We start from the raw sequence: 44,910 nt of genomic DNA on the forward strand, positions 1-44,910 counted from the left end.
GCCGTGAGGAGGAAGCGGGAGCGGGCGAGGCGGTGGAGGTCGTCCGCCAGGGGTGTGAGGTGCCAGAGCTCGCCGAGGTGCACGCCGAGCTTGAACAGGCAGTGGTGGTGCAGCGGCAGCGCGGGTGCCGGAGGGTCGGCCGGGCGCGCCGGCAGGTTCTCGACGGCGTAGTTGTCGGCGATCAGCGCGCTCAGCCCGGTGTCGGTGATCCACCGCAGGAGCCGCTCGTCGCGCCCGTCCAGTGCAGCGCACGCGCCGTGCAGGACGTCCGGGTCGGGATCACCGCCCATCTCGACGAGCCGCTGCGCGAAACCCGTGTGCAGGCACACCAGGTCGCCCTCCTCGACCTCGACCCCGTCGGCGGCCATGATCTCGGCGAGGGTGTCGTAGCCGACGATCGTGCGTTCCTCGCCGAGGTGCCTGCGCAGGTCGATGAGCACGCCCCGGCCCTGCGCCCCGGTGCGCGCGAGGTTGTCGATGCCCAGCGCTCCGCCGCTGGAGGTGGTGCGCTCGTGCAGGCCGCCGAACCCCGAGTCGTCCAGGTGGGACGGCCCGACGACGTCCTCACCGGCGCGGAACCCGTTGTAGAACACCGGTTCCGCGACTTCGTCGCCGTCGGCGTCGAACAGCGCCCCGGCGTGGGCGAAGGAGTCCCACTGCGTCGAGTACTGCAGGTGCAGCACGGCGAGGTCGTCGCAGAGCACGTCGGTGGCGCCCTCGACCTTGTGGCGCAGCTCGTAGTTGAAGTTGATCTCTCCGAAGCGCCGGGTGGGGCGCAGGACCGGCGGGAACCGGTTGGGGTTCAACCCGTTCCCGCCGGGCAGGGTCAGCGGCAGGCTCAACGCGTGGGTGATGCCCTCGCGCACCTCGGCCACCGCGGCCCGGACCCGCTGCGGGGTCAGCAGGTTCATCCGGCCCAGCGCGTCGCCGGGGCCGAAGTCACCCCAGTTGGACCCTTCCGGCCGCCGGATCCAGCGTGCTCTGGTCACCTTCGCCTCCCGGGTTGTCGCGTTCGTCATGACTGGGCCGGCGCAGCAGCAACAGCATGCAGCCCAGCGTGAGCAGCACCTGGAACAGCGCGTAGGCGATGACGACGTTGATCGAGCCCGACGCGCTGAGCAGGAACTGTCCCACCACCGGGGTCGTTCCGCCGAGCAGCGTGCCGCAGAGCTGGTAGCACAGCGAGAGTCCGGTGTAGCGCACCTCGGCCGGGAAGCGGCCGGCGAGGATCCCGGCCATCGCCGCGTAGTACAGGCAGTGCGGCACGGTGGCGACCGCGACGCCGACCATGGCCAGCCAGTAGTTCTCGGTGCCGATGAGCACGAACATCAGCGGCAGCAGCACGACTTCCGGGAGCAGCATGAACGTCACCGCGCGCGACAGGCTGCGCATCTTGGTGGCGATCACGGCCCCGAAGGGCTGCACGAGGATTTGCGCGATGTTGGCGACGAGGATGATCGTCAGGAAGTCGGTCTTGGCGAACCCGAGGTCGCTGGTGGCCCAGGCGAGCGCGAACGTCGACTTGAAGTAGGTGGCCGACAGGCCGATGGTGCAGGCTCCGATGCCCAGCGCGAGCAGTCCCGGGTGCGAGCGGACGACCTCCCACACCGGCAGCTTCGAGGTCTTCTTGGCCTGGATGAGCCGTTCCATCGCCGGGGATTCGGTGACGCGGAGCCGGATGAACAGGCCCACCACGACCAGTGCGGCCGAGGCCAGGAACGGGATGCGCCAGCCCCAGGTGAGCATGTCGGGTTCGGGCAGCTTGCTGATCAGCAGGAAGCAGACGGTGCTGAGCGTGTTGCCGACCGGCGAGCCCTGCTGCGCGAAGGCGCCGTAGAGGATGGACTTGCCCCTGGGCGCGTGCTCGGAGGCGATGAGCACCGAGCCGCCCCACTCGCCGCCGAGCCCGATGCCCTGCACCATCCGGATGCACACCAGCAGGATCGGCGCCCACACTCCGATCTCGGCGTAGCCGGGCAGCAGTCCGATGGCGGTGGTCGCGATGCCCATCATCAGCAAGGTGATGACCAGGGTCTTCTTGCGGCCCAACCGGTCTCCGACGTGGCCGAAGATGATGCCGCCGAGCGGGCGGGCGAGGAAGCCGACCCAGAACGTCGCGAAGGCGACCAGCGTGCCCAGGGCACCGTCGAGCTCGGGGAAGAAGACCTTGTCGAAGACCAGCGCGGAGGCCGTGCCGTAGATGTAGAAGTCGAACCATTCGATGGTGGAGCCGATGAAGGCCCCCACCCCGGCACGGTTCGCCGTGCGCGCGCTGCTCATCAGTTCTCCCTTGAACCGGACTTGATCGCAGCAACGGTGGCAGGCCGAACGCGGAGGCGTCCAATACGAATTCAACGTCCCGCTCAGACGTCGTTCAGATCAATCGGGAGTCGGCAGGGCGGTTTCGGCGATGTCGAGGACGGTGTGCAGCGCGGCGTTGGTGTTGTCCTCGCGCCAGGCCAGCGCGGCCCGCAAGCGGGTCGGTTGGCCCGCGAGCTCGCGGTAGACCAGACCGGTCTGCTGGATGTGCTGGCAGGAGGTCAGCGTCAGCGTGACGCCGACACCGGCCGCCACCAGGGCGAGGATCGTGTAGGAGTCGGGCGCCTCCTGCACCACGCGCGGGGTGAATCCGCCTGCCACGCACGCCTTGACCAGCGCGTCGCGCAGCGTGGACCCGGCGTTGGAGGGGAAGCTGACGAAGGGTTCGTCGGCGAGTTCGGCGATCGGGACGCGGTCCAGCTCGGCCAGCCGGTGGTCGGTGGGCAGCGCGCAGATGAGCTCTTCGACCTCGATGACGCGAGTGTTCACGCCGGGCTGGTTGACCGGCATCCGGACGAATCCGAGGTCCAGCGTCCCGTCGGCGACCTTGGCCAGGGCGACGTCGGCGTAGGTCTGCCCGCGCATCACCAGTTCCAGGCCCGGGTGGGCGGCGCGCACCGCCCGGGTGAGCACCGGCAGCGCCTCGTGGCTGGAGGCACCGGCGAACCCGACGGTGACCCGCCCGCGCTCGCCTCGCCCGGCGGCGCGGGCCGCGCCGACGGCGATGTCGACGTCGTCGAGGACGGTGCGCGCGGGTTCGAGGAAGGACTCCCCCGCGTTGGTCAGCCGCACCGACCGCGTGTTGCGCTCGAACAGCCGCACGCCGAGCTCCTTCTCCAGCTGCCTGATCTGCTGGCTCAGCGGCGGCTGGGCCATCTGCAGGCGCTTGGCGGCGCGGCCGAAGTGCAGCTCCTCGGCGACCGCCACGAAGGCGGTCAGGTAGCGCAGCTCCACACCCATCCCCGATCTATTCGACTCAGCTCTGGATCTGACACTAATTCGGTATTGGACCTGTCTCAATCCGGGGTGGCAGGCTGATGCGCAGGCGAACCGCGCACTCCCTGGGGGCATCGATGTCGCAGGTCGGAAAGTCGGACAAGACCACGTCGATGCGGGACGCCATCGCCGAGTTCGTCACCGACGGCGCCACGGTGTCGCTGGAGGGCTTCACGCACCTGATCCCGACAGCAGCCGGGCACGAGATCATCCGGCAGGGCCGCCGGGACCTGACCATCGCGCGGATGACCGCCGACGTCGTCACCGACCAGCTCATCGCGGGTGACTGCGTGAGCAGGCTGATCTCCTCGTTCGTCGGCAACTCCACGGCCGGTTCGCTCGGCGAGCTGCGGCGGCGGGTCGAGGCGGGCGCGCTGGCCTTCGAGGAGTACAGCCACTACGGCATGATCTGCCGCTACCTGGCCGGCGCCCAGCGGCTGCCGTTCTTCCCGCTGCGCTCCTACGCGGGCAGCGACGTCCCCGGCATCAACCCGGGCATCCGCAAGGTCACCTCGCCGTATCCCGCTCCCGGCGGCGGCGAGGAGCAGATCTACGTGGTGCCGCCGCTGAACCCGGACGTGACGATCGTGCAGGCGCAGCGCGCGGACCGCTCCGGCAACACCCAGATCTGGGGTCTGACGGGCATCCAGGCCGAGGCGGTCTACGCCGCGCGCAAGGCGATCGTGGTGGTCGAGGAGGTGGTGGCCGACGAGGTCGTCCGCTCCGACCCGAACCGCACGGTGATCCCCGCGCACGCGGTGGACGCGGTGGTGGAGTGCCCGCGCGGCGCGCACCCGGCGTTCGTGCAGGGCTACTACGACCGCGACGGCGAGTTCTACCGCGAGTGGTCGCGGATCAGCGGTGATCCCGACCGGTTGCGGGCGTGGCTGGACGAGTGGGTGCTCGGCACGGCCGACCACTCCGAGTACGTCGCCAAGCTCGGCGAGCAGCGCTGGTCGGGCTTGGCCGTGGGCGAGGCGTGGAGCGAGCCGGTCAACTACGGCCGCAGGCTTTGAGGAGGATCATGTCCATCACGTCGTCGGAGCTGCTGGCTTCGGTCGCGTCGCGCGAACTCGCCGGTGCGAATACGGTTTTCGCCGGGATCGGCCTGCCCACGCTGGCGGTGTCGCTGGCGCAGCGGACGGTGGCGCCGGACGTGGAGATCGTCTACGAGTCCGGTGTCTGCGGCGCCCATCCCGACCAGCTGCCGGAGACGATCGCCGACGCGGTGCTGATCACCGGTTCGGAGGCCGTGCTGCCGATGACCGCGCTGTTCGGCTACGTGCTGCAGGGCGGGCGGATCGACGTCGGCTTCCTGGGGGCCGCGCAGATCGACCGCTTCGGCAACCTCAACTCCTCGGTGATCGGCGACTGGCACTCCCCCGCGGTCCGGCTGCCCGGTTCGGGCGGGGCCATGGAGGTCATGGCCAACTCCGGCGAGGTCTTCGTGGTGATGCGACGCCACGACCCCCGCTCGTTCACCGCCGAACTCGACTTCTGCACCTCCCCGGGCCCGGATCGCGCGCTGGCCGACGGGATCCGCCCGCGCGGCAAGGGCGTCACCCGGGTCATCACCGACCTCGGGATCCTCGCGCGCGACGGGGCCGGTGAGGAGCTCCGCCTCGTGGCCACCCACCCGGGCGTCACGGCCGAGCAGGTCCGCGAGGCCACCGGCTGGGACCTCCAGGTCGCCGACGACCTCAGCACCATCACCCCGCCCACCGAGGCCGAGCTCGACACGCTCCGGCACGAGGTGGACCCGGCCCGCGTCTACCTCCGCTGAGCCTTCCGGCATGTTTGGATGACCGGGACACCTCGAAGGTCGACGAGGAGGTTTCGGTGTTGGAGGAGTTTCTGCGGGACTGGCGACCGGAGGCCGTGGTCGAGCACGACTCGATGGCGCACGAGCAGTCGCGAGCGCTGGCCAACGTCCTGGAGGTACCGACGCCGGTCGAGGAGCTGCCGCCGCTGTGGCACTGGGTGCACTTCCTGTCCTGGCCGCCGCACTCCGAGCTGGGACCCGACGGCCACCCGCTCAACGGCGATTTCCTGCCACCGGTGCCCGACCGGCGCCGGATGTTCGCGGGCGGGCGGCTGACGATCGACGAGCCCCTGCGGCTGGGCACCCCCGCCGAGCGGACCACCGAACTGGGCGGTGTCACGGTCAAGCAGGGCCGTTCGGGCGAGATGGCGTTCGTGACCGAGCGCCGCGAGTTCCGCCAGGACGGACGGCTGCGGATCACCGAGGAGGCGGACTACGTCTACCGCAGCGGTGAGGCCGACACCAAGAGCCCGGACCGGTTGCGGCCCACCGACTTCCCGCCCTCCGACGCGCCGTGGCAGCGGAGGTTCGTCGGTGAGCCGACGCGGTTGTTCCGGTTCAGCGCGCTGACGGCCAACACCCACCGCATCCACTACGACGAGCCCTACTGCCGCGAGGTCGAGGCCTATCCGGGGCTGGTGGTGCACGGACCGCTGCTGGTGCTGCTCATGACCGAGCTCGCCCGCGAGCACGGGAGCCTCGCCGCGGTGTCCTACCGGCTGCGCCGCCCGGTGTTCTCCGGTGATCCGGTGCTGGTGTGCGGCGACGAGGACGGGGCGATGTCGGTGCGCTCCGATCAGGTCTCCGCCGAGGCGTCGGTGACGTTCTCCGAGCGCCGGTAACATCGGGGCCGACCACGAGTTCGCAGGTCGGAGCACCTCCGGCCACGGGAGGAGCCGGATGCCGACCGAGCGCTGGGTGCCGACGACCGCGCATTGGGGCGCCTACCAGGCGACGGCCGATGCCGACGGCGGTGTCCGGGTCCGCCCGCACCCCGACGACCCGGCCCCGTCGCCGCTGCTGGGCAACGTGCCGGGCGTCGCGCGGCACGACACGCGGGTGATGCGCCCGGCGATCCGGCGCGGCTGGCTCACCGGTGGGCCGGGGCCGTCCTCGCAGCGCGCCCGGGACGAGTTCGTCGAGGTCGACTGGGACACCGCGCTGGACCTGGTCGCCGCGCAGCTGGACCGGGTGCGGGTCGAGTCGGGCAACGAGGCGATCTTCGGCGGTTCCTACGGCTGGGGCAGCGCCGGGCGGTTCCACCACGCGCAGTCGCAGCTGCACCGGTTCCTCAACACCATCGGCGGCTACACCTCCTCCCGGAACAACTACAGCTTCGGGACCTCGCAGGTCCTGCTGCCGCACGTGGTGGGCAGCTCGGCCGCGGTCCTCGGCTACGCCGACAGCTGGGCGACGGTGCGCGAGCACACCGACCTCATCGTGGCCTTCGGCGGGCTGCCGACGAAGAACCTGTCGGTCTCGCCGGGCGGCGTCACCCGGCACACCAGCGCCGCCGCGGCGGCCGATCCCGGGGTCGCCGTGGCCTCGATCAGCCCGCTGACCGCCGACGTTCCCGCGGGCGGGCGCTGGTACTCGATCGAGCCCGGCACGGACGTGGCGATGCAGCTCGCCCTGGCGCAGGTCTTGCTCGCCGAAGACCTGCACGACACCGACTTCCTCTCCCGCTGCTGCACCGGGTTCGACGTCTTCGCCGGCTACCTGCGGGGCGAGACCGACGGCGTGCCGAAGACTCCGGAGTGGGCGGCCCCGATCTGCGGGATCGCGGCCGGCGACATCCGCGAGCTGGCCCGCCGGATGGCCTCCGGGCGGACGCTGGTGACGGTCACCTGGTCGTTGCAGCGCGCCCGGGGCGGCGAGCAGCCGGTGTGGGCGGGCATCGCGCTCGCGGCGATGCTGGGTCAGATCGGCTTGCCCGGCGGCGGTTTCGGGCACGGCTACGGTTCGATGGCCGACGTCGGCGACGAGGGGCCGGTGCTGTGGCTGCCGACGCTGCCGCAGGGTCCCAACCCGGTCAGCACGTTCATCCCGGTCGCGCGCATCGCCGACATGCTGCTCAACCCGGGCGCGCAGTACGACTACAACGGGCAGCGACTGGCCTACCCCGACATCAGGCTGGTGCACTGGGCGGGCGGCAACCCGTTCCACCACCACCAGGACCTCAACCGGCTGCGTCGCGCGTTCGCCCGTCCCGAGACCGTGGTGGTGCACGAGACGCACTGGACCGCCACCGCCCGGCACGCCGACGTCGTGCTCCCGGCGACCACGACGCTGGAACGCGAAGACCTCGGCGCCGGGCGCCGCGACACCCACCTCACCGCGATGCACCGCGTCCTGGACCCGGTCGGCGAGGCGCGCGACGACTTCAGCATCCTCAGCGGGCTCGCGGAACGGCTCGGGGCGCGGCAGCGCTTCACCGAGGGGCGCAGCGCCCGGGGCTGGCTGGAGCACCTCTACGACAAGTGGCGGGACCAGCTGCGCGCCCAGGGCCACGAGCTCCCGGACTTCGACACCTTCTGGGCCGACGGTGAGCTGCGGCTCCCCGCGATGCCCGAGAACCCGCCGCTGGTGCGGTTCCGCGAGGATCCCGAGGGAGACCCGCTGCACACGCCGAGCGGACGCATCGAGCTGCACTCGGCGAAGGTCGAGTCGTTCGGCTACGAGGACTGCCCGGGCCACCCGGTCTGGCTTCCGCAGGAGCGTCGCGGCCCGCTGCACCTGATCGCCAACCAGCCACCGACCCGGTTGCACGGGCAGGGCGACGTCGGCGCGGTCAGCCGCGAGTCCAAGGTGGCCAGCCGCGAACCGATCACGCTGCACCCCGACGACGCCGCCGCGCGCGGCATCACCGAGGGCTCGGTGGTGCGGGTGTTCAACGACCGGGGCTCGTGCCTGGCGGGTGCCCGCATCAGCGACCGGGTGCGGCCCGGTGTCGCGGTGCTGCCCACCGGCGCGTGGTTCGATCCGCAGCCGGATCCGCAGCACCCGGGCCAGGAGCTGTGCGCGCACGGCAACCCCAACGTCCTCACCGAGGACGTCCCCGCCTCGCGCCTGTCGCAGGGGTGCGCCGGTCAGCGCACCCACGTCGACGTCGAGCCCTTCACCGGTCCGCTGCCCGAGGTCACCGCCCACACCCCACCGCCGCTGCACCGGGCCTGAACGAGGGTCAGCCCAGCAGCGCCGTGACCGTGACGAGGACCGGGACCGACAGGATCGTGGAGAGCAGGATCGACTCCCGGGCCAGCCGGACGCCGACGTTGTAGCGCGAGGCGTAGACGAACAGGTTCTGCGCGGCGGGCAGCGCGGAGATGACCACCGCCGCGAACAGCGGGGCGCCTTCCATGCCGAACAGCCCCGCGCCGATCGCCCAGGCGATGACCGGGTGCGCGAACGACTTCAACCCGACCGACACCAGCACCGGCCACCGCTCGGCTCCGCCCGCCGGGAGCTGCGAGCCGCGCAGCGACACGCCGAAGGCGAGCAGCACCGCGGGCACCGAGAGGTGCCCGAGCAGCGTCAGCGGTTCGGAGACCGGCCCGGGGATGCGCCAGCCCAGCAGGGACAGCGAGACGCCCAGCAGCGAGCAGATCACGATCGGGTTCTTGAACGGCGCCAGCAGCCGCGACCAGGCCGAGGTCTTCTCCTCGGCCTGCGCGAAGTCGATGACGGTCAGCCCGATCGGCGTCATCACCAGCAGCTGGAACAGCATCACCGGAGCGACCAGCGTCGCGTCGCCGAGGACGTAGACCGCCACGGGGATGCCCAGGTTACCTGCGTTGACGTAGCTGGAGCACAGCGCGCCGATGGTGGTGCGCCGGATGTTCCAGCGCCGCCACAGCGCCACCAGCACGAACAGCGCCGCCGCCGCGAACGTGCTCAGCGCCGTGACCAGCAGCGGAGCGGAGAACAGGACGCGCACGTCGGACTCGGAGAGCATCTGCAGCAGCAGCGCCGGGGTTCCGACGTAGAAGGAGATCTTGGCGAGCACGTCGCGGCCGTTGTCGCCGAGCACCTCGGTCCGCCCCAGCACGTAACCGACCAGAACGATGGCGCCGATGACGCCGAAGCCCTGGATTACACCCGACACGACGCCTCCACCCCCGGCACGCGGTCCACTGTGGAGGCGCGCGAAGCCATTGCGGTTCCTCAACGCGGTTTTCGGCGCTCACCGCGGCGTCATCGCCCGGGCGCCGACCCGTTAGCGATCCTAATCGATCACCACCGGTGGTGCGCTGTCCGAATGGCCACTCTCACACCACGACGCGGTGCGGGCCGTCAGCTCTCGTTGCCGGTGATCGCCGGTTCCACAGGGCGCAGGTCGGTCCGGCCGTCGGAGGTGGGCACCCGGCCGGGGAGCTTGACGGCGTCGGTGAGCGGGCCGGGGCTCCAGTCGCCCCAGTGCGTCTCGCTCCGCACCTGCATCGCCGCCTCGGCACCGACGGTGTCCGGGTTGTACGGGTCGACCACGTAGATCGCTCCCCAGTCCCGGTTCGGCGCTCCCCGCAGGTAGGCGGGCAGCTGCCGAACGCTGGCGCCGACGTTGAGCCAGCCGAACGGGCCGCCGCCGCCCGGGGCCGACCAGGTCTGCCCCATGTCGCGCATGATGCCGCCGCCCGCGATCCGGAAGCGCGGCATCTCGAACACGCCGTTGCGGATCTTCGCCGGTTGCAGGCACGGGTGCACCAGCGCGGCGGGCCACTCCACGAAGGTCGGCTGGCTGCCGATCAGGTTGGTCATCGTGGTCAGCACCGGTACGCGAGGGGCGCTGAACGCCAACCACCCGCCCTCGTCGTCGCGCTGGTCGGCCGCCACGATCCGCGCCTTCTGAGCTCCGGGGGCGTCGAAACGCACGTCCTGCCAGGCACCGCTGTTGAGCGAGAAGTCCCGGTGACCGCTGACCTCGAAACCGCCGGGGAGCTCACGACCCCACTCCACCCGCAGCGAGTTCCCACCGGTCGACGAGCCGGCGAACTGCAGCACCACGGGCGTGGTGCCCTCGGTGGCCTGCGGTGGGAGGTCGAACCACGGGGTGCGGATCTCGCCGGTGCCGGTCGCGTCGGCGTCGAAGGTCCCCCAGACCGGCGCGTCGTCACCGCCGTAGCCGAACGGCGGGGTGAACTGCGGGCTGCCGGGATAGCCGAAGCGGTGGAAGCCCTGCTGCTCGGCGCGCAGGTAGTCGGTCGGCTGCGCGGGATCGCTGGACGTGCGCGGCTGGTCGCCCGACGGGGCGAGCACTCCGCGGCGCGGGTCGGCTTCGACGTTGATGTAGTCCGACAGCCCGCAGCTGCTCCCGGCGATCTGCTTGACGTTGTCCGGACCCAGGCTGTAGCTGCCGCGCTGCTTCTCGATGCCGACGGCGAAAAGCCCGACCTCGCCGACCAGGCACAGCGCGCAGGTGATCGTCAGCGGCGCGGCACCCAGGCTCAGCACGCGCTTGCGCGCGGTCGGGGTCACCACCGGCGGCTCGCCGTGGCGGACGTGCTCGATGAAGGCGACGACCAGGGCGAGGAACCCGATGACCAGGAACGCGGTGCTGGCGTGCCGCCCGTCGAGGCTGGGCGCCTTGTCGAACCACGGCACGCCCCAGCCGGAGACGTACCACCAGGAGTTGGTGCCGGTCACCGAGTACGCGCACACCACCATCAACCCGGCGAAGAACCCGGCCCGGTTGCGGCGGGAGCGCAGGACGGCGGCGCTGGTGGCCAGCGCGGTCAGCGCCGCCAGCACCGCTCCGATGGCGGCGAACACGCCGAAGTGGTGGGTGTGCTTGGTCGGGGTGGCGGCCAGCACCACGAAGCACAGCACCGCGATGCCCAGCATCCGCCTGCTCGGGCCTACGGCGGCTCCGCGGATCTTGCCGCGGCGCAGGAACACCACACCGCTGGCGGCGATGCACAGCATCAGCAGCAGGACCGGGAAGCGGCGGGTCAGCGAGCCGTCCGGCCACTTGTCGAACAGCTTCTCGTAGCGGCCGAGCTCCTCGTACCAGGAGTCGTTGGGGCCGAACTCGGTCTTGAGCTCGACCGAGTCCAGCACCGACTGCAGCGTCTGGTCGAAGAACACCCCGACCAGGATCACCAGACCCGTCGCGGCGATCGGCGCCAGCACGGGCAGCGCGCCGATCTCCCGGATGCGCCGCCACAGCAGCCGGAGCAGCGGTTTGGCCGCGGCGAGGAACGGCAGCACCGCGACCATGCCGTGCGGGTTCGCGCCCAGCCCCAGGGCCGCGGCCAGCAGTCCCAGCGCCGCCGGGGTCAGCCGCTCGGTGGCCACGGCGCGTTCCACGGCGCACACCGAGAGCAGGAAGAACAGCACCACGACCGGCTCGGGCCGAAGACCGTTGTTGTAGGGCAGCCAGAACGCGAGGAAGACCGCGGCGGCGGCCCATCCAGCGGATTCGCTGCGCCGGACCTGCTGGCCGAGCCTCGGCAGCACGCCGCGGCTGAGCAGCAGCCAACTGACGACGCCGAGGAACAGCGCGGGCAACCGCACCCACGGGGTGGCCGCGGAGATGTGCACCCACAGCGCGTAGATCTCGTAGAACCAGCCGAAGGGCGATTCGGGGTTGCCGAACCAGCGGAAGTAGTTGGTGACGTAACCGGCGTCGGGGGCGGCGCGCAGCATCGTCAGGATGTAGCCGTCGTCGGCGGTCATGGCGCCGATGAGCCACCAGACCGCGAGAGCGGCGAACACGACGACGTCGCGCACTCCCAGCCGCCACCAGCCCACCGGCAACCGCCGCACGGGTGCGCGGATCTCCAACTTGCGCAGCGCGAGCAGGGAACCGATGAAGCACAGCACGGCCAGCACCATCGCCGTGGTCTTCAGCGCCGTCGGAGTCGTGGCGAAGCGGGTGTCGACCCCGGCCTGGAAGTCCAGTCCGCGCACGTCGTCGCGCTGGTCGTCCAGCTGCGAGTAGATCCCGGTGAGCTGCGGCCGCTGGTCGCCGCCGGCGGAACCCAGCGGCACGCCCGCGATGTCGGCGCGGGTCTCCCCCGCGTCGGAGTTGACGGTGATGGCGCAGTCCCCTGCCGGCAGGGCCGCCGAGCCGATCTGGTGACCGCGCGAGAAGGAGCTGACCTGACCGTTGTCGATCTGCAGGTTCATGCCGGTCAGGCCGCCGTAGGCACCCGACGGCGCGTTGGTGGCCAGCAGCTCGCCCGCACCGTTGATCCGCTCGTCGAGGCTGCGGGCCGCGGCGCACGGCACGGTGGCGTTGAGCCAGAGGGGTTCGTGGGTGAGCAGCGGGGCCGACACCGAACGGGTGCCCTCGGCCGTGGGCCACTTCAGGGTGGTGACGTCGTGGTTCACCGGGAGAAGCGGTACCGCGACCGCCAGCAGCGCTGACAGCAAACCGAGTACCGCGGCCACGATGCGCGCGCCTCGCCGCGCCGGGTCGCGACGCGTGAACCGCGTCGAACGCTGACTCACGCGCTCGCCACCTAACCTCGCAGGACTGCTCCTCGCAGAGCTTAAACGGTGACGACGGTCCGCTTACCCCTGGCGGGTGAAGAACCGGGAGCCTGCGTGGTCAGGCGAGCGTCGAGGGCGCATCCTCGTCACCCGGCTTCCGCCGCGGACCGACGAGCGGACCGGCCACCGTGGAACGAGCGGGAGGATCAGGCCGCGAGGGCCGGTTCCACATCACCGGTCATCGGGTTGCGCCGGGCGTCGAACAGGTATCCGACCCAGAACCCGATGACTCCGGCACCAACGACGGCCAACGTTCCGACAGCACGCACCATGGGAGGTTTCCTCTTCTCGGCGGCGCCCGATCCACTGGACCCGACTACCTGCTTCTCATGGGGAAATGCTCAACCCGTCGGGTGGCAGCGCCGTTGCACAAACGATAACCGGCCGTTAAATGACCGACCACGCCACCCCTCGGATACCTCCGATCACGTTCAGTCATCCCGCCGACCCGCTAACGGAGTAGTCGGCGCCCTTCGGGGCGTGCGACGAAGGGCCTTGGTGAGCTGCCCGCATGCGGGAGATCCGGTCTCGGGACCAGACGGCCACCCGGCCGAAGCCGTCTCCCCTCATGCGGACATTTCGCAACCGGTTAACCGATGTCACCCTCTTGGGAAAGCATTGCGAAAAGCGCTCGGAATTCACGTTCCGCTCAGAACCGTTATGCGTGATGCAACGGGGTCACATGTTGATCTGCGCCAATCCGCGTTCGTCCCGAGTCACCTCGGGCCACGGTTTGCGAGCTTCGGCGAGGATCTTCGCGACCACGTCGGTGATCTCGCCCGCGGACTCGGCCATCGCGGTCACGTCGCCGGCGTGCGCGGCAGGATCCAGCCCCGCGCGGCGCAGGAGCGGGCCGACGTCGCGCAGGGCCCGCGCCATCCAGGCGATGGGGTCGGCTGACAGCTCGGCGTCGAAGACGCGCTCGCCGGGTTCGCCATCGGACATCTCCGGGTGCCAGTGCATCCGGTCGGCCGCGTGCGGCCGCGACTCCAGCAGGTCGAAGCGGCAGATGCCGCGGCTGAGCCACGCCGCTCTGGAGGAGTAGATCGAGCCGGCCTCGGCGGACTCCGACAGGCCGCGCAGCTCGAGGCGAACGCCCCGTTCGCGCACGTCGGGTTCATCGGCGAGCGCCGGGTCGGCGAAGTCGACGCCTTCCACGGTCACCGCGAGCTTCTCGAAGCAGTAGATCCGGTACACACTCGAAGACAAGCACAGCGCCGCCCGTGGCGACAAGGCCGACCACCTACCACGAGCAATGTCCACTGTGGATTTCCTAGATCCCGGTACGCCCCGCCGTGTCGGTGCGAACGCCGCTCGCACCGGCTTCTAGGCTGCCGGGGTGAGCACTCCCGAGGAATTCACCCGGTTGCCGATCCCCGCCGACACCACCGAGCTCAGCAGCGGTCCGCCGCTGCACGACGCGTGCGCGCCGCTGCGGGAGCTGGTCGGCGCGTGGCGCGGCGAGGGCGAGGTGGACTACCCGACCATCGACGGCCCGTTCCGCTTCGGCCAGCAGGTGACGATCTCCCACGACGGACGCCCCTTCCTGCGGCACCAGGCGCAGGCGTGGCTGCTCGACGCCGAAGGGCAGGTGCTGCGCCCGGCCGCCTGGGAGACCGGCTGGTGGCGCCCCGGCGCCGAGGGACGGATGGAACTGCTGCTGACGCACGCCACGGGCCTGCTCGAACTGTTCTACGGCAGCGCGCAACCGGGGCTCTGGACGCTGGAGACGGAGACCGTGCTGGCGACGGCCACCGCCAAGGACGTGCGGGCCGCGCAACGCTCCTACGCGCTGCGCGGGGACGTCCTGGACTACGCCGAGAGCCGGGCGATGGTCGGCGAGCCGATGACCCCGCACGTCTCCGCGACCCTGCACCGGGTGCGCTCCGGCGGTTGAGACCACTCGGGTTGAACGGCAAGAAGCCCCGCACTCGTTTCCGAGGTGCGGGGCTTCTTGTCTGCGGGCCGTGTGACCGGCTCTCTGAAGTGGAACGGCTACCTCAATCGGCAGTTCGTTCCGGTATTACGTGAGACGCCGTGTTCAGATGACGCGGACGTCGGCCGCCTGCGGGCCCTTCGGGCCCTGGCTGACCTCGTAGCTCACCTTCTGGTCCTCATCAAGGCTGCGGAAGCCGCGGGCGTCGATGGCCGAGTAGTGGACGAAAACGTCCGGGCCACCGTCGTCCGGGGCGATGAAGCCGAAGCCCTTTTCCGAGTTGAACCACTTCACGGTTCCCTGTGCCATGCTTGCTCTCTCCTTCTGGGAGCCGGTACTACATCAGACCGTCACACTGCGTGACGGCCTGGGCCGCGGATCGAACGGCGACTTGTCCAGCTACAACCAGAAAGCAGCACGCTCGCATCACCATCCTGCGAGTGTGCGCGAACACGACCCCAGAAAAATACGACCGCCAGGAACACTACACGGTCCCTCGTGGACACGTCTGCCTCTATCGCCCGGCCGTGTCGTGACCGGCGTCACATTTTTCTCGGTAGGCCGAGCGCGTGCGGGAACGCTGTTCCGGGAAGAAGAGGATCTTGTCCCCGCCCTCCTGTTCGAGGTGAAATCCATTCACAATCGAATGAGGAGAACCATGTCCAGCACGTTGCTCACCGGCCGGGACTTCAAGCTCGGCCTCTTCTCCCCCAACTGCTCCGGCGGTCTCGCCATCACCAACGTCGCCGACAGGTGGGGTGCGAGCTGGGCCGACAACCTCCGGCTCGCCCGCCTCGCCGACGACTCCGGGATCGACTTCATCCTGCCCATCGCCAGATTCATCGGCTATCCGGGCAGATCCGGCTTCCACGAGAGCGTTCTGGAGCCCATCCCCTGGGCCGCGGGACTGCTCGCCGCCACCCGGCGGATCACCGTGTTCGCCACCGTCCACACCGCCTTCAACCACCCGGTGGTCAGCGCTAAGCAGCTCGCCACGCTCGACCACATCGGTGAAGGCCGGGCCGGGCTCAACGTGGTCGCCGGCTGGAACGAGCCCGAATACCGGGCGATGGGCCTGGAACTGCCCGAATCCCACGACGACCGCTACGCGCTCGCGCAGGAGTGGTGGGACCACGTCCGAGCCCTGTGGACCCGGGAGGGCCGGTTCGACCTGTCCGGCAGGTTCTTCGACCTCGAAGGAGTCGGCGCCACGCCCAAGCCGGTCAACGGCACGCTGCCGCTGATCAACGCCGGGTCCAGCCCGCAGGGCCGCGCCTTCGCCGCGCGCAACGCCGATTTCGTCTTCACCGCGCTCAGCGACCCCGGCCACGGTTCCGAAGTGGTCACCGAGCTGCGGCGGGACGCGCGCACCCGGCACGGCCGCGACGTCGGGGTGATGGCGCCGGCCTTCGTGGTCTGCCGCAAGACCCGCGCCGAAGCCGAGGAGTTCCTGCACCACTACGCCGAGGAGAACGCCGACTGGGACGCCGTCGAGGAGCTGATGCGGCTGCAGGGCATGTACGCCCAGTCCTTCGCCAACGACATCATGGACACGCTGCGCACCCGCTTCGCCGCCGGGCACGGGACCTGCCCGCTGATCGGCGCTCCGCAGGAGGTCGCCGACGAGATCGAGCGCTACGCCCAGGCGGGCCTTTCGGGCATGACGCTGGCGTTCCTGGACTACGTCGGCGAACTCGAGGACTTCGTCGCCGAAGTGCTGCCGCGCCTGGAGGCCAAGGGGATCCGGCTCCCGCTCGCCGAGCGGAGCTGAGAGCGGAAGCCGCCGATTGGAATTCCGCTACTCGAACCGCGAAGGGTCTCCCGCGCCGACTCGCACCACCTCGGGCTCGTCGGTGGAGAAGTCGACGACCGTGGTGGGTTCGACACCGCAGTCACCGGAGTCGATGACCGCGTCCAGGACGTGGTCCAGCTCGTCCTTGATCTGCCAGCCCTGCGTCATCGGCTCCTCCTCCCCCGGCATGAGCAGGGTGCTCGACAGCATCGGCTCACCCAGCTCGGCCAGCAGGGCCTGGGCGGCGACGTGGTTGGGGATGCGCACGCCGACGGTCTTCTTCTTGGGGTGCAGCAACCGGCGCGGGACTTCCTTCGTGGCGGGGAGGATGAACGTGTAGCTGCCGGGCGTGGACGCCTTGATCGCGCGGAACACCGCGTTGTTGATGATCACGAACTGGCCGAGCTGCGCGAAGTTCTGGCACACCAGCGTGAAGTGGTGCCGGTCGTCGAGCTGGCGGATGGTGCGGATCCGGTCCATGCCGTCCTTGTTGCCCAGCTGGGCGCCGAGGGCGAAGCAGGAATCCGTCGGGTAGGCGATGAGTCCGTTGTCCCGGAGGATGTCCACCACCTGCCCGATCGAGCGCGGCTGCGGGTTGTCCGGATGAACGTCGAAGTACTTCGCCATGCGGACCAGCATAGGAGCCGTGCCACGGTTGCCAAGCGCAACCGAACTCGGCGGGTCGATCTGTAGACATCCCCCGTTCGCCCGCGCATCCTGTTGCCCCGGGAAGTGACCTCGGTTACAACCCGCCGGAGCACAACGGGCCGAAAGGGCGAAGAATGAGCCGGGCGACGCGGCCTGATCACGAGGAAATCCCCGACGACACCACCGATCCCGGCGAGATCGCCGCGACCCACGACGAGGAGAAACCGGCCCGCCGGCTCTCCCACCGACCGGAACTGCTGGTCTACCTGACGGCCCTGGCGGTGGCGCTGCTGGTGCTCCGGCAGGTGTTCTTCCCGCTGACCAAGGGGAACCAGTTCTACCTGGTCATCTTCCTCGGATGCACGCTGCCGCTGGTGTTCCTGTCCTACCGCCCCGGCGGCAGGCGCGGTTCCGGCGAGCGCGACGACCCCGGCTGGTACGACTGGGTCCTGTCCGCGCTCGCGCTGCTGGTGGGCTTCTACCCGGTGCTGCCGTTCGGCTCGGGCGGTTTCGACGCGTTCCTCGACCGGCAGGGCAGCCTGTCCGGTCTGGACGTCCTCGCGGGATCGCTGCTGCTGCTGTTGGTGCTGGAGGCGACCCGGCGCACCACCGGCTGGATCCTGCCGGTGATCTGCGCTGCCTTCGTCGGTTTCGCCTACTACGGCGGTTTCCTCCCGCAGCACTGGGGAATCGCGCACGCCGGGGTCGACTTCAGCCAGATCGTCAACGCGCTCTACAACGACGCCAGCGGGTTCTACGGCACTCCCCTCGACGTCGCGGCCTCCTACATCGTGCTGTTCACCCTCTACGGGGCGGTGCTGTCGGCCTCGGGCGCCGGGCAGTTCTTCGTGGACTTCTCCTTCGCGGCCTTCAAGCGCTCCCGCACCGCTCCCGGCCGCACCGCTGTGCTGTCGGGTTTCCTGCTCGGCACCGTGTCCGGGTCGGGCACGGCGACGGCGGTGAGCCTGGGATCGATCACCTGGCCGATCCTGCGCCGCGCCGGATACCCGCAGGAGAACGCCGGTGGTCTGCTCGCGGCCTCGGGCATCGGGGCGATCCTGTCGCCTCCGACGCTGGGCGCGGCGGCGTTCATCATCGCCGAGTACCTCCAGACCTCCTACCTGACAGTGCTGATCTGGGCGTGCGTGCCCACGCTGCTGTACTACCTGGGCATCGTGTTCTCGGTGGAGGCCGACGCGCGGCGGTTCGGCGCACGGGCCGTGGACACCGAGCACGGCAGCGCGTGGCGGATCCTGCTGCGCGGCGGGTACCACTTCCTGTCGCTGGCGATCATCGTGGTGTTCCTGGCGATGAACATCCCGCCGTTCGCCGCCGTCGTCTACGCCACCGGTGTGGCGGCGCTGTTCGCCCTGGTCTCGAACCTGGTGCGCGCCACCGGCGGTCCCGGCCGGGCGGTGCTGGACTGGGCGCGGAGCATGGTCGACGCGCTGTCGCTCGGGGTGCGAGGGGCGCTGCCGGTGGTGGCGGTGTGCGCAGCCGCCGGGATCATCACCTCGACGATCACCAAGACCGGCCTCGGCCAGGAGCTCGCCGACGCGCTGGTGCAGGCGGCGAACGCGCTCTCGTCCGACCCGACCGTGATCCTGGTGCTCACGGTGGCGTTCTCGGCGCTGGCCGTGGGGGTGCTGGGCCTGGCGGTGCCGGTGACGGCGTCGTTCATCATCGCCTGGGTGGTCATCGGCCCGGCGCTCGGCGCGCTCGGGGTGGCCGACGCCGAGCGGGCGATGTTCATCTTCTACTACGCCGTGCTGTCCGAGGTCACGCCGCCGACGGCGCTGGCGGCGGTGGCCGCCGCGGCCATCACCGGCGGCCGGGTGATCAGCACGATGATGCAGGCCTGGAAGTACACGCTGCCCGCGTTCCTGGTGCCGATCGCGTTCGTGCTCACCGACAACGGCGCGGCGCTGCTGCTGCAGGCCGATGCGGTGACCGTGCTGTGGGTGCTGGCGGTGTCGGTCGTGGCGGTGGGCGCGTTGAGCGTGGTCACCGGCGGCTGGTTGTTCGGCCCGGTGCCCACCCCGGTGCGGGTGCTGTTCGCGCCGGGCGCGCTGTGCCTGCTCTACCTCGAACCCCCGGTGATCGCCGTGGGGCTCGGCTTCTGCGTGCTGGGCCTGCTCGCCCAGCTGGTGTTGCGCCGCAAGGCGAAGTTCAAGGAGGAGCTCGATGCGGATTAAGGCATTGCTGGCGACCGCGGCCGCGGCGGCGCTGGTGCTCACCGGCTGCGGCGGCAAGCAGGTCCAGGAAGCACCCACCGGGCAGGCGGCGTCCTGCGAGGCCGGTGACGGCCGGCTGACCATCGCCACCGGCAACACCGGCGGCGTGTACTACGTGCTCGGCGGTGGCCTGGCGCAGGTGATCAGCCAGAACACCAAGCTGCGCGCCACGGCCGCCGAGACCGGCGCCTCGGTGCAGAACATCCAGCAGCTGGTGGCCGGAGACTACGACATCGCCTTCACCCTGGCCGACACCGCCGCCGACGCGGTCGCGGGCAAGGGTGCCTTCGACGGCCGGCAGCAGTCGATCCAGGCGCTGAGCAGGATCTACCCGAACTCCACGCACGTGGTGGTCAAGGCGGATTCGGGCATCAACAGCGTCGCGGACATGCGCGGCAAGCGGATCTCGACGGGGTCGCCGAAGTCGGGCACCGAGGTGATCGCCAACCGGCTGCTGGAGTCCGCGGGCCTGAACCCGGGCGCCGACGTCCAGGCGCAGCGGTTGGCGCTGGGCAAGTCGGTGGACGGCATGAAGTCGGGCACGATCGACGGGCTGTTCTGGTCGGGCGGGCTGCCGACGCCGGAGATCACCGATCTGACCACGACGCTGGGCGGTGCGGTGAAGTTCATCGACATCACGCCGCTGCTACCGGAGCTGAACAAGATCAGCCCGGTCTACGAGCAGGGCACCATCCCGGCGGCGACCTACGGCCTTCCGGCGGACGTGCCCACCGTCGAGGTGCCGAACCTGCTGGTGGTGCGGGACGACTTCGCGGCCAACAACGCCTGCGCGGTGACCAAGCTGCTGTTCGACCGCAAGGCGGACCTGGAGGCCGTGCACCCCTCCGCCAAGCAGATCAACCGCGATCAGGCGACCAAGAGCGACCCGGTGCCGCTGCACCCGGGCGCGAAGCAGGCCCTGGGCGGCTGAGCGCAGCGGGTGGGGGAAGCCGAGCCCAATCCTCCACCCGCGCAACTCACTTGCAGGTCGCGAGCATCTCCGTCAGCGCCTTCTTCTCGGCGTCGGTGACGGAGAGGTCGTAGCTCTTCTTCACCGTGATCCAGTCCGTGGCGTAGACGCACCACTGGCCCTGGGCGGTGGGCTTCCAGGTCGACGGGTCCTGGTCGCCCTTGCTGCGGTTGGAGCTGGAGTCCACCGCGACCAGCTGCGGCAGGCTCATGTCGTTGGCGAACTGCTGGCGCTTGGCGTCGTCCCACTTGCTGGCGCCGCTGCGCCAGGCGTTGGCCAGCGGAACCATGTGGTCGATGTCCACGCCCTTGGCCTGCGCGACCTTCTCGCCGGTGTAGAGGCTCGTCCACGAGCCTGAGGTGACCTCGCACGCCGAGTTGGCCTTGACGCTTTGGCCGTCGCGGGCCAGCACCGCTTCGCGGGTGTTGCAGTTCTTCCCGGCGTCCGGTTGCGGGATCCAGTGCTTGAACTTCTCCCGCGAGTACCCGGTCATCGAGCCGGCCGGAGCGACCGCGAGCTGCGCGAGCTGGTCGCTCGCGGGACCGGTCGCCGCGCTGACCTTCGAATCGAGCAGCCCGGATTCGAAGACGAGCCACATCGCGCCCAGCAGCACCGCCGCCACGACCGACATCCAGACAGGTTTCTTGCTAGCCGACACCCGACTCCCCCTTCTCGGCGAGGTGTTCGACCAATTCGATCATCCGGGGTGTCCAGCGATCACTCCACCACGTGGGCTCTGTGTCCCAGCTAACGATCACCCGTCAGGCCCAGCGCCGGCTGCCGCGGCACGTAGCGCGGCGTGTACCGCAGCAGCAGCCCGGCGCCGAGGAATCCGAGGAGTCCCATTCCGGCACCGGCGATCCCGACGCCGGCCAGCGCGGTGAGACCGGAGACGACCAGCGGTCCGACGGCCTGGCCGAAGTCGCCGGTGAAGCGCCAGGCGCCGAGGAACGGCGCCGGCCCGGGGTGCGGGGCGAGGTCGGCGCCGAGGGTCATCAGGATGCCGCTGCTGGTGCCGTTGGCCAGCGCGAGCAGGACCGCCACCGCCGCGAAGGTGGGCACGTCGGTGACCACGAACAGCAGCGCGTGCCCGATGGCCAGGCCGGTCATCGACGGCACCGCCGCCCACAGCCGTCCCCAGCGGTCCATGATCTGCCCGGAGGAGTAGGACAGCGCGAAGTCGACGCCGCCCGCGATGCCGATGACCAGGGCCGTGGTCGATGGCGGGAGCCCGGCTGCGACGGCCACGAGCGGCAGCATCACGTTGCGGGAGGCGCGCAGCCCGCCGAGCAACGCGGCGCAGGAGCCCATCCGCAGCAGCACGCCGCGGTGGCGGTTCATGGTGGGCAGCAGGCCGTGGTGGGCTTCGCGCCTGCCGGGATCGTCGGCGCCGGTGAGGTTGCCGGTGAACAGCAGGAGCACGAGCGTGGCAACGGCGAAGCCGACGTGGATGAGGAACACCGACCGCTTCTCGGGGCTGATCACCAGCACCAGCGAGGACACGAAGGGGCCGATGAAGTAGCCGGCGCGGAACAGCCCGCCGAGCACGCTCAGCGCCCGGGCCCGGTAGCGCAGCGGAACGCTGGTGGTGATGAACGCGTGCCTGGCCAGCGCGAACACCGCCGTGGACAGCCCGACGAGGAAGACGCCGGCGCCGAGCAGCCACGGGTTGGTGGAGAAGTAGCAGCCGAGGAGTCCGGCGATCGACACCAGCGAGGCGAGGATCATCGCGGTGCGTTCGCCGAGCCGGTGCACGAGCGCACCGCTGGGCAGGTCGCCGACGAGCTCACCGACCATGATCATGGCCGCGATCAGGCCGAGCGCGCCGAGTCCGGCGCCCTGGTCGGCGGCGACCAGCGGGATCATCGGCAGGATCGCGCCCTCGCCGGTGGCGAAGAGCAGGGTGGGGCCGAAGGCCGCGAGGGCAACGGTTCTCAGCTCGAAGGGCTGCTCTTTCTCGGTCACTCTCCGTTGACACCTCGCCGCGACATTGGCTCGACCACTTGCTCCGCGATCAGCCTTGCACGTCGGAGACCAGGCCTGGAACAACCGGAAGCCCCGAAACCCCTTCGCGCAGCGTGAAGTTCATTACGCCGGGGTGGACAAAAGGCACAGTCCTCGCCTTGACCGCCTCCAGCCGCGCCCGCACGATGAGTTGGCCCATCCCCTCAACGGCGAGGTGACGATGTCCGCACAGCCCGGCCAAGGCATGACGCTCAGCGACCAGCTCGCGCGCCACGCCCGCAAGATCCCCGACGAGATCGCGCTGCGGCACGGCGAGATCTCCCGCAGCTACGCCGAGTTCGACGACCGGGTCACGCGGCTGGCCAACGCGCTGCGCGACCGCGGGCTGGGCGCGGGCGACCGGTTCGCGGTCGCGACGCTCAACCACCTGGAGACCATCGAGGCGTTCGTGGCCGGTTCGCGCATCGGGGCGATCTGCGTGCCCGTCAACTTCCGGCTGGTGGCCGGCGAGATCGCCTACGCCCTCACCGACAGCGGAGCGAGCGCGGTGATCACCGACTCGTTCCTCGCCGAGACCGTGGCCGAGGCCCGCGAGCAGGCCCCTGGGACGCGGTTCGCGCTGGTCGTCGGCGGCGGCGACGCGGGTGCGGAGTCGGCGGACTTCGAGCGGGCGCTGGCTGCGGCCTCGTCCGAGCACGACGAGCTCGACGTGGACCTGCACTCCCCCGCGTTCATCATGTACACCTCCGGCACGACCGGACGCCCCAAGGGCGCGGTGCTGTCCCACTACAACCTGCTGATGCACACCTGCAGCCTGCTGATCCACAACGGGGTCTCCGAGGACGACAGGGTGTACCTGGTCGGGGTGCCGCTGTTCCACATCGCCGGGGTGTCGGGCCTGATGGGTCCGCTGCTGCGCGGCGGCCGGATCGTGCTGTCCTCCTCCGGGCGGTTCGATCCCCGCGAGACCGTGGAGATGCTCGCGCGGGAGCGGATCTCGGGCTGCTTCTTCGTGCCCGCCCAGTGGCAGGCGATCTGCTCGCTGCCCGACATCGCCGAGCACGACCTCTCGGCGTTGCGGCGGATCAGCTGGGGCGCGGCACCGGCGTCGACGACGCTGCTGCGGCAGATCATGGCGACGTTCCCGCAGGCGGAGCTGAGCACCGTGTTCGGGCAGACCGAGTGCAGCCCGGTGACCACGGCGCTGCGGGCCGAGGACGCGTTGCGCAAGATCGGTTCGGTGGGAACGCCGCTGCTCAACGTCGAGGTGCGCATCGTCGATGACGAGATGAACGACGTCGCCCCCGGCGAGGTCGGCGAGATCGTCTACAGGGGACCGACGGTGATGAGCGGCTACTGGAACAAGCCGGAGGAGACCGCGGAGGCCTTCCGCGGCGGCTGGTTCCACTCCGGTGACCTGGTGCGCCAGGACGCCGACGGCTACATCTACGTGGTGGACCGCAAGAAGGACATGATCATCTCGGGGGGCGAGAACATCTACTGCGCCGAGGTCGAGGAAGCGCTCTCGGGACATCCCAAGGTCGGCGAGGTGGCGCTGATCGGCGTCCCGGACCAGCGGTGGGGCGAGTCCCCGCTGGCGGTGATCGCTCCGCGCGATCCCGCCGATCCGCCGACCGACGAGGACATCGAGAGCTGGTGCCGCGCCCGTCTGGCGGGTTACAAGCGGCCCAGGCAGATCCGCGTCGTCGAGCAGCTGCCCCGCAACCCCAGCGGCAAGGTCCTCAAGACGACGCTGCGCAGCCAGTACCGCGAGCAGTCCACCCCGCAGGGAGGCGGCACCCCGTGAGCGAGAAGCCCAATCCGTTCGACCTGACCGGGCACGTTTCGCTGGTGACGGGTGGCAACTCCGGGATCGGCCTGGCGATGGCCGACGCGCTGGCGGCGGCCGGGGCGTCGGTGTGCGTCTGGGGCACCAACGCCGAGCGCAACGAGGCGGCGGCGCGGGAGCTCGAAGGGCACGGCGGGAAGGTGCTCGCCGTGCGCTGCGACGTCGGCGACGAGGAGGAGGTCGAGCAGGCGATGGCGCGGACGGTGGAGACCTTCGGGCGGCTGGACTCCTGCTTCGCCAACGCCGGGATCGGCGGCGTGGGAAGCCGTTTCGTCGACACCGAGCTCAGCGAGTTCCGGCGGGTCACGCGGGTGGACCTGGACGGGGCGTTCCTGACGCTGCGGGCGGCGGCGCGGCAGATGCTGGCGCAGGGCGAGGGCGGCAGCCTGGTGGGCACCTCCAGCCTGGCGGCCCGGCAGGGCCAGCCGCGCGGGCAGGCGTACGCGGCGAGCAAGGGCGCGTTGGTGTCGATGATCAATTCGATCGCGATCGAGCTGGCCCGCCACGGCATCCGCGCCAACGCGGTGCTGCCGGGCTGGGTGAGCACTCCGCTGGCCGATCCGATGCTCGACTCGGAGGCCTTCCACCGCAAGGTGCTGCCGAGGGTTCCGGCCGGTCGCTGGGGCGAGCCGGGCGACTTCGGTTCGCTGGCGGTGTACCTGGCCAGTCCCGCCAGCGCCTACCACACCGCCGACGCGCTCACCGTCGACGGCGGCTACGTGAACTTCTAGCCCGCGGAGCTGCTCACCCCTCCGGCGAACGACCTCCGGGATTGCACCCGATCGCGCACCTATGCAACCCGTTGCATTGCAACTCGGTGCATAGTAACTTCGACGTTCGCCGGAGTGTTTTGATTTTCAGAAGGGCAGTGAGCATCGTGCTGCGAACCAGGTTCACCGAGGAGTTCGGCGTCGAGCACCCCATCGTGCAAGGCGGCATGCAATGGGTCGGCCGCGCCGAGCTGGTGGCGGCGGTCGCCAACGCCGGCGCTCTGGGCATGATCACCGCCCTGACCCAGCCCACGCCGGAAGACCTGGTCAAGGAGATCGCGCGCTGCCGCGACCTGACCGACAAGCCCTTCGGCGTCAACCTGACGATCCTGCCCGCGATCACGCCACCGCCCTACGCGGAGTACCGGCAGGCCATCATCGAGTCCGGCGTCACGGTCGTGGAGACCGCCGGGTCCAACCCGGCCGACCAGGTCGCGGCGTTCAAGCCCGCCGGGGTGAAGGTTCTGCACAAGTGCACGAGCGTGCGGCACGCGCTCAAGGCCCAGCAGCTGGGCGTGGACGGCGTGAGCATCGACGGCTTCGAGTGCGCCGGGCACCCGGGCGAGGACGACATCCCCGGCCTGGTGCTCATCCCCCGCGCCGCCGACGAGCTCACCATCCCGATCATCGCCTCCGGGGGCTTCGCCGACGCCCGCGGCCTGGTCGCGGCGCTGGCTCTCGGCGCGGACGGGGTGAACATGGGCACCCGCTTCATGTGCACCCAGGAGTCGCCGATCCACGACGACGTCAAGAAGCGCATCACCGAGGCGGGCGAGCGCGACACCGAGCTGATCTTCCGCCCGCTGCGCAACACCGCGCGGGTGGCCAGCAACTCGGTCAGCCGAGAGGTCGTCGCCAAGCTCGACGACGGCGGTGCGTTCGAGGACGTCCGCGAGCTGGTCGCCGGCGCTCGAGGCCGCCAGGTCTACGAGCAGGGTGACACCGAACTGGGCATCTGGAGCGTCGGTATGGTCCAGGGACTGATCAACGACGTTCCGACCGTCGGGGACCTGGTCGACCGCATTGTGACCGAGGCGGGCGAGCTCATCCACAACCGGCTCGGGAAGCTCGTCGCCGGCTGAGACGGAGGCTGCCGTTGTCTCTGGAGTACGCGATCCTGGTGTCGCTGCGGGAGCGCGCGGGCTCGGGCTACGAGCTGGCGCGGCGGTTCGACAAGTCGATCGGGTACTTCTGGGCGGCGAGTCATCAGCAGATCTACCGCAGCCTCAAGCGCATGGTCGAGCTCGGCTGGGTCGACTGCGACGAGGTCGCCCAGCAGAAGCGACCGGACAAGAAGGTCTACCGGGTCAGCGATTCCGGCGCCGAGGAGCTCGCGCGCTGGATCGCCGAACCCGCCTCCACCCGCAACGACCTGACGGTCAAGCTGCGCGGCGCGTCCTTCGGCGACGTCGGGCGGCTGCGGGAGGAGTTCGCGCGGCAGCGCGACCAGCACGCCGCGCGGATCGCGATCTACCGCGAGATCGAGCGGCGCGACTTCCCCGACACCGCGAAGCTGTCCGGCCAGGCGTTGCACCAGCACCTGGTGCTCAGCGGCGGGATCCACACCGAGCAGGCGCTGCTGGAGTGGTGCGAGGAGACGATCCGAGCACTCGACGACGACCAGGATCGAGGAACATGAACGCCGCAGAACGTTTTCGCGCAGCCATCGAAGCGGGCGACTTCGACGCAGCGGTCGAGGAGTTCACCGACGACATCCGCTTCTTCAGCCCGGTGAAGTTCACGCCGTTCGAGGGCATCGACACCGTGCGCGCGCTCTTCCGGGTGCTGCAGCGGACTTTCGAGGACTTCCGCTACGTCGGCGACTTCCCCGGCGAGGGGCAGACGCCCGACGGCGAGAGCACCCGGGCCCACGTCCTGCACTTCCGCACGGTCGTCGAGGGCAAGCAGGTCGAGGGCATCGACCTCATCCACCTCGACGCGCAGGACCGGATCACCACCTTCACGGTGATGATCCGGCCCATGTCCTCGCTCCAAGCCGTCAGCGAAGCCATCCACCGAGGCCTCGTCCAAGACGGAGCAATCCCAGCCTGATCCCGAAAGCGAGTGGCTCACGTAAGGCAAGTGACGCAGTCACTTTCTCTTTACCCACCTGAGAAACCGGCACCGCCGGGGGTTCTCAGACGTTCTCTGGGGAGGACAGCCGCAGCGCCGCGTATTCGACATACTCAAGTCGCGGATCCCGGAGCCAGAGGACGTCTGAAGTTCCCCCACCCGCACCGCCCAGCAACCCAGCCAGCGGACGACCCGAACATCACCAGATTTCTTCGACCCATTCTGGGTGGTCTACGAACGGGTTCCTGTTGTGCTGGATGTCGGTGAAGATGACCTCGTTGCGGCGCTGCTCGAAGGCGTCCGGCGGGTCCTGCTCGTTCCACTGCTTGAGGACCGTGAGCTTGCCGATGTTGGGGGCGCTGCCGTTGCCGACCTGGTCGTTGACCTCGAGGTCGGCGAAGCCGTCGGTGCCCTCGTAGCGCACGGACATGTAGAAGATCATCCGCGCGACGTCGCCCTTGACGGCGTCGCGGGGTTCCCACGAGTCGTCGTCGGTGAAGTTGCCGGGGGCTTCGGCGGACTCGGTGCCGCCCATGTCGAAGTCCTTGCTGCCGCGGTCGGAGTTGACCGTGACGTCGGTGGGCCGCAGATGGTGGACGTCGGTGCCCGGCCCGGGCACGGTGTCGAAGTCACCGTGGGACTTGGCCCACACGTGCTCGCGGTTCCACTGGTCGGCGTCGCCGCCGTTGGTGTCCTTGGCCTGGGAGCGGCCGGTGTAGAGCAGGACGACGTTGCTGGTGTTGTTGGGGTCCTCGTCGGTGACCTTGAGGGCTTCCCACACGTCGTCGTAGTTCAGGGTGGTGACGCCGTTGCTGATGATGCCGTGCAGCGCGGCTTCCAGCTCGGGGCCGGTCTTGCCGATGGCGTCCTGGTAGTAGTCCTCGGCGGTGGGCTGTGCGGGCGAGGCCACCGCGACGGCGGCGGTCGGCACGGCCACCAGGACCGCTCCGCACAGCAGCGATAAGGGCTTCCAGCGGGTGATCTTCATGACTCCCTCTCCCCGTGGTCGAGTCGGGGGGAAGCGTGACACAGAAACGATCACCATTGGGTGACACAAATCTGGTGACGAGATGGCGTGAAATGGACGCTTCAGTGCCGGAAATCCGCAGCGAGCTGCGAAAAGTCAGTCCGAGGCGCGGGGCGTCCGGGGCCACCAAATGGAAACAACGGGAATCATCAGTGCCAGCAGCAGGCCCGCGAGCCCGAATCCGAGCGCGGGGTCGCTGTAGTACAGGCCGGTGAACACCGCGGGTGCGGCCGACATCCCGAGGAAGCGCCAGGCGGTGACCACCGAGATGGCCCCGCCTCCGGCGCTGCCGCCGAGCACGGTGGAGTTCACGGCGACCAGGATCAGCTGTCCGCACACCCCGGCGGCGGCCCAGGCCAGCACGACCACGGGCAGCGAGTCGACCAGCCCGATCGCGGTGATGGCGACGGCCGCCGACAGGACGCCGGTGATCAGCATGGCTCGCACGCCGAAGCGGTCGACGGCGCTGCCGGTGAGCCGGGCGCCGAGCACGCCGGCGATGCCGTAGGCGGTCAGCGCGAGGCCGCGCGTGCCAGGGCTCAGGGCGAAGGCGTCGTCGAGGCGGAAGGAGACCAGAAACGGCAGTCCGGCCGAGCACATCCAGGCGACGCCGGCGATCCCGCCGCTGAGCAGCACCACCGGTGTCCAGGCGTCGCGCAGCGCGCCGGGGGCGCGCGTGCCCGCGGGTTCGGTGTCGGGTGGCAGCGGGCTGACGGCGAGCAGCGCGGCGACGATGGCGACGCCGACGAAGGCGAGCTGCCAGGCGCTCTCAGCAGCGAGCCCGCCGACCAGCGGTGCGGTGGTCTGACCGATGGCCTGCATCGCGCCGTAGGTGCCCATCGCGCGGCCGAGCCGTTCCCGGGGCGTCCCGGCGGCGATCTTGGAGAGCAGCAGCGGTGTGGTGAAGGCGTTGGCCACGCCTTGCAGCGCGCGGGTGACCTGGAACAGCCAGAACCACGGTGCGATCGCTCCGAGCACCGCGACGACGGCGTACCCGATGTAGGCGACGCGGATGGTGCGGCTGCTCCCCCATCGTTCACCGAGGCTGCCGGACACGAGCATGACCAGGGCGAACGGCAGCAGGTAGGTGGTGGTCGTCGTGGCGGCGAGGCTCGGTGTCACGGCGAAGTCGGCGCTGAGCTCGGGCAGCATCGCGGCGACGATGCCGCCGCCGAAGGGCCCGAGGAGCCCTCCGACGTACAGCGCGATCCGGGAGTTCACCGCGCCACCTCCACACCGCGAGGATCGTTAGCCGCGCGAACGGTAACACCGGGAACGCGACCGCGAGGTCCACTGTGGCCGATATCCCGGCGGCGGGCGGTTTCAGCCCGACCTGATCGGGCCAAACGGACATCGATCACGGGCGGCTCGGACCACACCCGGCGGCGTCGTGAAGCCCGGGGTCAGACGGTGATGATGGTGACTCCGGCGAGGCAGCGGAACGGAGCCAGGTCGGTCTCGTCCGCGTTGGTGTCGGTGACCAGCGTCCACGTCGCCGGGAGGGGCGCCCAGGCGTTGAAGGGCTTGGCGCCGAGCTTGCTGCTGTCGGCGAGGATGAAGACCTCGCGGGACTGGGCGATCATCTGCTCCTTGAGGCGGGTCTGCAGCAGGCTCGCCTCGCAGATGCCGTGACGGGAGTCGAGGCCGTCGGCGCCCAGGAACGCCTTGTCCGCGGTCACCCGGGACAGCGTCAGCTCCGCCAGCGGACCGACGAAGCCCTGGCTGATGTGCCGCAGCTCGCCGGCCAGCGACACCACCTGCACCGGATCGGCGTCGACCAGCTCGGTCAACGCCATGACGCTGTTGGTGATCACCGTCAGACCGGAGCGGTCGCGCAGCCGGTGCGCCAGATTCCCGGTCGTGGTCCCGGCGTCGAGGATCAGCGTGTCGCCGATGGAGACCTGATCGGCCGCCCACGCGGCGATGCGATCCTTCTCCGCCGAGGCCAGCGCCGTGCGCTGGCCCAGCGAGGGTTCCGCGCTGGACGCCGGCATCGCACCGCCGTAGGTGCGGGCCAGCTTGCCCTGGTCGGTCAGCAGTTGCAGGTCGCGCCGGATCGTCGAAGGCGTGACCGCCAGCGACGCGGCCAGCTCCTCGACCTGCACCGCGCCCTGCTCGGTCACCAGCCGCTCTATCAACGCCCGGCGCTGCCCTGCCGAGAGGCGTCCTTCGACTTCCGCGCTCACGCCGCGATCCTCCCAGAAGCGGATCATGGTCTTCCGGCCAGTGCCGCCGCTTGGCGCAGGGCCTCCACCATGCTTCCCGCTTCAGCCGTGCCAGTGCCCGCGATGTCGAAGGCCGTCCCGTGATCCACCGAGGTCCGGATGACCGGGAGCCCCACGGTGATGTTCACCCCTGCTTCCAGGCCGAGGATCTTCACCGGCCCGTGCCCCTGGTCGTGGTACATCGCCACGACCAGGTCGAAATCACCTCGTCCGGCGCGGAAGAACACCGTGTCGGCCGGCAGCGGGCCCTGCGCGTCGATGCCGTCGGCGCGGCAGACGTCCAACGCCGGCTCGATCTTGGCCTCCTCCTCGCCGTGCCCGAACAGGCCGTTCTCCCCCGCGTGCGGGTTGATGCCGCACACCGCGATGCGGGGAGCGGCCACGCCGGAGTCGACCAGCGTGCGGTGCCCGCGCCGCACGGTGCGCTCGACCAGTCCGGGTTCGATCCGCTCGATGGCGTCGACGAGCCCGATGTGCGTGGTCACGTGGATGACCCGCACCGTCCCGGTGGACAGCATCATCGACACCTCCGGCACACCGCACAGCTCGGCGAGCAGTTCGGTGTGCCCGGGATAGCGGTGCCCGGCGGAATGCAGCGCGGCCTTGTTCAGCGGCGCGGTGCAGATCGCCTGCACCTGCCCCGCCATCGCCAGTTCGGCGGCCTCGGCGACGTAGCGGTAGGCGCCTTCACCGGCCACCGCGGAGAGCTCCCCGAAGGGCAGGTCCGCCGGGATGCCGCCGAGGTCGAGCACCTCGATGGTGTCCGGGTCCTCGGTGGCCTCGGCCGGTCCGGAGATCGGTTTGACGCGCACGTCGATCCCGCAGATCTCGGCGGCCCTGGTCAACCGGGCGGCGTCGCCGATCACCACCGGGCGGGCCAGACCCCGCAGCTCCGGATCGGCGAGCGCCCGCACGATCACCTCGGGTCCGACTCCGGCGGCGTCGCCCATGGTGACGGCGATGGCAGGCAAGGTCACGCGACGGCCCTTCCGCAGCGCACCGCGGACACCGCGCGGTGCAGGGTGTCCGGCGCGCCGAACGCGCCGGCCTTGGTGATGACGTAGCCGGGTTCCTTCTCGATGGTGCGGCCCAGCACCACACCTGGTTCCAGCTCGTTGAGCAGCCGCAACCCGCTGACCCCGCGTCTGCCGAGGACGGCGCGGGCGGTCTCGCCACCGGTGAGCACCAGCAGCCCGGCCCGTTCGGTCGCCGGTGCGCACACCTCCGCGAGCGCGGCGGTGAGCTCGCGCGACAGGCCGGCTTCCACCGGCCCTTCCACGGTGACCAGCACGTCACCGGTGCACAGCGCGTCGTGGAGCTGCTCGCCGATGCGCGCGAGCGCGCCGGGCTCGGCGTCGACGAGGGCGCGCGCCGACAGCCGCCGGGTGTGGCCGAAGCGTTCGGCCAGGTAGTCGGCTTGCTGGCGGGAGACGCGGTGGGCGCTGCCGACCACGGCCAGCACGGGCCCGTCGACCGGAGGTGGCGGTTCGATGTCGTACCCGGGACGCAGCAGTTCGGCCAGCGCGTCAGCCAGGCCTGCGGCGCCCACCCAGTGCGGCGGGGTGGGCGCGGCGGAGCCCGCGGTGGCCACGGCGCGCAGGTCGCTCTCCGACACCGCGTCGCAGATGACGACTTCGGCTTCGGTGAGCAGTTGCGCGATCCGTTCGCGCAGCTGCGCGGGCTTGCCGCGCACCGAGGCCAGGGCGACGTGGCGAACCTTCAGCCCATCCAGGGCGGAAGCGATGTCCACCGGCGCGTCGTCGGGTTCGGTGTTCCAGGAATCGGTGTGGTGCAGCGGAATTCCGTTGATGTGCACGACTCCGCCGAGCACGGTGCGGCCGGTGGCCGGCGAGGCCGGGCACAGCAACACCCCCGCTCCGGCGGCGTGCTCGACGATCGCACCGACTTCGGCGGCCACGTTGCCGCGAAGCGTGGAATCGATCTTCTTGAAAACGACGCGGCCTTGCGCGTGCCCGTCCAATGCCTCGTGCACGCGCTTGGCGGCGAGATCGGGTTCGATGTGCCTGCTGTCGGTGTCGGCCACGAACACCTCGGCGTCACCGGTGTCGTCCAACGCCAGCAGAGTGCGCATTTCGCGCAGCGCGAAGGGGACTCCGGAATCACCGGCACCGCTGAGGTCATCGGCCACGACCAGGACTCGCGATCCCATGATCACCTGCTCTTCTGCTCGCCGAAAACCCAACGAGCACCCCCCGTCGGGCTTGGTCTAACCATAGAGATCGCTGCGCGAATCACGCAATAGTCCTATCCAGCGAGTGCACAGTGCGCAACGTTGTGCGCGAAGTGGCGGACAGCGGGCGCTACTCGGCTTCGGTGACCATTCCCGCTGGTAGGTGTTCTGAGAGCAGGTCCAGGAGCCGGCCGGTGTCGACCGGTTTGGTCAGGTACTCCGTCGCACCCGCCGAGATGCTCTGCTCGCGGTCGCCCTTCATCGCCTTGGCGGTCACGGCGATGATGGTCAGATCCCGGTAGCGGGGCATCTCGCGGATCATGCGGATGGCCTCGTTGCCGTCCAGCTGCGGCATCATCACGTCCATCAGCACGATGACGATGTCGTTGTGCCTGCGCAGTTCACGGAGCGCCCCCAGCGCGTTGTCGGCGTGCACGACCAGCAGCCCGTGCTGCTCCAGCAGCACCCGCATGGCGTGCACGCTGCGCTCGTCGTCGTCGACGACCAGCACCTTCTCCGCGTTGAACTGCAGCGCGCCGCGCTGTCCGGGCTCGGCGCCGCGGTGCACGTGCGGCTGCGCGTCCCGGTTGGTCAGCTCGCTGGAGCGCAGGGGCGGATCGATGCCTTCGGCGGAGACGTCCAGGCTGCTCTCGGCCTCGGTCGGGACCCGCGGGTGCGGCGGGGTTTCGACCACGGACGTCTCGACCTCGGGTACCTCCACCGCGGGCGCCTCGACCGCCGGCGTCTCAACGGCGGGTGCTTCCTCGGCAGGTGCTTCCTCGGCTGCGTCATCGCCCGCGGGCTCCACCAACTGGGGCGGTGTGTCGACGGCGGGTTCGCTCGGCAGGAAGAGGCTGAAGGTGCTGCCCTGGCCGGGTTCGCTGCGCACCTGCAGCTCACCGCCGAGCAGCGTGGTCAGCTCGCGGCTGATCGACAGCCCCAGGCCCGTGCCGCCGTACTTGCGCACCGTGGTGCCGTCGACCTGCTGGAACGCTTCGAAGATCAGCGACAGCTTGTCGGCGGGGATGCCGATCCCGGTGTCGCGCACCGAGAACACGATGCGCTGCCGGGCCCGGCGCAGCGCCCCGCTGTTGACCTCGGTGGGCTGAGCCAGGCGGATCCGCATTTCGACGCTGCCGCGGTCGGTGAACTTCACCGCGTTGGCCAGCAGGTTGCGCACGATCTGCTCCAACCGGCTGCGGTCGGTGTGCACGCTCGACGGCAGCGCGGGCGCGACGACGACCCGGAAGTCCAGGCCCTTCTCGGCGGCGACCGGCCGGTACATCGACTCCAGGCTGCGCGCCAGCTCGCCGAGCACGACGTCCTCGGGCAGCAGGTTCATCTGGCCGGCTTCCACCTTGGACAGGTCGAGCACGTCGTTGATCAGCTGCAGCAGGTCCGATCCGGCCTGGTGCACGGTCTTGGCCAGGTCCACCTGCTGCGGGGTGAGGTTGCCGTCCATGTTGTCGGCGAGCAGCTTGGCCAGGATCAGCACGCTGTTGAGCGGTGTCCGCAGCTCGTGGGACATGTTGGCCAGGAATTCCGACTTGTAGGCCGAGGCCTGCGAGAGCTGGCGGGCGCGTTCTTCGAGCTCCTGGCGTGCCTGCTCGATCTCGATGTTCTTGAGCTCGATGTCCTTGTTCCGACTGGCCAGCAGCGCGGCCTTGTCCTCCAGCTCGATGTTGGAGCGCTGCAGCTCGTCCTGCTGGTTCTGCAGCTGCTCGGACCGGGCCTGCAACTCGCTGGCCAGGTGCTGGGACTCGCCCAGCAGCGCTTCGGTGCGCGTGTTGACCACGATGGTGTTGACCTCGACGCCGATGGACTCCTTGAGCCGGTCCAGCAGGTCCAGGTGCACCGAGCTGAACCGGTGGATCCCGGCGAGCTCGATGACGCCGAGCACCGCGCCCTCGAACAGCACCGGCACGATGGCCACGTTGGTCGGCGCGGACTCGCCCAGCCCCGAGGTGATGTGGATGTGGTCGGGTGGCGCGTCCTCCACCAGGATCGACCTGCGGTCCACGGCCGCCTGCCCCACCAGGGATTCGCCGAAGTCGAACCGCAGCGGTGGGCCCTGGCGCGGCGGCGGGCTGCCGTAGCCGGCGGTGTGCTCCAGGTAGCGGTGGCCGTCCTCGGCGGTGCGAGTCAGGAAGAACGCGCCGTGGTGAGCCGACACCAGCGGCGCGAGCTCGGACATGATCAGCTGCGCGAGCGCGTCGAGATCGTGCTGGCCCTGCATCAGCGCGGAGATCCGGGCCAGGTTGGTCTTGAGCCAGTCCTGCTCCTGGTTGGCGCGGGTCGTCTCCTTGAGGTTGCTGATCATCGCGTTGATGTTGTCCTTGAGCTCAGCGACCTCGCCGGAGGCGTCGACGGTGATCTGCCTGGTCAGATCCCCCTCGGTGACCGCGGTGGCGACCTGGGCGATGGCGCGGACCTGGGTGGTCAGGTTCCCGGCGAGCCGGTTGACGCTCTCGGTCAGCCTCCGCCACGTGCCCGAGACGTCGGCGACCTCGGCCTGGCCGCCGAGCTTGCCCTCGGTACCGACCTCGCGCGCCACGCGCGTGACCTCCGCGGCGAACGCCGAGAGCTGATCGACCATCGTGTTGATCGTGGTCTTGAGCTCCAGGATCTCGCCGCGCGCGTTGACGTCGATCTTCTTCGACAGGTCGCCGCGCGCCACGGCCGTGGTCACCTGGGCGATGCCGCGCACCTGGTTGGTCAGGTTGTCGGCCATGATGTTGACGTTGTCGGTGAGATCCTTCCAGATCCCCGCCACGCCGTACACCCGCGCCTGGCCGCCGAGCTTGCCCTCCGTGCCGACCTCGCGCGCCACGCGCGTGACCTCCGCGGCGAACGCCGAGAGCTGATCGACCATCGTGTTGATCGTGTTCTTCAGCTGCAGGATCTCGCCCTGCGCGTCGACGTCGATCTTCTGCGTCAGGTCACCGGCCGCCACCGCCGTGGCGACGTTGGCGATGTCGCGCACCTGGCTGGTGAGGTTGTCGGCCATGAAGTTCACCGAGTCCGCCGCCAGCGCCCACCCGCCTTCGACGTCCCCGTCGAGGGCGACCGGGGCGACCGGCAGCTGGCCGCGCGCCACCGACTCCCCCACCCGCTGCAACTCACCGGCCAGCCGCTGGTTGCGCTCGGCCACCTCGTTGTAGATCGCGGCCGCTTCCGCCGCGGCGCCGTCACCGGTGACCACCAGGCGGCGCCGGAAGTTGCCGTCGCGCAGCTCCCGCAGGGCGGGCAGCAACCGGGCCAGCACCTGTTCGGCGTCATCGCGGTCCGGCGGTTGTGACATCGACACCTCCCCCCGACTTCGGCGCCTCAGTGCTTGTTGCGGGAATCGCGGTCCAGCCGCAGTTCGGTGGCCAGCACCGCGGCCTCGCTGCGGTGCCGCATCGCCAGCTTGGCCAGCATCTGCGACACGTAGTTCTTGATGGTCTTCTCGGCCAGCACCATCCGCTCGGCGATCTCGCGGTTGGTCATGCCCTCGCCGATGAGCTCCAGCACTTGCCGCTCGCGGGCGGTGAGCTCCCGCAGCGGGTCGGCCTTCTCCTGCTCCTTGCGCAGCCAGTTGAGCATGGCCTCGGTCCGCTGCGGGCTCAGCAGGGACTTGCCCGCGCCGACGGTGCGCAGCGCGCTGACCAGCTCCTGGCTGACCACACCCTTGAGCACGAACCCGCTGGCGCCGGCCATGATCGCGTCCATCAGGGCTTCGTGATCGTCGAACGAGGTCAGGATCAGGCAGCGCAGCTCCGGCATCTGGGAGCGCAGCTCGCGGCACAGCTCGACGCCGTTGCCGTCGGGCAGGCGCACGTCGAGCACCGCGACCTGGGGGTTGTGCTTCGGCACCCAGGCCAGTGCTTCGGCGACGCTGCCCGCCTCTCCCACCAGTTCCAGGTCTTGCTCGGCATCCACCAGCGCGGCGATGCCGCGCCTGATCACGTCGTGGTCGTCGACCACGAACACCCTTGTGGTCATCTCACTTCCCGGCGCAGATGGTCTCCACGAAGTGCGCGAGCTGGTCCTCGGCGATGTGCTGAGCGAGATCGGCCTCGCTGATCATGCCGACCAACCGGTGGTCGGATATCACCGGAATCCGGCGGATCTTGTGCTCTTCCATCATCGTCAGCACCCGGTCGACGTCCGAACGCGCATCGATCCAGTGTGGCGCTCCCTGCGCCAACTCGCCCGCTTTGACCTGAGAGGGGTCCCGGCCCTCCGCGCAGCAGCGGAGCACGATGTCCCGATCGGTGATGATGCCGTGCAGCCGGTCGTCCAGCCCGCAGATCGGCAGCGAACCGACGTCGAGATCGCGCATCATCTGCGCGGCCTTGAAGAGGGTCTCGTTCTCGCCGATGCACTCCGCACCGGGATGCATGATGTCTCGTGCCGTGGTCATGATGCGGCCTCCTCTTCGTTGTGGGGACGCTCCCGCACTACCCGAGGCCCTTGTGCCCGAAACCCGCGTGATCGGATGCAATATCCGAAACCGCCGCCGAGCTCTCGCCGCGTCGACGCGCGGGCGCGCCGGACTCAGTACTCGTGCATCAGGCGGTCGAAAGCGGAGTTGGCCGCGGACCACTCCAGCGTGAGCACCTCCGCGGGAACCTCCGAACGCGGCTCGGCGTCCACGGTGACGACGAAGCCCCGGTCGGCGCGCCGGCGGCGCAGCTGCACCAGCCGCCCACCCGCCGACCTGCCGATGCGCTCGCCCTGGTCGTTCGACTCGATCTGCCCTGGTTGCAGGGTTGCTGTGGTGAATTCCGCCATGCCTCCATTGCACCCCACCCGGTCAAGCCCGGCAGCACCAACGCCCACCCGATCAAGGACCGGGTGGGCGTTGGTGCGGCGAGTGCCGGTTATCGCGCCGTGGTGCGGAAGCGACGCAGGCGCAGGCTGTTGCCGACGACGAACAGCGAGCTGAACGCCATCGCCGCACCCGCGATCATCGGGTTGAGCAGCCCGGCCGCGGCCAGCGGCAGCGCCGCCACGTTGTAGGCAAGCGCCCAGAACATGTTGCCCCGGATGGTCGTCAGCGTGCGCCGCGACAGCCGGATCGCGTCCACCGCGGCGCGCAGGTCACCGCGCACCAGCGTCAGGTCACCGGCCTCGATGGCGATGTCGGTGCCGGTTCCCATCGACAGGCCGAGGTCGGCCTGGGCCAGGGCCGCGGCGTCGTTGACGCCGTCGCCGACCATCGCCACCGCCTTGCCCTCGTCCTGCAGGCGCTTGACGACCTCGACCTTGTCGGCGGGCAGGACCTCGGCGATGACCTCCTCGATGCCGACCTGCTCGGCGACCGCGGCGGCCACCGCCGCGTTGTCGCCGGTGAGCAGGACCGGGGTCAGGCCGAGCTCGCGCAGCTGCGAGATCGCTTGCTGCGACGTCGGTTTCACCGTGTCGGCCACGGCGAGAACCGCGCGCACCGCGCCGTCCCAGGCCACCACGATCGCGGTCTTGCCCTCGGACTCGGCCGCGGCCTTGGACTCCGCGAGCGGTCCGTCGAGCTGCAGACCCCACTGCTCCAGCAGCGCCGCGCGGCCGGCCAGCACCGCGCGTCCCTCGACGACACCCCGGACGCCGAGCCCTTCCAGGTTCGCGAACTCCACGACCTCCGGGAGCTCACCGACCTCGTGGCGCGCGCCGGTGGTGATGGCGCGGGCGATGGGGTGCTCGGAGGCGTTCTCCACGGCTCCGGCCACCCGCAGCGCCTCGGCGCGGCCGGTGCCCTCGGCGGTGCGCACGTCGAGCAGCTGCATCTTCCCGGTGGTCACGGTGCCGGTCTTGTCCAGCACGACCGTGTCGATGCGCCGGGTGGACTCCAGGACCTCCGGGCCCTTGATGAGCACCCCCAGCTGCGCGCCGCGGCCGGTCCCGACCAGCAGCGCGGTCGGCGTGGCCAAGCCCATCGCGCACGGGCAGGCGATGATCAGCACGGCCACCGCGGCGGTGAACGCCGCCGTCACCGGCTGCCCGGCCACCAGCCAGCCCAGCAGGGTCAGCAGCGCCAGGCCGATCACGATCGGCACGAAGACCGCCGACACGCGGTCGGCGAGCCGCTGGATCTGCGCCTTGCCGGTCTGAGCCTCCTCGACCATCCGCGCCATCTGCGACAGCTGGGTGTCGGACCCGATCTGGGTGGCGCGCACGACCAGCCGACCACCGACGTTGACGGTCGCGCCCACGACCGCGTCCCCCGGGCCGACCTCGACCGGAACGGATTCACCGGTGAGCATCGAGGCGTCGACGGCCGAACCGCCCTCCTCCACCACGCCATCGGTGGCGATCTTCTCGCCGGGGCGGACCACGAAGCGATCACCGACGGCCAACTGCGCCGTGGGCACCCGGACCTCATCGCCGTCCCGCAGCACGGCCACGTCCTTGGCGCCCAGCTCCAGCAGCGCCCGCAGCGCGGCCCCGGCGCGCCGCTTGGCGCGCGCCTCGAAGTAGCGCCCGGCCAGCACGAACGTGGTGACCGCTGCGGCGACCTCCAGGTAGATCGAGCTCGTCGCATCGCCGCGTTCGATGGTCAGCGCGAACGGGTGGGTCATGCCCGGCATGCCCGCGTGCCCGAACAGCAGCGCGTAGAGCGACCAGAGGAACGCCGCGAGCGTGCCCATCGACACCAGGGTGTCCATGGTCGCCGCGCCGTGCCGCAGGTTCAGCCACGCCGCGCGGTGCAGCGGCCAGCCGCCCCAGACCACCACCGGCGCGGCCAGCACCAGCGAGATCCACTGCCAGTAGGTGAACTGCCACGCAGGCACCATCGCCAGCGCCACGACCGGCACCGACAGGGCCAGCGAACCGAGCAGCCGCTGCCGCAGCGCGTCGGCCGGCTCCTCCTGCTCGGGCTCGGCGGTGGGCAGCGCGGCACCGTAACCGGCCGCTTCCACGACCTCGACCAACCGCTGCGGGTCGAGCCCCTCGGGCGCGCTGACCTGCGCCTTCTCCGTGGCGTAGTTGACGCTGGCGGCGACGCCGTCGAGCTTGTTGAGCTTGCGCTCGATCCGGTTGGCGCACGAAGCGCAGGTCATACCGGTGATCGCCAGCTCGACGGTCCGGTCTGCGGAGTGCTCTACCGTGGTCATGCCCGTTCCCTTCGCGCCGTCCGGTCCGTCATGAGGCCAGCTCGTAGCCGGCCTCTTCGACGGCCGCGCGCACCGCGGCCTCCTGCGCGCTGCCGACGACGGTGACCGCGCCGCTGGGCAGGTCGACCTTCACGTCGGTCACACCGTCGATGGCGCCGACCTCCTCGGTCACCGAAGCCACGCAGTGCTGGCAGGTCATTCCGGTCACGTGGTAGGTCGTCTCGCTCATCGGTCCATCCCTCTCGGTTCGCGGGTCGCACGTCGACGCCTCGCGCCGACACCCTCGAATCTATACCCCCTGGGGGTACCTCTTCAAGCGAGGTCCGATGTCAGTTGAGAATACCCCTCCGGGGTAGGCCCACCTGGGGTGGAGCTGGGTGTCGAAGAGACCCGGCTCCACCGGTGGACTCAGGCGGTGACGATCTGGTCGCCCTCCACCCTGACCGGGATCGAGGCCAGCGGGCGATCGGCCGGACCCTTCTTCACCGAGCCCGACAGGGCGTCGAAGACCGAACCGTGGCAAGGGCACTTCAGCTCCGCGCCCTCGGGCTTGACCGGGCAACCCTTGTGCGTGCAGGCGGCGTCGAAGGCCACCACCGCGGAGTCGTCCGGCCTGGCCACTATGGCCTGCCTGCCGTCGGGCGCCTGCACCGGGACCGCACCCCCGACCGGCACCGCGGCCAACGGGGTCAGCGACCGACCCGACGGCGCGGGCGGCTGGTCCGGAGCGGGCTGCTGCGGTGCGGGCTCGGCACCGCAGGCGGACAGGGCGGCGACACCGGCGACGGCGCCACCGGCGGCGAGAACGGAACGGCGGGAGCGTGTGTCATCAGTCATGCGCTCGAACACGAGAGACCGGCGGGATCGGTTCAATTTCCTTCGACGTTGAACCGAACGCACCGACTCCGCGTGTTCACTCGCGTACACGGATGTTCCGGCAGCTCTAGGAGCGCGGCGATGGTCGGTTGGATACTGCGAGCACTGGTGGCGCTGGGCCTGCTCGGCTCGGCGTGGGTGCACTGGGTGGTGTGGCAGGACTGGGCCAAGGACATGGCCGTCGTCGGCCCGTCCTTCCTGGTCAACGTCGTGGCAGGGGTGGTGATCGCGATCGCCGTGCTCCTCTGGCGCTCACCGCTTCCCGCGATCGCCGCCATCGCCTTCGGCCTGGCCACCCTCGCCGCCTACGCCCTGTCGCTGACCGTCGGGTTCTTCGGCGTGCAGGAGCAGTTCGCCACCAGCGAGGAGGTCTGGGGCGTGATCACCGAACTCGGCTGCGTGGTGTTCGGCACCGCGCTGCTGCTCACCCGCGACCGCACCCGGGCCGCGGTGTGACCGACGGTGCCGAGGCGCAGCTGATGCGCGTGCTGCACGACCAGCACGCGGCTGCGCTGCGGTCCTACGCGCTGGAGCTCACCAACGGCGACCGGGCCCACGCCGAGGACGTCGTGCAGGAGACCCTGCTGCGCGCCTGGCGCCACCCGAAGGTCCTCGACCAGTCCGAACGCTCCGCCCGCTCGTGGCTGCTGACCGTGGCCCGGCGGATCGCCATAGACGAGTGGCGCTCCGGCACCTCGCGCGCGGAGGTCATGACCGACGCTCCCCCGGAGCAGATCAACGACGACGACACCGAGCGCGCCGTGCAGGGCTGGCTGGTCGCCGACGCGATCGCCGAGCTCAGCACCCGCCACCGCGAGGTCCTGGCGCTGTGCTTCTACCAGGGCATGTCCGTGGCCGACGCCGCCGCACGCCTCGGCGTCCCGGAGGGGACGATCAAGTCCCGCACGCACTACGCGTTGCGCGCGCTGCGCCTGGCGCTGGAGGAGAGAGGGGTGACGCGGTCTGCCGGCGACAAGACCCGCAGGGCGATCCGTTCGCCCACTTCGACGCCGCCTACCTGCTCGGCGCTTTGTCCCCGGAGGACTGGGCCGCGTTCGAGCGGCACCTCGGCCACTGCGAGACCTGCGCGGCCGCCGTCAGCGAGCTCGCCGACCTGCCCGGACTCCTCGCGCGTGCCGACCCGGCTCCGGTCGACGCCGGGACCGAACCCGCAGATCCACTGCCCAAGCTGCTCGCCGAGGTCCGCCGGAGCAGGACGCGGCGCCTGGCCGGGACGGTCTCGGCAGCCGCGGTGGCGGTGGCCGCGTGCGCGGCTCTGGTGCTGTCCACCGAGCTCGCCGAGACCCGGCCGGGCACCGAGATGACCGCGCTGGGCGCCTACCCGGTCGCGGCCAGCGTCAACCTCCGCGACCTGCCCTCGGGGACCCGGGTCGACGTCGACTGCGAGTACGAGGGCGGGCGCGGCGGCGACTACGTGCTGGTCGTGGTGCGCCGGGACGGCACCAGCGAGGTGCTGGCGCGGTGGTTCGCGATGCCCGACAACAACGCCGTGCTCAAGGTGACGACACCGGTGCGCCGCAGCGACATCCGGTCGCTGGAGCTGCGCACGCCCAACGGTCCGGCGATGCTGACGCTGCCCGTCACGCGGTGACGCGGTGGTCCTCGGCCAACGCCTTGGCGCGGGTCAGCAGCTCCTCCGGCAACGCCGCGGGGTCGAGCCCGTAGCGCTGGTCGTAGGCGGCGATGACCGAGCCCTCGAAGCCCTCCAGCGAACCGCCGGGGGCCTCATCGGCGAGGGAACCGACCGAGTCGTCGTCGAAGGGCAGGTCCAGGGCGCGGTAGATCTCGGTGAGCAGCGGTCGCAGCACGTCCGCGTCATCGAGGATCGCCACCGCGCTGAACAGCCACGCGCCGCGCACCATCCGCTGCGCCGTGCCGACGAGCTTCACCTGCCCCCGGGCGTTGACGCTGTGCGCGCCGGGGCAGTACTCCCCCGGCACCGCCCCGACCTGCGCGTCGATGCCGTGCTGGGCGAGGACCTCGGACCACAGCTCGGCGTAGCCGACGAACCGCTCCTCCAAGCCCGCCAGCCGTCCCGGATCGGGCCCGGCGTGGTCGACGACGAGTGAGTTCTCGGTGTAGGCGACGGCCCGTCCCCCGGGCGCCCGCAGCACCGGCGTGAACCCGGCCTCGCGCGCGGCGGCGACGGCGTCGGGGAACCCCGGCAGCAGGCTGTCCCGGCGGCCGAAGGCCACCACCCGCGCCTCGGGCCGGTAGACCCGCAGCGCCGCTCCGCTCTCGCCGGCGCTGATCCGCCGCAGCATCGCGTGCGCCGTGGCCACCTCCAGCGCTTGATCCCCACCTACGCCCAACGCCCCGCGCAACAACTCCACGGGCGACAGTCTACGCAGCGCACGACTCCGCGATCGCAGCGGAAACCGGGCGGCCGACCTCCGCTGGACGCGGGGGAACCATCAGTCCAGCAGCGGGGTTCCGTTGAACACCGCGAGCTCCTCGCGGTAGAACTCCAGGCCGATCCCGTTGGGGTCCCGGATGTAGAGGCTGTCGTCGATGCCCCGGTCCGGGCCGACGTAGCTGATGCCGGCCTCGTCGAGCCGCTCGCGGGCGGCGGCGAAGTTCTCGGCGTCGGTGGACAGGGCGATGTGCTGCACCGCGCCGATCGTCTCCTCGAACGGCGGGTGGTCGTGTCCTGGGAAGTCGAAGAACCCCAGCAGGTTGCGGTTCCCGACGTCGAAGAAGAAGTGGCTGGAACCCGCGTAGTCGCGGTTCTCCACCAGCTCCACCAGCGGGAAGCCCAGCAGCTCCTGGTAGAAGCGGATGGTCTCCTCGACGTCCTTGCAGATCAGAGCGACGTGGTGGAAGCCCTTGACGGTCGGCGCCGGGCGCTTCCCGCTGGGCATCAGGTACTGGTCGCGAAGCTCGTCCCGACGGGTCCGGATGGCCTCCAGCTCGGCCCCTTGCGGCTGCGGCATGGTCAAACTCCTTTCGCTTTCAACCAATCTTAGGTCAACCCGGCGACCACGCGATCAACCGAACTCCGGCGAGCCGCCCGTCACGACGCGCTGACCTGCGCTCGCACGTGTCAGGCTGAACCCGTGAACGAAGGCCGGCTGGCGACCTACCGGCGGATGCGCGACTTCGAGCGCACCGCCGAGCCCCGCGGCGACGGCACCACCGGGACCGGCGACCGCTTCGTCGTGCAACGCCACCGCGCCCGCCGCAGGCACTACGACCTGCGCCTGGAGTTCGACGGTGCGCTCCTGAGCTGGGCGGTGCCCAAGGGGCCGACGCTGGACCCGGCGGTGCGGCGGATGGCCGTGCAGGTCGAGGATCACCCGCTCGAGTACGCCGACTTCGAGGGCACCATCCCGGCTGGTGAGTACGGCGGCGGCGACGTGATCGTCTGGGACCGCGGCACCTGGACGCCGGGCGAGGACGACCCGGCCGCCGCCCTCGAAGCCGGCACCCTGCACTTCGAGCTGCACGGGGAGAAGCTGCGCGGGCGGTTCGTCCTGGTCCGGCGCGGCGAGAAGCAGTGGCTGCTGCTGCACAAGCGCGACGAGCACGCCGAGGACGGCTGGGACCCTGAGCAGCACCCGCGGTCGGTCAAGAGCGGCCGCACCAACGAGGAGGTCGCCGCCGACCCTGAGGCCATGTGGCGCGGGGACCTGCCCGCCGACCAGGCCGAGATCCGGCTGCGCCCGAGCTGGGAACCGCCGAGCGATTCCGAGCTCGCCGAGCTGGAAGGGCTCAAGCCCAAGGGCACCTGGAACCTGCAGGGCCACCGAATCTCCCTGACCAACCTCGACAAGGTCCTCTTCCCGGGCCGCGACGGCGAGGAGCCGATCACCAAGCGCGAGCTGGTCGCCTACCACGCGCGGATCGCGCCGGTGATGCTTCCGTACCTGGCGGGCCGGGCGCTCAACAGCCACCGCTTCCCCAACGGCGTGGACTCCCCCGGCTTCTGGCACAAGCAGGCGCCCAGCCACGCCCCGGACTGGCTGTCGACCTGGGAGTACCCGGGCGCCGACGCCGACGACGTGCAGCGCTACATCGTCCCGGACAGCCCCGCCGCGCTCGCCTGGCTGGCCAACTACGCCGCGCTCGAACTGCACCCGTGGACCTCGCCGACCAGCGACGTGGAACATCCGAGCTGGGCGCTGTTCGACATCGACCCCGGCGAGCGGACGAGCTTCGACGAGGTGCTGACGCTGGCGAGGCTGCACCGGACGGCGATGGATCACCTGGGCGTCGTCGCGAAACCGAAGGTGACCGGCCAGCGCGGCATCCAGATCTGGGTCCCGATCGAGCCGCGCTACACCTACGCCGAGACCCGTGCGTGGGTGGAGAAGGTGTCGCGCGCGGTCGGCAACACCGTCCCGGAACTCGTCAGCTGGGCGTGGACGAAGACCGAGCGGCGCGGCCTGGCGCGGCTGGACTACACGCAGAACGTCCTCAACAAGACGCTGGTCGCCCCCTACAGCGCCCGCCCCCGTCCCGGCGCCCCGGTCTCGGTCCCCTTGGAATGGGACGAGCTCGACGACCCCGACCTCACCCCGGACCGCTGGACCATCCGCACGGTCCTCGACCGCGTCGCCACCACCGGCGATCCCTTCGCCGACCTCCTCAACCACCCCCAACCCCTCCCCC

41 protein-coding genes and 2 pseudogenes are annotated in these 44,910 nt (G+C 70.4%); 17 read left to right on the forward strand and 26 right to left on the reverse strand.

Annotated elements, in window-relative coordinates:
- From E1181_RS22780 to E1181_RS22790, 3 genes are all read right to left on the reverse strand, one after another.
- Window positions 1-989: cyclase family protein (locus tag E1181_RS22780; protein WP_207922264.1), on the reverse strand; the 989-nt coding region annotated here is incomplete at its 3' end.
- A complete protein-coding gene (locus tag E1181_RS22785) occupies window positions 940-2,280 on the reverse strand; it encodes an MFS transporter (RefSeq protein ID WP_132677696.1) in 1,341 nt (446 codons plus the stop codon). The genes E1181_RS22780 and E1181_RS22785, both read right to left, overlap by 50 nt.
- Window positions 2,281-2,379: 99 nt before the next feature.
- Window positions 2,380-3,273: a LysR family transcriptional regulator gene (locus E1181_RS22790; protein ID WP_132677739.1), complete on the reverse strand. Its 894-nt coding sequence runs from the start codon at window positions 3,271-3,273 to the stop codon at window positions 2,380-2,382.
- 119 nt (window positions 3,274-3,392) lie between these two features.
- On the opposite strand from E1181_RS22790, the gene E1181_RS22795 reads away from it, so the two are divergent.
- From E1181_RS22795 to E1181_RS22810, 4 genes are read left to right on the forward strand one after another with little or no spacing between them, the layout of a single operon-like run.
- The gene (locus E1181_RS22795; RefSeq protein WP_132677697.1) at window positions 3,393-4,331 is read left to right on the forward strand and encodes a CoA transferase subunit A; all 939 of its coding nucleotides are present in this window, start codon (window positions 3,393-3,395) and stop codon (window positions 4,329-4,331) included.
- Window positions 4,332-4,339: 8 nt separating this feature from the next.
- Complete coding sequence (locus E1181_RS22800; protein WP_132677698.1) at window positions 4,340-5,098, forward strand: CoA-transferase subunit beta; 759 nt, start codon at window positions 4,340-4,342, stop codon at window positions 5,096-5,098.
- Window positions 5,099-5,154: 56 nt separating this feature from the next.
- Complete coding sequence (locus E1181_RS22805) at window positions 5,155-5,979, forward strand: hypothetical protein (RefSeq protein WP_235876965.1); 825 nt, start codon at window positions 5,155-5,157, stop codon at window positions 5,977-5,979.
- 58 nt (window positions 5,980-6,037) lie between these two features.
- Window positions 6,038-8,314: a molybdopterin-dependent oxidoreductase gene (locus tag E1181_RS22810; protein ID WP_132677699.1), complete on the forward strand. Its 2,277-nt coding sequence runs from the start codon at window positions 6,038-6,040 to the stop codon at window positions 8,312-8,314.
- A 7-nt stretch (window positions 8,315-8,321) separates the two neighbouring features.
- Here the strand turns inward: E1181_RS22810 and E1181_RS22815 are convergent, their stop codons facing one another.
- The 4 genes from E1181_RS22815 to E1181_RS22825 all read right to left on the reverse strand — a co-directional run bounded on the left by E1181_RS22815 (window position 8,322) and on the right by E1181_RS22825 (window position 13,837).
- Window positions 8,322-9,242, reverse strand: a complete 921-nt coding sequence (locus tag E1181_RS22815; protein ID WP_132677700.1) for an AEC family transporter — start codon at window positions 9,240-9,242, stop codon at window positions 8,322-8,324.
- Between the two features lie 188 nt (window positions 9,243-9,430).
- Entirely contained in the window at window positions 9,431-12,586 is a 3,156-nt protein-coding gene (locus tag E1181_RS22820) for an arabinosyltransferase domain-containing protein (protein WP_132677701.1), read from the reverse strand.
- Window positions 12,587-12,774: 188 nt separating this feature from the next.
- A complete protein-coding gene (locus E1181_RS32615; RefSeq protein WP_268952363.1) occupies window positions 12,775-12,900 on the reverse strand; it encodes a hypothetical protein in 126 nt (41 codons plus the stop codon).
- Window positions 12,901-13,306: 406 nt separating this feature from the next.
- Window positions 13,307-13,837: a hypothetical protein gene (locus E1181_RS22825; protein WP_132677702.1), complete on the reverse strand. Its 531-nt coding sequence runs from the start codon at window positions 13,835-13,837 to the stop codon at window positions 13,307-13,309.
- 130 nt (window positions 13,838-13,967) lie between these two features.
- Between E1181_RS22825 and E1181_RS22830 the strand changes: the two genes are divergently transcribed.
- Window positions 13,968-14,525, forward strand: coding sequence for an FABP family protein (locus tag E1181_RS22830; protein WP_132677703.1), 558 nt, complete (start codon window positions 13,968-13,970; stop codon window positions 14,523-14,525).
- Between the two features lie 144 nt (window positions 14,526-14,669).
- Here the strand turns inward: E1181_RS22830 and E1181_RS22835 are convergent, their stop codons facing one another.
- Window positions 14,670-14,873 carry a cold-shock protein gene (locus E1181_RS22835; RefSeq protein ID WP_125088080.1) on the reverse strand — a complete coding sequence of 68 codons (204 nt, stop codon included), beginning with the start codon at window positions 14,871-14,873 and terminating at the stop codon, window positions 14,670-14,672.
- Between the two features lie 349 nt (window positions 14,874-15,222).
- Here E1181_RS22835 and E1181_RS22840 point away from each other — a divergent pair, with 349 nt between their 5' ends.
- On the forward strand, window positions 15,223-16,335 hold the full coding sequence (locus E1181_RS22840) for an LLM class flavin-dependent oxidoreductase (protein ID WP_132677704.1): 1,113 nt from the start codon (window positions 15,223-15,225) through the stop codon (window positions 16,333-16,335).
- 27 nt (window positions 16,336-16,362) lie between these two features.
- Here E1181_RS22840 and E1181_RS22845 read toward each other — a convergent pair whose 3' ends face one another.
- The gene (locus E1181_RS22845) at window positions 16,363-16,983 is read right to left on the reverse strand and encodes an L-threonylcarbamoyladenylate synthase (protein ID WP_132677706.1); all 621 of its coding nucleotides are present in this window, start codon (window positions 16,981-16,983) and stop codon (window positions 16,363-16,365) included.
- A 155-nt stretch (window positions 16,984-17,138) separates the two neighbouring features.
- Here E1181_RS22845 and E1181_RS22850 point away from each other — a divergent pair, with 155 nt between their 5' ends.
- Window positions 17,139-19,199: a TRAP transporter permease gene (locus E1181_RS22850; RefSeq protein WP_132677708.1), complete on the forward strand. Its 2,061-nt coding sequence runs from the start codon at window positions 17,139-17,141 to the stop codon at window positions 19,197-19,199.
- Window positions 19,189-20,169: a TAXI family TRAP transporter solute-binding subunit gene (locus E1181_RS22855; RefSeq protein WP_132677709.1), complete on the forward strand. Its 981-nt coding sequence runs from the start codon at window positions 19,189-19,191 to the stop codon at window positions 20,167-20,169. Before E1181_RS22850 ends, E1181_RS22855 begins: the two co-directional genes overlap by 11 nt.
- A gap of 46 nt (window positions 20,170-20,215) precedes the next feature.
- On the opposite strand, the gene E1181_RS22860 is transcribed toward E1181_RS22855, so the two are convergent.
- Window positions 20,216-20,839 (reverse strand): HNH endonuclease family protein, encoded by a 624-nt coding sequence (locus tag E1181_RS22860; RefSeq protein ID WP_132677711.1) that lies wholly within the window; start codon window positions 20,837-20,839, stop codon window positions 20,216-20,218.
- A 116-nt stretch (window positions 20,840-20,955) separates the two neighbouring features.
- Window positions 20,956-22,173 carry an MFS transporter gene (locus E1181_RS22865; RefSeq protein WP_132677713.1) on the reverse strand — a complete coding sequence of 406 codons (1,218 nt, stop codon included), beginning with the start codon at window positions 22,171-22,173 and terminating at the stop codon, window positions 20,956-20,958.
- Between the two features lie 220 nt (window positions 22,174-22,393).
- Between E1181_RS22865 and E1181_RS22870 the strand changes: the two genes are divergently transcribed.
- The 5 genes from E1181_RS22870 (at window position 22,394) to E1181_RS22890 (ending at window position 26,844) form a co-directional block, all read left to right on the forward strand.
- Entirely contained in the window at window positions 22,394-23,980 is a 1,587-nt protein-coding gene (locus E1181_RS22870; protein WP_235876966.1) for a long-chain-fatty-acid--CoA ligase, read from the forward strand.
- Entirely contained in the window at window positions 23,977-24,753 is a 777-nt protein-coding gene (locus tag E1181_RS22875; protein ID WP_235876967.1) for an SDR family NAD(P)-dependent oxidoreductase, read from the forward strand. The genes E1181_RS22870 and E1181_RS22875 overlap by 4 nt, the downstream gene beginning before the upstream one ends.
- A 146-nt stretch (window positions 24,754-24,899) precedes the next feature.
- Window positions 24,900-25,874 carry an NAD(P)H-dependent flavin oxidoreductase gene (locus E1181_RS22880; RefSeq protein ID WP_207922266.1) on the forward strand — a complete coding sequence of 325 codons (975 nt, stop codon included), beginning with the start codon at window positions 24,900-24,902 and terminating at the stop codon, window positions 25,872-25,874.
- Between the two features lie 14 nt (window positions 25,875-25,888).
- Window positions 25,889-26,431: a PadR family transcriptional regulator gene (locus tag E1181_RS22885; RefSeq protein ID WP_132677714.1), complete on the forward strand. Its 543-nt coding sequence runs from the start codon at window positions 25,889-25,891 to the stop codon at window positions 26,429-26,431.
- On the forward strand, window positions 26,428-26,844 hold the full coding sequence (locus E1181_RS22890; protein ID WP_132677715.1) for a nuclear transport factor 2 family protein: 417 nt from the start codon (window positions 26,428-26,430) through the stop codon (window positions 26,842-26,844). Before E1181_RS22885 ends, E1181_RS22890 begins: the two co-directional genes overlap by 4 nt.
- A 220-nt stretch (window positions 26,845-27,064) precedes the next feature.
- On the opposite strand, the gene E1181_RS22895 is transcribed toward E1181_RS22890, so the two are convergent.
- From E1181_RS22895 to E1181_RS22950, 13 genes and pseudogenes are all read right to left on the reverse strand, one after another.
- The gene (locus E1181_RS22895) at window positions 27,065-27,853 is read right to left on the reverse strand and encodes an endonuclease I family protein (protein WP_132677717.1); all 789 of its coding nucleotides are present in this window, start codon (window positions 27,851-27,853) and stop codon (window positions 27,065-27,067) included.
- Window positions 27,854-27,988: 135 nt separating this feature from the next.
- On the reverse strand, window positions 27,989-29,113 hold the full coding sequence (locus tag E1181_RS22900) for an MFS transporter (RefSeq protein ID WP_132677718.1): 1,125 nt from the start codon (window positions 29,111-29,113) through the stop codon (window positions 27,989-27,991).
- 182 nt (window positions 29,114-29,295) lie between these two features.
- Window positions 29,296-30,078 (reverse strand): DeoR/GlpR family DNA-binding transcription regulator, encoded by a 783-nt coding sequence (locus tag E1181_RS22905; protein WP_235876968.1) that lies wholly within the window; start codon window positions 30,076-30,078, stop codon window positions 29,296-29,298.
- Window positions 30,079-30,101: 23 nt separating this feature from the next.
- Window positions 30,102-31,094 (reverse strand): 4-hydroxythreonine-4-phosphate dehydrogenase PdxA, encoded by a 993-nt coding sequence (pdxA, locus tag E1181_RS22910; protein ID WP_235876969.1) that lies wholly within the window; start codon window positions 31,092-31,094, stop codon window positions 30,102-30,104.
- A complete protein-coding gene (locus E1181_RS22915; protein WP_132677721.1) occupies window positions 31,091-32,287 on the reverse strand; it encodes a four-carbon acid sugar kinase family protein in 1,197 nt (398 codons plus the stop codon). The genes pdxA and E1181_RS22915 overlap by 4 nt, the downstream gene beginning before the upstream one ends.
- Window positions 32,288-32,438: 151 nt before the next feature.
- A complete protein-coding gene (locus tag E1181_RS33070; protein WP_456238800.1) occupies window positions 32,439-33,116 on the reverse strand; it encodes a response regulator in 678 nt (225 codons plus the stop codon).
- Window positions 33,117-33,137: 21 nt separating this feature from the next.
- Window positions 33,138-35,531 (reverse strand): annotated as a pseudogene (locus E1181_RS22920) (HAMP domain-containing protein); the annotation flags it as partial.
- 104 nt (window positions 35,532-35,635) lie between these two features.
- Complete coding sequence (locus tag E1181_RS22925; protein ID WP_132677724.1) at window positions 35,636-36,292, reverse strand: response regulator; 657 nt, start codon at window positions 36,290-36,292, stop codon at window positions 35,636-35,638.
- A gap of 1 nt (window position 36,293) precedes the next feature.
- Window positions 36,294-36,713: a CBS domain-containing protein gene (locus tag E1181_RS22930; protein WP_132677725.1), complete on the reverse strand. Its 420-nt coding sequence runs from the start codon at window positions 36,711-36,713 to the stop codon at window positions 36,294-36,296.
- Between the two features lie 134 nt (window positions 36,714-36,847).
- Window positions 36,848-37,084, reverse strand: coding sequence for a hypothetical protein (locus E1181_RS22935; protein ID WP_235876970.1), 237 nt, complete (start codon window positions 37,082-37,084; stop codon window positions 36,848-36,850).
- A gap of 89 nt (window positions 37,085-37,173) precedes the next feature.
- On the reverse strand, window positions 37,174-39,402 hold the full coding sequence (locus tag E1181_RS22940; protein WP_132677729.1) for a heavy metal translocating P-type ATPase: 2,229 nt from the start codon (window positions 39,400-39,402) through the stop codon (window positions 37,174-37,176).
- A gap of 28 nt (window positions 39,403-39,430) precedes the next feature.
- Window positions 39,431-39,631 (reverse strand): heavy-metal-associated domain-containing protein, encoded by a 201-nt coding sequence (locus E1181_RS22945; protein ID WP_132677730.1) that lies wholly within the window; start codon window positions 39,629-39,631, stop codon window positions 39,431-39,433.
- A 179-nt stretch (window positions 39,632-39,810) separates the two neighbouring features.
- Complete coding sequence (locus E1181_RS22950; RefSeq protein WP_132677732.1) at window positions 39,811-40,239, reverse strand: Rieske (2Fe-2S) protein; 429 nt, start codon at window positions 40,237-40,239, stop codon at window positions 39,811-39,813.
- A 120-nt stretch (window positions 40,240-40,359) separates the two neighbouring features.
- Between E1181_RS22950 and E1181_RS22955 the strand changes: the two genes are divergently transcribed.
- From E1181_RS22955 to E1181_RS32810, 3 genes and pseudogenes are all read left to right on the forward strand, one after another.
- Complete coding sequence (locus E1181_RS22955; protein WP_132677733.1) at window positions 40,360-40,734, forward strand: hypothetical protein; 375 nt, start codon at window positions 40,360-40,362, stop codon at window positions 40,732-40,734.
- A pseudogene (locus E1181_RS22960) lies at window positions 40,731-41,240 on the forward strand (sigma-70 family RNA polymerase sigma factor); the annotation flags it as partial. The gene E1181_RS22955 and the pseudogene E1181_RS22960, both read left to right, overlap by 4 nt.
- A gap of 290 nt (window positions 41,241-41,530) precedes the next feature.
- Window positions 41,531-41,890, forward strand: a complete 360-nt coding sequence (locus E1181_RS32810; protein ID WP_328590905.1) for a hypothetical protein — start codon at window positions 41,531-41,533, stop codon at window positions 41,888-41,890.
- Here the strand turns inward: E1181_RS32810 and E1181_RS22970 are convergent.
- Both E1181_RS22970 and E1181_RS22975 read right to left on the reverse strand, forming a co-directional pair.
- A complete protein-coding gene (locus tag E1181_RS22970; protein WP_132677735.1) occupies window positions 41,880-42,632 on the reverse strand; it encodes a lipoate--protein ligase family protein in 753 nt (250 codons plus the stop codon). The two genes, E1181_RS32810 and E1181_RS22970, sit on opposite strands and share 11 nt — an antisense overlap.
- 81 nt (window positions 42,633-42,713) lie before the next feature.
- Window positions 42,714-43,232, reverse strand: coding sequence for a VOC family protein (locus tag E1181_RS22975; RefSeq protein WP_132677736.1), 519 nt, complete (start codon window positions 43,230-43,232; stop codon window positions 42,714-42,716).
- A 123-nt stretch (window positions 43,233-43,355) separates the two neighbouring features.
- Between E1181_RS22975 and ligD the strand changes: the two genes are divergently transcribed.
- A partial coding sequence (gene ligD / locus E1181_RS22980; RefSeq protein ID WP_132677738.1) for a non-homologous end-joining DNA ligase occupies window positions 43,356-44,910 on the forward strand: 1,555 nt, incomplete at its 3' end.

The sequence above is a fragment of the Saccharopolyspora terrae genome, assembly GCF_004348435.1.
In the GTDB taxonomy this organism is placed as follows: Bacteria; Actinomycetota; Actinomycetes; order Mycobacteriales; family Pseudonocardiaceae; genus Saccharopolyspora; species Saccharopolyspora endophytica.

Bases quoted from the DNA above. Each gene is read 5' to 3' on its own strand.
- E1181_RS22890 (WP_132677715.1), top strand. From the start codon at position 26,428: ATGAACGCCGCAGAACGTTTTCGCGCAGCCATCGAAGCGGGCGACTTC.
- E1181_RS22940 (WP_132677729.1), bottom strand. From the start codon at position 39,402: ATGACCACGGTAGAGCACTCCGCAGACCGGACCGTCGAGCTGGCGATC.
- E1181_RS22840 (WP_132677704.1), top strand. From the start codon at position 15,223: ATGTCCAGCACGTTGCTCACCGGCCGGGACTTCAAGCTCGGCCTCTTC.
- E1181_RS22835 (WP_125088080.1), bottom strand. From the start codon at position 14,873: ATGGCACAGGGAACCGTGAAGTGGTTCAACTCGGAAAAGGGCTTCGGC.
- E1181_RS22930 (WP_132677725.1), bottom strand. From the start codon at position 36,713: ATGACCACGGCACGAGACATCATGCATCCCGGTGCGGAGTGCATCGGC.
- E1181_RS22870 (WP_235876966.1), top strand. From the start codon at position 22,394: ATGTCCGCACAGCCCGGCCAAGGCATGACGCTCAGCGACCAGCTCGCG.
- E1181_RS22895 (WP_132677717.1), bottom strand. From the start codon at position 27,853: ATGAAGATCACCCGCTGGAAGCCCTTATCGCTGCTGTGCGGAGCGGTC.
- E1181_RS22860 (WP_132677711.1), bottom strand. From the start codon at position 20,839: ATGTCGGTCGTGGCGGCGGTGCTGCTGGGCGCGATGTGGCTCGTCTTC.
- E1181_RS22855 (WP_132677709.1), top strand. From the start codon at position 19,189: ATGCGGATTAAGGCATTGCTGGCGACCGCGGCCGCGGCGGCGCTGGTG.
- E1181_RS22915 (WP_132677721.1), bottom strand. From the start codon at position 32,287: ATGGGATCGCGAGTCCTGGTCGTGGCCGATGACCTCAGCGGTGCCGGT.
- E1181_RS22935 (WP_235876970.1), bottom strand. From the start codon at position 37,084: ATGGCGGAATTCACCACAGCAACCCTGCAACCAGGGCAGATCGAGTCG.
- E1181_RS22795 (WP_132677697.1), top strand. From the start codon at position 3,393: ATGTCGCAGGTCGGAAAGTCGGACAAGACCACGTCGATGCGGGACGCC.
- E1181_RS22975 (WP_132677736.1), bottom strand. From the start codon at position 43,232: ATGCCGCAGCCGCAAGGGGCCGAGCTGGAGGCCATCCGGACCCGTCGG.
- E1181_RS22800 (WP_132677698.1), top strand. From the start codon at position 4,340: ATGTCCATCACGTCGTCGGAGCTGCTGGCTTCGGTCGCGTCGCGCGAA.
- E1181_RS22945 (WP_132677730.1), bottom strand. From the start codon at position 39,631: ATGAGCGAGACGACCTACCACGTGACCGGAATGACCTGCCAGCACTGC.
- E1181_RS22950 (WP_132677732.1), bottom strand. From the start codon at position 40,239: ATGACTGATGACACACGCTCCCGCCGTTCCGTTCTCGCCGCCGGTGGC.
- E1181_RS22785 (WP_132677696.1), bottom strand. From the start codon at position 2,280: ATGAGCAGCGCGCGCACGGCGAACCGTGCCGGGGTGGGGGCCTTCATC.
- E1181_RS22810 (WP_132677699.1), top strand. From the start codon at position 6,038: ATGCCGACCGAGCGCTGGGTGCCGACGACCGCGCATTGGGGCGCCTAC.
- E1181_RS32615 (WP_268952363.1), bottom strand. From the start codon at position 12,900: ATGGTGCGTGCTGTCGGAACGTTGGCCGTCGTTGGTGCCGGAGTCATC.
- E1181_RS22845 (WP_132677706.1), bottom strand. From the start codon at position 16,983: ATGGCGAAGTACTTCGACGTTCATCCGGACAACCCGCAGCCGCGCTCG.
- E1181_RS22955 (WP_132677733.1), top strand. From the start codon at position 40,360: ATGGTCGGTTGGATACTGCGAGCACTGGTGGCGCTGGGCCTGCTCGGC.
- E1181_RS22850 (WP_132677708.1), top strand. From the start codon at position 17,139: ATGAGCCGGGCGACGCGGCCTGATCACGAGGAAATCCCCGACGACACC.
- E1181_RS22925 (WP_132677724.1), bottom strand. From the start codon at position 36,292: ATGACCACAAGGGTGTTCGTGGTCGACGACCACGACGTGATCAGGCGC.